This window comes from Buttiauxella gaviniae ATCC 51604 (assembly GCF_001654835.1).
Classification (GTDB): Bacteria; Pseudomonadota; Gammaproteobacteria; order Enterobacterales; family Enterobacteriaceae; genus Buttiauxella; species Buttiauxella gaviniae.
Genome location: NZ_LXEP01000004.1, coordinates 54,862 through 112,532 on the forward strand (window position 1 = coordinate 54,862; position 57,671 = coordinate 112,532).

General features: G+C 48.9%; 49 protein-coding genes (2 of these 49 only partly in view). 9 read left to right on the plus strand and 40 right to left on the minus strand.

What is annotated here, in order from left to right:
• The 6 genes from M977_RS02405 to cutC all read right to left on the minus strand — a co-directional run.
• On the minus strand, nucleotides 1-170 hold the 5' portion of the coding sequence (locus M977_RS02405; protein WP_064511953.1) for an acyl carrier protein. 49 nt of this gene lie to the left of the window's left edge; only the first 170 of its 219 coding nucleotides appear in the window; its start codon is at nucleotides 168-170; its stop codon lies off the left edge, out of view.
• An 18-nt stretch (nucleotides 171-188) separates the two neighbouring features.
• Entirely contained in the window at nucleotides 189-1,625 is a 1,437-nt protein-coding gene (locus tag M977_RS02410) for an AMP-binding protein (RefSeq protein WP_064511954.1), read from the minus strand.
• Entirely contained in the window at nucleotides 1,622-2,743 is a 1,122-nt protein-coding gene (locus tag M977_RS02415; RefSeq protein WP_064511955.1) for an MBOAT family O-acyltransferase, read from the minus strand. The genes M977_RS02410 and M977_RS02415 overlap by 4 nt, the downstream gene beginning before the upstream one ends.
• A gap of 127 nt (nucleotides 2,744-2,870) precedes the next feature.
• A complete protein-coding gene (locus tag M977_RS02420) occupies nucleotides 2,871-4,010 on the minus strand; it encodes a D-alanyl-lipoteichoic acid biosynthesis protein DltD (protein WP_064511956.1) in 1,140 nt (379 codons plus the stop codon).
• 319 nt (nucleotides 4,011-4,329) lie between these two features.
• Nucleotides 4,330-4,854: a DUF1003 domain-containing protein gene (locus M977_RS02425; RefSeq protein WP_064511957.1), complete on the minus strand. Its 525-nt coding sequence runs from the start codon at nucleotides 4,852-4,854 to the stop codon at nucleotides 4,330-4,332.
• A gap of 268 nt (nucleotides 4,855-5,122) precedes the next feature.
• Nucleotides 5,123-5,872 (minus strand): copper homeostasis protein CutC, encoded by a 750-nt coding sequence (cutC, locus tag M977_RS02430; RefSeq protein WP_064511958.1) that lies wholly within the window; start codon nucleotides 5,870-5,872, stop codon nucleotides 5,123-5,125.
• A 214-nt stretch (nucleotides 5,873-6,086) separates the two neighbouring features.
• Here cutC and M977_RS02435 point away from each other — a divergent pair, with 214 nt between their 5' ends.
• The gene (locus M977_RS02435) at nucleotides 6,087-7,229 is read left to right on the plus strand and encodes a MalY/PatB family protein (protein WP_064511959.1); all 1,143 of its coding nucleotides are present in this window, start codon (nucleotides 6,087-6,089) and stop codon (nucleotides 7,227-7,229) included.
• On the opposite strand, the gene M977_RS02440 is transcribed toward M977_RS02435, so the two are convergent.
• Complete coding sequence (locus M977_RS02440; RefSeq protein WP_064511960.1) at nucleotides 7,218-7,784, minus strand: VOC family protein; 567 nt, start codon at nucleotides 7,782-7,784, stop codon at nucleotides 7,218-7,220. The genes M977_RS02435 and M977_RS02440 overlap by 12 nt on opposite strands.
• 250 nt (nucleotides 7,785-8,034) lie before the next feature.
• Here M977_RS02440 and argS point away from each other — a divergent pair, with 250 nt between their 5' ends.
• On the plus strand, nucleotides 8,035-9,768 hold the full coding sequence (argS, locus tag M977_RS02445) for an arginine--tRNA ligase (protein ID WP_064511961.1): 1,734 nt from the start codon (nucleotides 8,035-8,037) through the stop codon (nucleotides 9,766-9,768).
• A gap of 46 nt (nucleotides 9,769-9,814) precedes the next feature.
• On the opposite strand, the gene lpxA is transcribed toward argS, so the two are convergent.
• From lpxA to tar, 12 genes are all read right to left on the minus strand, one after another.
• Nucleotides 9,815-10,606, minus strand: a complete 792-nt coding sequence (gene lpxA / locus M977_RS02450; protein ID WP_064511962.1) for an acyl-ACP--UDP-N-acetylglucosamine O-acyltransferase — start codon at nucleotides 10,604-10,606, stop codon at nucleotides 9,815-9,817.
• A gap of 297 nt (nucleotides 10,607-10,903) precedes the next feature.
• Nucleotides 10,904-12,043, minus strand: a complete 1,140-nt coding sequence (bglB, locus tag M977_RS02455; protein ID WP_064511963.1) for a beta-galactosidase BglB — start codon at nucleotides 12,041-12,043, stop codon at nucleotides 10,904-10,906.
• The gene (locus tag M977_RS02460) at nucleotides 12,043-13,635 is read right to left on the minus strand and encodes an MFS transporter (RefSeq protein WP_064511964.1); all 1,593 of its coding nucleotides are present in this window, start codon (nucleotides 13,633-13,635) and stop codon (nucleotides 12,043-12,045) included. The genes bglB and M977_RS02460 overlap by 1 nt, the downstream gene beginning before the upstream one ends.
• A gap of 268 nt (nucleotides 13,636-13,903) precedes the next feature.
• Nucleotides 13,904-14,296, minus strand: coding sequence for a flagellar protein FlhE (gene flhE / locus M977_RS02465; RefSeq protein WP_064511965.1), 393 nt, complete (start codon nucleotides 14,294-14,296; stop codon nucleotides 13,904-13,906).
• A complete protein-coding gene (gene flhA / locus M977_RS02470; RefSeq protein WP_064511966.1) occupies nucleotides 14,296-16,377 on the minus strand; it encodes a flagellar biosynthesis protein FlhA in 2,082 nt (693 codons plus the stop codon). Before flhA ends, flhE begins: the two co-directional genes overlap by 1 nt.
• Nucleotides 16,370-17,521, minus strand: coding sequence for a flagellar biosynthesis protein FlhB (flhB, locus tag M977_RS02475; protein WP_064511967.1), 1,152 nt, complete (start codon nucleotides 17,519-17,521; stop codon nucleotides 16,370-16,372). Before flhB ends, flhA begins: the two co-directional genes overlap by 8 nt.
• A 140-nt stretch (nucleotides 17,522-17,661) precedes the next feature.
• A complete protein-coding gene (gene cheZ, locus M977_RS02480) occupies nucleotides 17,662-18,306 on the minus strand; it encodes a protein phosphatase CheZ (RefSeq protein ID WP_034455095.1) in 645 nt (214 codons plus the stop codon).
• A 10-nt stretch (nucleotides 18,307-18,316) separates the two neighbouring features.
• Nucleotides 18,317-18,706, minus strand: a complete 390-nt coding sequence (cheY, locus tag M977_RS02485) for a chemotaxis response regulator CheY (protein WP_034455094.1) — start codon at nucleotides 18,704-18,706, stop codon at nucleotides 18,317-18,319.
• A 17-nt stretch (nucleotides 18,707-18,723) separates the two neighbouring features.
• Entirely contained in the window at nucleotides 18,724-19,773 is a 1,050-nt protein-coding gene (locus M977_RS02490) for a protein-glutamate methylesterase/protein-glutamine glutaminase (protein WP_064511968.1), read from the minus strand.
• Nucleotides 19,770-20,636, minus strand: coding sequence for a protein-glutamate O-methyltransferase CheR (gene cheR / locus M977_RS02495; RefSeq protein WP_064511969.1), 867 nt, complete (start codon nucleotides 20,634-20,636; stop codon nucleotides 19,770-19,772). Before cheR ends, M977_RS02490 begins: the two co-directional genes overlap by 4 nt.
• A gap of 19 nt (nucleotides 20,637-20,655) precedes the next feature.
• Nucleotides 20,656-22,260, minus strand: a complete 1,605-nt coding sequence (locus M977_RS02500; RefSeq protein ID WP_064511970.1) for a methyl-accepting chemotaxis protein — start codon at nucleotides 22,258-22,260, stop codon at nucleotides 20,656-20,658.
• Nucleotides 22,261-22,302: 42 nt separating this feature from the next.
• Nucleotides 22,303-23,964, minus strand: coding sequence for a methyl-accepting chemotaxis protein II (tar, locus tag M977_RS02505; RefSeq protein WP_064511971.1), 1,662 nt, complete (start codon nucleotides 23,962-23,964; stop codon nucleotides 22,303-22,305).
• A 587-nt stretch (nucleotides 23,965-24,551) separates the two neighbouring features.
• Here tar and M977_RS02510 point away from each other — a divergent pair.
• Nucleotides 24,552-25,814, plus strand: coding sequence for a dicarboxylate/amino acid:cation symporter (locus M977_RS02510; RefSeq protein WP_064511972.1), 1,263 nt, complete (start codon nucleotides 24,552-24,554; stop codon nucleotides 25,812-25,814).
• A 68-nt stretch (nucleotides 25,815-25,882) separates the two neighbouring features.
• Here the strand turns inward: M977_RS02510 and cheW are convergent, their stop codons facing one another.
• The 6 genes from cheW to flhD all read right to left on the minus strand — a co-directional run bounded on the left by cheW (nucleotide 25,883) and on the right by flhD (nucleotide 31,307).
• Nucleotides 25,883-26,383 (minus strand): chemotaxis protein CheW, encoded by a 501-nt coding sequence (gene cheW, locus M977_RS02515; protein ID WP_034455088.1) that lies wholly within the window; start codon nucleotides 26,381-26,383, stop codon nucleotides 25,883-25,885.
• Between the two features lie 29 nt (nucleotides 26,384-26,412).
• Entirely contained in the window at nucleotides 26,413-28,416 is a 2,004-nt protein-coding gene (cheA, locus tag M977_RS02520; RefSeq protein ID WP_064511973.1) for a chemotaxis protein CheA, read from the minus strand.
• 10 nt (nucleotides 28,417-28,426) lie between these two features.
• Nucleotides 28,427-29,356, minus strand: coding sequence for a flagellar motor protein MotB (motB, locus tag M977_RS02525; RefSeq protein WP_064511974.1), 930 nt, complete (start codon nucleotides 29,354-29,356; stop codon nucleotides 28,427-28,429).
• Entirely contained in the window at nucleotides 29,353-30,246 is an 894-nt protein-coding gene (gene motA, locus M977_RS02530; protein ID WP_064511975.1) for a flagellar motor stator protein MotA, read from the minus strand. The genes motB and motA overlap by 4 nt, the downstream gene beginning before the upstream one ends.
• A gap of 127 nt (nucleotides 30,247-30,373) precedes the next feature.
• Nucleotides 30,374-30,952 carry a flagellar transcriptional regulator FlhC gene (flhC, locus tag M977_RS02535; protein ID WP_064511976.1) on the minus strand — a complete coding sequence of 193 codons (579 nt, stop codon included), beginning with the start codon at nucleotides 30,950-30,952 and terminating at the stop codon, nucleotides 30,374-30,376.
• 4 nt (nucleotides 30,953-30,956) lie between these two features.
• Nucleotides 30,957-31,307: a flagellar transcriptional regulator FlhD gene (gene flhD / locus M977_RS02540; protein ID WP_034455083.1), complete on the minus strand. Its 351-nt coding sequence runs from the start codon at nucleotides 31,305-31,307 to the stop codon at nucleotides 30,957-30,959.
• 806 nt (nucleotides 31,308-32,113) lie between these two features.
• Between flhD and uspC the strand changes: the two genes are divergently transcribed.
• Complete coding sequence (gene uspC / locus M977_RS02545; RefSeq protein WP_064511977.1) at nucleotides 32,114-32,536, plus strand: universal stress protein UspC; 423 nt, start codon at nucleotides 32,114-32,116, stop codon at nucleotides 32,534-32,536.
• 296 nt (nucleotides 32,537-32,832) lie between these two features.
• Here the strand turns inward: uspC and otsA are convergent, their stop codons facing one another.
• From otsA to M977_RS02595, 10 genes are all read right to left on the minus strand, one after another.
• Nucleotides 32,833-34,257 carry an alpha,alpha-trehalose-phosphate synthase gene (otsA, locus tag M977_RS02550; protein ID WP_064511978.1) on the minus strand — a complete coding sequence of 475 codons (1,425 nt, stop codon included), beginning with the start codon at nucleotides 34,255-34,257 and terminating at the stop codon, nucleotides 32,833-32,835.
• Nucleotides 34,232-35,035, minus strand: a complete 804-nt coding sequence (gene otsB, locus M977_RS02555; RefSeq protein WP_064511979.1) for a trehalose-phosphatase — start codon at nucleotides 35,033-35,035, stop codon at nucleotides 34,232-34,234. The genes otsA and otsB overlap by 26 nt, the downstream gene beginning before the upstream one ends.
• A gap of 147 nt (nucleotides 35,036-35,182) precedes the next feature.
• Nucleotides 35,183-36,448 (minus strand): HAAAP family serine/threonine permease, encoded by a 1,266-nt coding sequence (locus M977_RS02560; RefSeq protein ID WP_064511980.1) that lies wholly within the window; start codon nucleotides 36,446-36,448, stop codon nucleotides 35,183-35,185.
• 289 nt (nucleotides 36,449-36,737) lie between these two features.
• Nucleotides 36,738-37,724: an L-arabinose ABC transporter permease AraH gene (gene araH / locus M977_RS02565; RefSeq protein ID WP_064511981.1), complete on the minus strand. Its 987-nt coding sequence runs from the start codon at nucleotides 37,722-37,724 to the stop codon at nucleotides 36,738-36,740.
• A gap of 14 nt (nucleotides 37,725-37,738) precedes the next feature.
• A complete protein-coding gene (gene araG / locus M977_RS02570) occupies nucleotides 37,739-39,253 on the minus strand; it encodes an L-arabinose ABC transporter ATP-binding protein AraG (protein ID WP_064511982.1) in 1,515 nt (504 codons plus the stop codon).
• Between the two features lie 54 nt (nucleotides 39,254-39,307).
• Complete coding sequence (locus M977_RS02575) at nucleotides 39,308-40,297, minus strand: arabinose ABC transporter substrate-binding protein (protein ID WP_064511983.1); 990 nt, start codon at nucleotides 40,295-40,297, stop codon at nucleotides 39,308-39,310.
• Nucleotides 40,298-40,630: 333 nt separating this feature from the next.
• Nucleotides 40,631-41,188: a DJ-1 family glyoxalase III gene (locus M977_RS02580; RefSeq protein ID WP_064511984.1), complete on the minus strand. Its 558-nt coding sequence runs from the start codon at nucleotides 41,186-41,188 to the stop codon at nucleotides 40,631-40,633.
• A gap of 44 nt (nucleotides 41,189-41,232) precedes the next feature.
• Complete coding sequence (locus tag M977_RS02585; RefSeq protein ID WP_064511985.1) at nucleotides 41,233-42,438, minus strand: glycoside hydrolase family 88 protein; 1,206 nt, start codon at nucleotides 42,436-42,438, stop codon at nucleotides 41,233-41,235.
• Nucleotides 42,439-42,452: 14 nt separating this feature from the next.
• Nucleotides 42,453-43,733, minus strand: a complete 1,281-nt coding sequence (locus tag M977_RS02590; RefSeq protein WP_064511986.1) for an oligosaccharide MFS transporter — start codon at nucleotides 43,731-43,733, stop codon at nucleotides 42,453-42,455.
• Nucleotides 43,730-45,562, minus strand: a complete 1,833-nt coding sequence (locus M977_RS02595; RefSeq protein WP_064511987.1) for a DUF2264 domain-containing protein — start codon at nucleotides 45,560-45,562, stop codon at nucleotides 43,730-43,732. Before M977_RS02595 ends, M977_RS02590 begins: the two co-directional genes overlap by 4 nt.
• 229 nt (nucleotides 45,563-45,791) lie before the next feature.
• Here M977_RS02595 and M977_RS02600 point away from each other — a divergent pair, with 229 nt between their 5' ends.
• Nucleotides 45,792-46,643, plus strand: coding sequence for an AraC family transcriptional regulator (locus M977_RS02600; protein ID WP_064511988.1), 852 nt, complete (start codon nucleotides 45,792-45,794; stop codon nucleotides 46,641-46,643).
• A 351-nt stretch (nucleotides 46,644-46,994) separates the two neighbouring features.
• Nucleotides 46,995-47,498 (plus strand): non-heme ferritin-like protein, encoded by a 504-nt coding sequence (locus M977_RS02605; protein ID WP_064511989.1) that lies wholly within the window; start codon nucleotides 46,995-46,997, stop codon nucleotides 47,496-47,498.
• Nucleotides 47,499-47,571: 73 nt separating this feature from the next.
• Here the strand turns inward: M977_RS02605 and M977_RS02610 are convergent, their stop codons facing one another.
• From M977_RS02610 to M977_RS02630, 5 genes are all read right to left on the minus strand, one after another.
• Nucleotides 47,572-48,708: an alginate lyase family protein gene (locus M977_RS02610; protein WP_064511990.1), complete on the minus strand. Its 1,137-nt coding sequence runs from the start codon at nucleotides 48,706-48,708 to the stop codon at nucleotides 47,572-47,574.
• A 10-nt stretch (nucleotides 48,709-48,718) separates the two neighbouring features.
• Nucleotides 48,719-49,807: an ABC transporter ATP-binding protein gene (locus M977_RS02615; protein WP_064511991.1), complete on the minus strand. Its 1,089-nt coding sequence runs from the start codon at nucleotides 49,805-49,807 to the stop codon at nucleotides 48,719-48,721.
• Between the two features lie 10 nt (nucleotides 49,808-49,817).
• The gene (locus M977_RS02620; RefSeq protein ID WP_064511992.1) at nucleotides 49,818-50,657 is read right to left on the minus strand and encodes a carbohydrate ABC transporter permease; all 840 of its coding nucleotides are present in this window, start codon (nucleotides 50,655-50,657) and stop codon (nucleotides 49,818-49,820) included.
• A gap of 10 nt (nucleotides 50,658-50,667) precedes the next feature.
• Entirely contained in the window at nucleotides 50,668-51,552 is an 885-nt protein-coding gene (locus M977_RS02625; RefSeq protein WP_157092028.1) for a carbohydrate ABC transporter permease, read from the minus strand.
• Nucleotides 51,553-51,675: 123 nt separating this feature from the next.
• On the minus strand, nucleotides 51,676-52,968 hold the full coding sequence (locus M977_RS02630; RefSeq protein WP_064511994.1) for an ABC transporter substrate-binding protein: 1,293 nt from the start codon (nucleotides 52,966-52,968) through the stop codon (nucleotides 51,676-51,678).
• Nucleotides 52,969-53,584: 616 nt separating this feature from the next.
• Between M977_RS02630 and M977_RS02635 the strand changes: the two genes are divergently transcribed.
• The 3 genes from M977_RS02635 to M977_RS02645 form a co-directional block, all read left to right on the plus strand.
• Nucleotides 53,585-54,814, plus strand: a complete 1,230-nt coding sequence (locus M977_RS02635) for an alginate lyase family protein (protein WP_064512137.1) — start codon at nucleotides 53,585-53,587, stop codon at nucleotides 54,812-54,814.
• A gap of 20 nt (nucleotides 54,815-54,834) precedes the next feature.
• A complete protein-coding gene (locus M977_RS02640; RefSeq protein ID WP_064511995.1) occupies nucleotides 54,835-56,853 on the plus strand; it encodes a heparinase II/III domain-containing protein in 2,019 nt (672 codons plus the stop codon).
• A gap of 199 nt (nucleotides 56,854-57,052) precedes the next feature.
• Nucleotides 57,053-57,671 carry the 5' end (the start) of an anaerobic C4-dicarboxylate transporter gene (locus tag M977_RS02645; RefSeq protein ID WP_064511996.1) on the plus strand. 725 nt of this gene lie beyond the right edge of the window, so the window shows 619 of its 1,344 coding nt (coding positions 1-619); its start codon is at nucleotides 57,053-57,055; the stop codon falls past the right edge of the window.

Below are 57,671 nucleotides of genomic sequence, written 5' to 3' on the forward strand. Positions count from 1 at the left end.
ACTGTCGCCACATCTGTTGGTGGAATGGCACAACCAAATTCGGCCTGCACCTCCAGCACAACATCAACCGCTGTGATTGAGTCGAGAATACCGGACTCAACCAACTCATCGTTAAACGCAACTTTACGTGACAACACGTTTTCAAAGAGGGCTAAAATTTTCTGCTCCATTTTCTTATCCTTTAATGATTAACAGGTACGCGCCTGTGCATCGAGTAGTTTGCGGTCAATCTTCCCGTTAGGGTTGAGAGGTAACATGTCCATGACGACAATCTGAGATGGCACCATATAAGACGGTAATGTTTTGGTGAGATTAGCTTTGATCTCTTTCTCAGAAAGCGATGAAGAACAAAAAGCCGCAAGGCGTAGAACAGCCCCATCTTTTTTAGTCAGCGGTAACACAACCGCTTCGCTAATTCCTGAAAGTGCTAACAGCCGGTTTTCGATTTCATGGATTTCAATGCGATAACCGTTCATTTTAATCTGGCTATCGTTGCGCCCCTGGCAATATAAATGCTCTTTATTAATACGACCCAGATCGCCCGTTTTATAGCCACGCCACTGTTTGCTTTCATTCCATAACAGTTTCTCGCTATTTTCTTCCGCCAACCCGAGATAGCCACGCATGACGTTCTTACCCCAAATAATTAATTCATTATCTGCAGTTATTTCCATTTCAGAATGGGGCATCATCTGGCCTATTGGCAGAAGATCACATTCGCTTTTAAGCATTTCATCGCTGATTTCAACAACCGTCGTGGCAATGGTCGCTTCCGTTGGGCCATAAGAATTGAGTATTTTGGCTTCAGGAAAAAGACGACGCAGATGCTTTACCAGTGCTTTACTGAGAACTTCACCGATAAAAATAAAGACTTTCAGGTCAGTTAAATATTCAGCACAAAATTCTGGAAGCAGCAGTTTTTGATAGGCAAAAGAAGGGGTCGAAACCCAGGCAGAAACCTTTTTCTGCTTTAACGTCGCCAGCCAGTTTTCAGCTGCAATGTCCTCTTTTGCGTTAAGAACGATATGCCCGCCAGTCGCAAGATTTCCCAACAGTGGAATTAAAGACAGATCGAAGCTAAATACCGCATGGTTCATCAGCACCGGGGTTTCAGGCAGGGAAAAATCATTGCGCACCCACTGCATGAAATTCCATACACTTTCACGGCCAATCTGCACCCCTTTTGGTTTACCCGTACTGCCTGAGGTAAACATAATGTAGGCCAAATCCTGCTGTTCCTGTTCTTGCGCCTGGACTCCGGTCGCCACAAAACAACGCAGCCTTACATCATAATAGTAAGGCGCACTGGCTAATTCACAGATCTCTTTCAGGCGCTCTGCCGGATAGATATTATCCACCGGGATATAGGGAATGTTATTGAGCAGGCAGCTATAAATAGCGCAGGCAAATTCCGCTTGCTGGTGACCATAAAGGACAATGGGTATATTTGGCGTTAAATTTAGCCCGGCGAAACGCATCTTCCAGTCAACTACAGCTGAACTAAGCTCCTGCCAGGTCAAGCTATTATCACTGCCAGTGATCGCTAATTGGTGACTGTTTTGTGGTTCAAGTAAAACCGCCTGCAGATAATCATTGAGTTGTTGTAAATCAGAATTATTAATCATACTGGAGACATTCCACTAAAAATATAAAGAGAGACTGCCGCACTTGCTAAGGTTAAAAACCGCCCCGTCAGGACAATCAGTGGTTTTTGTAACCAGCTGGTCATTCGTGGGCTATGCTTTGCAAGCCAAAGAATCATATTGTGGATAACGGAAATACTGCCGAACAATGCACCACTGACAACATAATTAAGCTCCAGCCCATTCCAGGCCCCCATACAAAACAGAGTGCAGAAAATACCGATATTTTGTGCCGTGACCTTATGATTTCTGAAAAAATCGATCTTCATCAGATTCATATAAATCGGCATAAAGACCACATCACGAAGCCACTCTGACAGGCTAATATGAAACCTGCGCCAGAAATCCTGCGGATTCTTTGCCAGTAACGGCAGGTTAAAGTTGGCGGGGAGATTGAGCCCGAACAAACGTCCTGCGCCAATCGCCATATTGCTGTAGCCGGCAAAATCGAAATAAAGATAAAAGCTATAGGCCATCGACATCACCACCCAAACCGTCATAGTAACTGGACGATGACTCCAGTGGCTGATAATGAAATTATCAATCAGCATAGCAAACAGAAACTTCTGCACGATGCCATAGAATATTTGCTCCATTGACTGCAAAAACACCGCAGTCGTGAGGCGAAAATTGGGTTTAGAAATATCCTGTACCCAACTACGCCAGCGGTACATCGGCCCCGCCAAAATAATGAAAGGTAAAAAGAGATAGCTAAAATACTGGAAGAAATCACGAGAGTCTTTCTTGTTGCGATAGAGTAAAACATCTATCGCTCTGAAGGTCATAAATGACAACCCGAGCATGCCCCAGTGGTTATTTAAATGCAGTTTTACCAGTATCAGTGGTAGCAAACTCAAGATGACTGATTGCCAGGTTTTAAGCCATGTTTTGTCTTTTAATGTGGCGATGGTATACAAATAGCCAAACATTAAAATGGGAATAGTGATCTGGCTTTTGAAGACATATCCCCATACGGCAAACAGCGCAAAAGCAGAAAATAGCGATGCATAAGTCAGGCGATTACCCAACAAGCGATTAGCTACTGTAAAAATGAGTGAGCTCGCAAATAACACAGCAAAGAAAGGTGCGCTTGTGTACATTCTCTTATTCCTTAAAACTGCTGATATTCAAAATGCAGCTTCAAATTCATACTGTTATCAATTGATGACCAGGCAATAATGGTGATCATCAAAAAGAAATAGAGGAAAAAGAGTCGAATCGCTTTTTTCATTTGTTAAATGCCTCTGCAATATAACGGTCCATTGCGACCCATGCTAATTCGGTTGGATGAAGACGGTCCCAATTCCATCCCGGTTGATATATTTGGTCGTACATATCAAAATATGGAATATCATACTTTTTCAGTGTCTGTTGGATGAAGCGGTCGGTCGGCTGGAATTTTTCGGTATTCTTTAAAGCCCACGAGTTGAGCGGATCGATAATCACGACTACATTGACCTGGCGCTCATGCAGCAGCTTTATCATAGCTGTAAACGCCTGTTGTTCTGGATGCGATGGAGGCGCGGTATACCACTCCTCTACCGTTTTATCATCTGCAAATATGTCTTTATCCATCCATAACGTGGCCGCACTTTCATGACGAGAACGATTCAGTTTCTGGGCCAACTGCAATTCAGCGTTCCAGTCAATATTCGACCAGTTATCGCGGGGGGCAGGCCACGGCTGCATATTCGATTGACCAAAATGGGAAAATGACAGGAAATAATTCCTGATCAATTCACAGAATGATGAGAATTGATATTTAATTTCACGCCAGACAATTTTGTAATGCCAGCCAAAAATGCGCATCTGGCTAAACGTCAAATGGTCAACATCTTGCGGGTCGATATGGGTTAAATAATGGGTCAAGATGGGATGCATTGTTGCATCCGACATCAATGGTTTAAATACCGAGTCAGGGAAATGATCAGCGAAAATTGTCGGTGGAATGCCATCAAAAAAGAAACTATCAGGTGACAATAACAACACCAGTTTCGTTTTTGGCGACAGTTCTTGTTTAAAGCGCGTCAACAAAGCAAGCTGCGTCATGTTATCGACAAAGCTGTCACCGTAGGCAACGGTCGGTTGATGCAGTTTTGTATTGAAGAAATTATAGACCGCAAAATGCTCATCTTCAGAGGTTGAAACTTCAGATGCCCCGAGGAAAAATATCGCATTACCATTTAAAGCATGCGAAATGGTCGCCATTTTCTCAGACTGAATTTTGCGCGTACCTTCCATTGTTTTAATGAGTGGTTGAAATTTTAGCGCAGGTTGTAAGCTATTAATAAATGGCGGCAGGGTTAAGACCAAAGCAGCAAGGATCGCCATGGAAACATGCAATAAAATAGCTTTATTTATTTTCATAATAAACACAACTTTGTCGACACTAAATAAAAATAGAAAATATTATTCAATCAATATTTTTAAATGGATTTTAATAATAAAGAAATGAACTACTCTATTCATTGAGTGATTGGTATCCGTATGTAACGCTTTGTACAATGCAGCAATTTCGAAATATGTGGTTAACAATTTTACCACATGAGGTAGGCAGGATAGAATTGGCATTGTGCCATGTAAATATGAAGAAATTATGGTGAATTTTTGCAGAACTGATCCTGGGCCAAGGGAAACTAAAAGCCCGCAAACGGCTCACAGCCACAGGAAAGGGTTAACCGTATTTCTATTTAATTAATTGCTTATGCAGTTGATCTGTGATGATTTCGATACGTTCTGTTAGCTGCTTAGTCACGTTAGTCAGCTCAGTATTCATCTCAATCAATTTAATCATCTGTTCGGCTTGTTCGGCCGCAAATTTTAATCGTTTTTCATTAGCCTGAGCTAAGTCTTCACGGTGCAATGCATCGGCTTCCCCGTGCGCTTTATCCCTCTCCGCCTGGCGTGTTTGGGCCAGCAAAATGAGTGGTGCCGCATAAGCGGCCTGCAGACTGAATGCCAGATTCAGCAAAATAAAGGGATAGAGATCAAAGTGGCTCACACCCGTCACGTTGAGAACTATCCAAACTAAAACGATGATAGTTTGAGCGCCCAGGAAGAAAGGCGTACCAAAAAACCTGGCAAAGGCTTCGGCTTTTAATGCAAACCAACTTTCCCCAAACGTTGGCATTAAATGCTGGTGAGCACGATGGAAACGTAAGTGATCCCTGGCCGTAATCTTTCCAGATGACTCTTGGTTGGATAGCGCCATTTCCGTTACTCCTCAGCAATGAATGACTATTTATTACACTAAAGTCTAGCAGAGGAATTAACAGGCTTTTGGGAAGGGTTGAGGCTAACAAGGCGCGTTGATTAAATCGGAAACCGTATTTATTTCAGAATGAAAACTAAGCGCCTATACAGCACTCGATAAAATCGTAAATTATTGATATAGATAAAAAAAGCCCCAGCAAAACGCCGGGGCCTGGTACGAGCAACATCACATGGGCGACATGATGCGCGGTTAAAATCTTTAAGTGTCAGGCTGCAGTCTTCCCTGCAACCAACACGGCTTTCATTGCTGCCACTACATCACCATCAACGCAGTAACGATTAAACTCATCGGCTTCCGCATCAGCGCTCATCGACACACCCGCTTTACGGTAACGCATCGGTGATGGCACGGTCTGCCCGGCTGAACTGTGCATTTCGTCAATGCCTTGATCGACAAACTTTTTCAAGTTGCTCAATCGCACGCCAGCACCGGCCATAATGATTGGAGCACGGGAATGCTGTTTTAGTTCCCTAAGTAATGAAAGTCCTAATTCTGCATTCTGCTGTTGGCCTGAAGTCAGGATGCGCGCCACGCCTAAATCGGTGAGCTGTTCCAACGCCTGGTGGGGGTTATGGCACATATCAAACGCTCGGTGGAAAGTCACTGCCATACCTTTAGCCTGCTCCATGACTCGCTTCATGCGAGATACATCAACATGTCCTTCCCCATCTAACATACCGATCACCAGCCCCGGATAACCGAGCTCGCGTACGAAAGCGATATCTTCAAGCATGGTGTCAAACTCGGCATCGGTGTAACAAAAATCACCACCGCGTGGGCGAATAATTGGATGCACAGGTATCGAAACTCGTTCTTTCACTTTACGCAGCACCCCAGCAGAAGGGGTCAAACCACCCTCTTTGGGGGCTGAACATAATTCAAGCCTGTCCGCTCCGGCAAGTTGCGCAGTGACTGCACAGTCAATTCCATAACAACATATCTCAAGCAAAGGCATTGATTACTCCTTAAAATCTTTAGCCTGGCGGTTGTGTCAATGACACAAAATGATAATGTGAAAACACGATCACAAAAAGGTAGCGGTACTCTAAATATTTCGAGTTGCAGGTAGGCGGCAAAGGAGATTATCCCGATGAGCTTACTCAAGTAAGTGATTCGGGTAATTGAGTGCAGCCAACTCCCCTGCAACTTGAAATATAACGAGTACAATCATGGCATTCAATTTTGATGAAGGCATCGACCGCCGTCACAGCGACAGTTCGAAGTGGAATAAATATGGTGATGAAGTATTACCTATGTGGGTGGCAGATATGGATTTTCGCTCACCACCTTGTATTCTCGAAGCCCTTCATAAACGCGTAGAACACGGAGTTTTTGGTTACGGTAACCGGCCGCAAGAATTAGTGGATATTGTCGTTGAAAGAATGTCCAGCCGCTACCAGTGGCAGATTAAACCAGAGTGGATCGTCTTTTTACCGGGCATTGTCGCGGGCCTGAATTTGAGTGTTCGTGCCTTTACGGCCGCCGATGAAACTACCATTGCGCCAACACCTATTTACCCTCCATTCCGAAAATCATCTGCATTTGCCAATCGCTCACAACTCAACGCACCACTGCTCCTTGAAAATGGCCGCTGGGTTATGGATTTGCAGGCGCTGGAATCTCAGCTAACCGGCAAAGAAAAATTGCTGATGTTGTGCAACCCACAAAACCCAGGCGGCACCATCTATACGCGTGAGGAATTACAACAGCACCTGGCATTCGCCCAACGCCACGACATGATCGTCTGTTCTGATGAAATTCATTGTGATTTACTCCTTGATCCAGGTGCGAAACACATCCCTTTCGCCACACTGGGCCACGACGCAGAACAGCGTTCTATCACGCTGCTTTCACCGTCCAAAACTTTCAATATTGCCGGGCTTGGCGCATCACTTGCGATAATCCCTGACCCGCAATTGCGTAAGCAATTTAATACAGTTCGCGATGGGATTGTACCGAGTGTGGATGTGCTGGCGCTGACAGCCGCCACCGCTGCATGGCGCGATGGCGAGCCGTGGTTGCAGGAGTTACTGCCGTATTTGCGTCGAAATCGCAACACGTTGGTGAGTGCCGTGAATAATATGCCCGGCCTTACGATGGCGTCGCCACCCGCCACTTACCTCGGATGGGTGGATGCAAGCGCTCTGCCAGTAGAAAACCCGACGCTCTTCTTCCAGAAAGCCGGATTAGGTTTTTCTCCTGGGGCTGATTTTGGCGAAGCGAAATTCGTGAGAATTAACTTTGGCTGCACCTCAGCAACGCTTAATGAAGCCATTAAACGCATGGAAGCAGCCGTGAGATCAGTCTGCTAGTTCGCTGGCAACGATCTCTTCAATAGACCATGGATGGAATTTGATGGTGACTTTGCCGTCTGTCACTGCAAGCGTTGGGTTCGGCAAGCGCTCGCGCTCACCTTTTGGCGAACTGGTTTTCACTGAAATTCCGGTCTGGCGTAAACCCGCGTCAGACATTAAATCCAGCGCTCGTGCATTCAGCGTGTCAGGCTCTCCCGGCAGCACAATTTCTACATGCTCCCAACCTTCATGCGGATAGCGTTTTTCACCCGGCCACGGCAGTTCAACCACACTAAATTTCCAGTGTGCCACGCAAACGGGTTCGTCTAATTTGAACAGGCAAATTGGGCGGTCATTAATGATATTTTCCGACAACAGTGTGCCGCACCTTTCCAGGCCTGCACGCCAGCGTTCCGCCGTCGTATTCTGATGGCAACGCAGAGAAATGTGATCGGCGTCGAGTGGTGCGATTTCAAGATCAAGCCGCGCGGCAAGTTCTGTTAACGCTTGTGTAAATCGCGGGAGATCCGCTGAAATATCATTCAGTTCTGCAATTGTCTGCCAGTTGGCCATCACCCTATCCTCTCAAGTCACGAATGCGGGCTAATCTACCAATTTAGGCAGATATCACCAACACCGGAAACGAGGCTATATTTCTGAATGGTTATTCACTATACCGTTGATATTAGTCCAGGGCGCACCGGGCAAGGCTTTTGCTGACTAAGGGGGATAAATACAGTTATACTTACGCCCTAATTTTATCCCCAATGATACGGCTGCTGTAAAAGTCACGGCAGCCCTTAGCAAAAAGTAAGGTATCCCGGTGAATATTCAGGCTCTTCTCTCAGATAAAGTCAGTCAGGCACTGATTGCCGCAGGTGCGCCTGCGGATTGCGAACCACAGGTTCGTCAATCAGCAAAAGTTCAGTTCGGCGACTATCAGGCCAATGGCGTGATGTCAGTTGCAAAATCACTGGGCAAGCCACCACGACAAGTCGCAGAGTTGGTGATTGCCAATCTGGATTTGACCGGAATTGCCAGCAAAGTTGAAATCGCCGGCCCAGGCTTTATCAACATTTTCCTCGACCCAGCATTCCTGGCAAAAAATGTCGATGAAGCTGTTGCTTCTGACCGTGTAGGCGTGAATACCGTTGCACCACAAACCATCGTGGTCGATTATTCCGCACCAAACGTGGCGAAAGAGATGCACGTGGGTCATATCCGCTCCACTATCATTGGTGATGCTGCGGTGCGTACGCTGGAATTCCTTGGCCATAAAGTTATCCGTGCCAACCACGTGGGTGACTGGGGCACACAGTTCGGGATGCTGATCGCGTATCTTGAAAAGCAGCAACAAGAAAACGCGGGTGAAATGGCGCTGGCCGACCTGGAAGAGTTCTATCGCGCAGCCAAGAAACACTACGATGAAGACGCAGAATTTGCGGAACGTGCTCGTGCGTACGTTGTGAAGCTGCAAGGCGGCGACGAATACTGCCGTGAAATGTGGCGTAAGCTGGTCGATATCACCATGACGCAGAACCAGCAAACCTACGATCGCCTTAACGTGACGCTGACCCGTGACGACGTAATGGGTGAAAGTCTTTATAACCCAATGCTGCCGGGCATCGTGGCAGATCTCAAGGCGAAAGGTCTTGCGGTCGAGAGCGAAGGCGCAACCGTAGTCTACCTGGATGAGTTCAAGAACAAAGACGGCGACCCAATGGGCGTTATCATCCAGAAAAAAGATGGCGGCTATCTCTACACCACCACCGATATTGCTTGTGCGAAATATCGCTATGAAACCCTGCATGCAGACCGCGTGCTTTACTTTATCGACTCCCGCCAGCATCAACACCTGATGCAAGCATGGACCATCGTGCGTAAAGCAGGTTACGTTCCAGAATCTGTCACCCTGGAGCACCAGATGTTCGGCATGATGCTGGGCAAAGACGGCAAGCCGTTCAAAACCCGTTCTGGCGGCACGGTAAAACTGACCGATCTGCTCGACGAAGCCATGGAACGTGCGCGTAATCTGGTGGCAGAGAAAAACCCGAACATGCCTGCGGATGAACTGGAAGCGTTAGCGAAATCCGTCGGTATTGGCGCAGTGAAATACGCAGACCTGTCGAAAAGCCGCACCACCGATTACATCTTTGATTGGGACAACATGTTGGCCTTCGAGGGCAACACTGCACCGTATATGCAATATGCATACACTCGCGTGCTGTCTGTGTTCCGCAAAGCTGAGATTGATGAAGCTGAACTGCTCAAAGCGCCAGTAGTGATTCGTGAAGATCGCGAAGCACAGTTGGCTGCACGCCTGCTGCAATTTGAAGAAACGCTGAATGTGGTTGCGCGTGATGGTACACCGCACGTGATGTGTACTTATTTATATGACGTGGCAGGCCTGTTCTCTGGCTTCTACGAGCATTGCCCTATTCTGGCTGCTGACTCCGAAGAAGCGCGTAACAGCCGCCTAAAACTGGCTCTGTTAACCGCGAAAACGCTGAAGCTGGGTCTGGATACCTTGGGTATCGAAACCGTAGAACGTATGTAATAGCAAAAAGCTCGTCGCCTGATGCGACGGGCTTTTTCAAATCACATTAGCGAACAATTCCCCGCGCCGACCGCGCAAAAAACCGATCATAAAGGCCAATCACCGGGAAATCACTTTCCAGTATTTTCAAAGACCTCTTCACTTCTTCTATCGCCAGCGCCTGGTTGTAAAACCGCTCATACAATGTATGAATCAAATCCTGCTGTTCTAGCTCTAACGCCTGAAACGCTTTCGAACTTGCGTTGATACCCAGCGGCACAGCGCGGTTACCACCCGCCGTCACAAACGGCGGCACATCCTGAACCACTGCTGATTGGTCGAGGATCTTAACCCCACTCGCCAATATGCAAAATTGATGGATAGCACACATAAAGCCTATCTGCGCATCATCATCTAGCTCAACGTGCCCGGCAAGCCCACTGTTATCACCTATTAATGTGCCATTACCGACCACACAATCATGACCAACATGGACACAACTCAAAAAGCGATTGTCATTACCGATGATAGTGGTGCTAAGCCCCTGAACCGTTCCACGATGAATAGTGGCATTTTTGCCAATCTGATTCCGGTCACCAATAACGACCGTCGTGGGTTCACCGGCATATTTAAGATCCTGATTCGCATCACCTATGGATGAAAACTCGCCGAAAGTATTATTACAGCCGATTGTTGTCAGGCCATTAATCACCGAGTAAGCGCCAACAACAGTTCCTTCGCCTATCACTACACCTGCGGAAATAACACAAAACGGGCCAATACTTACATGCGCACCAAGCACCACACCCGGTTCCACAATACTATTACTGGCAACCCGGGCTAACGGGGAAATAGACATCAAATTATCCTGATGACGGCACGAAACGGAGAACGCCGGTCATCGTTTGTTTATTAATCCAGAGTAGGGATCAACAAGAAAAGAGGGGTCGAAAGAGAAGCTCCGCTTCGCCATTCGCATAATCGTTAAGGAGGGTAAAAACCAGTGAAGGGCTTATCGACAGCGGCAGCATAATGAATTGCGTCACACATTACGCCATTTATTTATTATTAAATTGGAGGAACTTTATGGGGTTTGCCCGTAGGTTTGATTTAGTAGTAATTTGCAGGCCCGGTTCCCCAGGCCTGTTGTGAGTGCTTACAAATAAATTCGCAGATACTCGCCCAGACAAAGTATCGCCATCGCCTGTCCGTACGGCATTGAGGTGAGAGGGATTTGGCGATAAAAATCCAGATCGCTGCCCATTCCGGTACCAAACGAAACCTGCAACAACTCCCCTTCTGCCGAGATATTTTTGACGATACCTTTCATCGCCTTTTCCGCTACTTCTGCATACTCTTTGCCGATATAGCGCTTACGAATACCTTTCAGAATGCCGTAGGCAAAACCGGCTGTCGCGGATGCTTCCAGGTAAGAGTGCGGATCGTCGAGCAGCGTGTGCCATAAACCACTGTCGTCCTGGCATTTTGCCAACGCGGCAACCTGATTTTCCAGTACTTGTACCAGATAGCGACGCACCGCGTTGTTCTCAGGTAAATCCACCAGCTCAAGGAAGTCTGGAATAACTATCGTCAACCAACTGTTACCACGCGCCCAACGCGCCTGCGCAAAGTTATGGTTGCCTTCATAGTTCCAGCCGTGGAACCACAGCCCGGTTTCCCGGTCCATCAGGTTCTGTACATGCAGTAAGAACTGGTAGGTCGCTTCTTCCACATATTCCGGGCGATTTAGCAATTTGCCAATTTTTGCCAACGGTAATACGGTCATCATCAGCGTGTCATCCCACATCTGCTGATGGTTCTCTTCCGCAAGCGTAATGTGCTGCATGCCACCATGTTCGGTACGTGGCATTTCATACATTGCCCACTCAGCCCAGCTTTCAAGCCAGGGTAAGTAAGAAGGATCTCGCGTCTCTTCGTAGCGGTAAGCCAGCGTCAGGAACGGTGCCATGGTATTGACGTTTTTGGTGGTCGCGCCTTCTGCGAAACGGTCGGCAAACCAGCTATCAATAATTTCGCACATCTTCTTATCACCGGTCTGTCGATAATATTGATACATGCCGTACAAACCGACGCCATGCGTCCACTCCCAACCAGCCCAACCTTTGGTATCAATGACTCTTCCGTCATCCAGTCGCAGCAAGAATTGGCCCGTTTCATCCTTAATATTTATCAGATTATCCGTCACCTTGTGGATCAGGGTTTTCAGCTCATCCCGGGCAATAAAATGCTCCGGCTGGCACAGTAAAGCGCTGTGTTTGACGGGATAAATAATCATTAACTTAACCTCTGTGATGATGTATTCGAACGCATTGCGGCAGCCTCTTTCAATGATGGAGCCGCAGGTTTATTACGGTTGAGATAACCAATATTGTTGTTGCCCCAAAGCGTGTCGTAAGGCATACCAGCCAGCATTTCGACTGTGGCGCGAGCTTGTGGTGTGGTTGCTTCCGGAACCGGACGGCCCGCAACACGCATCTTCGCCGTCTCTTCACGTAATACGCTGTGAGTTTGTAAATTGAGTTTAAAGCGCAGAGAAACTAAGAAACCGCACGCCAGTACCGCAACTGTACCGAAGCTTAAAATCATCAGAATTGTGTGACTAACCGCAGGTGGCTGTGTGGTTTGCCCGGAAACAAAACCAGAAAGCTGCATCACGATACCCACCAGCATCACAGCCCCTGCCTGAGATGCTTTACGCGTCAGAGTCATGATCCCGGCAAAGATCCCTTCACGACGCTGACCGGTAATCACTTCATCAACATCAGCAATATAGGTGTAGGTATTCCACGGCACATAGTTGATGCCGCCACGGCCCAAGCCAGCGATAGCAGAAACCAACATCAGCAGTGAGAAGACATCGCTTAATCCCGCGTAATACAACAACGCATAAGAGATAGAACTCAGGCCAAAGATCACCACAACCATACGGTAGGACGGAGCCGGGCCATATTTGATACACAGTGGAATCATGCCGATAACCGCGATAAATTGCAGAATCGCCATAGTGCCGAGCAAGCTGGAAGCCATGCTTGCGCTTTGCATCAGCACGAATACCACATAATAGGTAAACACGGCGTTGAACACGTCCTGCGCGATATAACCGCCCAGATACATGCCCAAGTGTTGGCGGAAGATCTTAACGCGCAAAGTGGAGGTCAACTCGACATTCAGGCGCTTCATGCTTTGGGCAAATGTCAGTGTTTTCTTCTCTTCTTCTGCACGCAGTGCCGCTTCAGTCCAGTCTGAACGAGGGCGCTCCCAGGTGAAGAACCAGACAAATGTCAGCACGATGGCGCAGATGGTGGCGAATACCAGGCTTGAATAGAAGAAGGAAATTGCGTTGTCTTTACCGAAGTGGTTTAACAAAATACCTGGCAGGAATGCAGCAAGAATTGCGGAAAGTTGCGCCATGGAAATACGCGCGCCGGAGAATTTGGTTTTCTGTTTGAAGTCATCGGTCATTTCCGGGACCAGTGTTTCATACGGCACCAGAATCATGGTGTAGACCACGTCAAAAATCAGATAGGTCACCAGGTAATACCAGTAACTCATCTCCCCTACCCACATAAAGCTGTAGCTGAAGACTAATGGGATACCGAGCAATATAAAGAACTTACGGCGACCAAAACGCTTACCAAGCCATGTCGAACCGAAGTTATCCGTCAGGAAGCCCATCAGCGGACTGACAACGGCATCCAGCACCCTGGCCATCGCAAAGATAAACGTCGCTTCAATCGGTGAGAGGCCACAGAAGGTCGTATAAAAGTAGAGCAACCAGGCGGCGGTCAGAGCCGTCGTCCCGGCACCGAGAAAATCCCCGGAGCCGTAGGCAAGATAATTTGCCAATCCAATTTTGCGTGTTTTCATTGCCGTCAAACCCCGTTAATTTTTTTATGGAGATTGCACGTCCCGGTACTTGTCGGGCTTGCGAGAACCTTACCTTGCTAAGGTAGAAGGACGGGGCAATTGAAACCTTTCCATTTTTGCCATCGTTTGATGAATGGTGGCAAAAATACAAAGTGTCTCAGCACTCGTATCACCGATTTATAAAACAGGGGTTTGTTTTTATCAAAAGTGCAGACTAAAAATGAGAGGTAGACGAGAAAAAGCCGCATCGTGAATGCGGCTTTGAGGACTAACGATAATTAACAATAACCTGATTAGTACGCACTTTTAAGGTGGGGAAAAGAGCGCCGCCGCCGGGAACTTCCCAGACAAAACGCAGTGGCTCATTTGCCGCCACATTGGTCAATTCACGCGTCGTACCGCTCTGCCCTTCTATCTCAACACAGCGCGTTAGCGAACATAATCTTACGTTAAGTCCGGCTGGGGTTGGACCAATCAGCTCATAACGCCAGGCGACCATAGTCATTACCCCACTCACGGGTTGCGAAGGTGCCAGAGCACGGGATGATGCTGAAATGCCCCGGTGGCTGAGCGTGGCACCCACGCCACTAGCCTGCCATGCTCCCTCACCTGCCGCATGGGTCATTAAAGGAAAAAGGATCAGCAATAACAGGCGGCTCATTATTTCGCTCCGATGGTCGCAGTCATACGGATATTACGGTTTTCAGAAAGCTCAAGGCTAGAAAGCACCATTAGTTGCGGCAGGCTGCGGCGTAAGAAACGCGCCAGTAATGGTCGCAGCGCATGGTTAACCAACAACACTGGCGGTGCACCGAGCATTTCCTGGCGTTTGAGCGCTTCCTGAGCTTGCTCCAGTAAACGGTCTGCTAGTCCCGGTTCCAGCCCACCTCCGCCCTGCAATGCCTGTAGAAGTAAGCGTTCCAGCGCCGCATCCAGGCCAATAACCTGCACCTCACCGTTGCCCGGGAACCACTGTTGAGTAATAGCCCTTCCCAACGCCACACGCACCACCGCCGTTAATTCATGCGGGTCATTTTGTATCGGTGCATGTTCTGCCAAAGTTTCAAGAATCGTGCGCATATCACGAATCGGCACTTTCTCAGCCAGCAGGTTTTGCAGAACTTTATGCAGTGTGGTTAACGTCACCACACCCGGCACCAGGTCCTCCGTGAGTTTCGGCATCTCCTGGGTTACACGGTCGAGTAATTGTTGTGCTTCCTGGCGGCCAAACAGTTCTGGCGCAAACTGCCCAATAAGATGGTTAAGATGTGTGGCGACCACGGTACTGGCTTCGACCACGGTAAAGCCCTGAATTTGCGCCTGCTCTTTAAGTGCGCTTTCAATCCAGGTGGCGGCAAGGCCAAACGCTGGGTCAATTGTCGCTTCGCCTGGCAAGGTACCTGCCGCAGTCCCAGGGTTAATAGCAAGCCAGCGCCCAGGATACGCATCGCCACTGCCAATCTCGACGCCCTTCATCAGGATACGATAACGTGCCGGCGGCAAGTCCATGTTGTCGCGAATATGGACTACCGGCGGTAGGAATCCCATATCCTGCGCGAATTTCTTACGGATACTGCGGATTCGCCCTAACAGCTCGCCGTCTTGCTGGAAATCCACCATCGGAATCAGGCGGTAACCTACTTCCATTCCCAGCGAATCTTCCAGTTGCACATCATTCCAGGTGGCCTCAACCGCCTGCGGGTTTTCCTGGGGTTTGACCGGGGCTGATGGGGCTGCGGGCTGCTCCATCTGGCGGCCACGCATCCACCATGCCAGCCCAAGTAATGCGGCCGTAAACAGCAGGAAGACAAAGTTTGGCATTCCTGGCACCATGCCAAGCAAACCAAGAACACCGGCACTCAGCAGCATAACGCGTGGGTTGTTGAACAGCTGGGTGACCATCTGCTCGCCAACATCCTGGTCGGTTGCAACACGGGTAACGATAACACCCGCAGCGGTCGAGATGACCAGCGCCGGGATCTGCGCAACCAGGCCATCACCGATGGTCAACAGCGTATAAGTTTCTGCTGCTGCGCCAAAGGGCATGTCGTGCTGAAGCATGCCGACCAACAGGCCACCCACCACGTTAATCACCATGATCATCAGCCCGGCGACCGCATCGCCACGCACGAATTTACTGGCCCCGTCCATCGAGCCGTAAAAATCAGCTTCTTGTGTGACTTCTGAACGGCGTTTTTTCGCTTCGTCTTCACCAATCAAGCCAGCGTTAAGATCGGCATCAATCGCCATCTGTTTACCCGGCATACCGTCCAGCACAAAGCGCGCGCCCACTTCAGCAATACGCCCCGCACCTTTGGTGATAACCATAAAGTTGATGATAACGAGGATGATAAACACCACGATACCGATGGCGAAGTTGCCGCCAACGAGGAAGTGACCGAAAGCCTCAACCACTTTACCCGCAGCCGCACCACCGGTATGACCATCCATCAAAATGATACGTGTCGAGGCCACGTTCAGCGCCAGGCGCAGCAACGTGGTAAACAGCAGAATGGTTGGGAAAGCCGCAAACTCGAGGGTTTTCTGGGTGAACATCGCCACCAGCAGAACCATGATCGACAGAGCGATGTTAAAGGTGAACAGCAAATCCAGTATAAACGCCGGGAGCGGCAGTACCATCATCGACAAGATCATCAAGATCAGTATCGGTCCGGCAAGAATTTGCCATTGCCCGGATTTCATACTGGCAGGCAGACGCAGTGTTGCGAGCAAATTAGCCATCGGAGTCCTTCTCGTTTGCAAAGTCCAGCGCTTCAGGCACTGGAAGGTTTTCAGGTTTTTTCGGGATTAAACCGCCAGCGACACGCCAGCGCCGCAGTTGCCATACCCATGCCAACACTTCTGCTACAGCGGAATACAACTGCCCAGGAATTTGTTGCCCTATCTCAGCATGACGGTATAACGCACGCGCCAGTGGTGGGGCTTCGAGCATTGGAATACGGTGCTCATTGCCAATTTCACGGATACGCAACGCAACCAGCCCAGCCCCTTTCGCCAGCACTTTTGGCGCACTCATTTTGTTTTCGTCGTATTGCAATGCCACCGAGTAGTGCGTCGGGTTAGTCACAATCACGTCGGCTTTCGGCACATCTGACATCATGCGGCGACGTGCGGCCGCGCGCTGTTGTTGGCGAATACGCCCTTTAACATGCGGGTCACCCTCTTGTTGCTTGAACTCGTCGCGAATATCCTGGCGGCTCATGCGTAGCTTTTTAATGTTGCTGAAAATTTGGAAGAACACGTCAAAGCCGACCATTGGTGTCAGCCCCAGCACAATCAGCAAACCACACACCGCCACCATATTGAGTGCGTGTCCCAAAGCGGCCAATGGCGGTTCACTCATCAGGCGCATCATCTCTGGCCATTTATGCAGTAGATACCAGGCCGTTACGCTGCCAACCAGGATGGCTTTGAGGAAGGCTTTCAGGAGTTCAGCGCCTGCCTGGGCAGAGAACATCCGCCCGAGCCCGGAAATTGGATTCATTTTGCTGAATTTAAACTGTATCGACTTCCCGCTGAACAGGATGCCACCCAACAGCATAGGGGCGGCAATCGCCACAATCACCAGCCCGAAAATCAGGGGCAACAGTGCCCAAACGGCCTGTTTTATCAGTTGGCTGATTTGTTTAACGATAAGATTGGGGTCGTTAATAATGCTGTGATCAAAATGAAGACCAGTAGACAACATTGCCGCTAGCTGTCGTGCCAACGGATCCCCGCCCATCCAGATAATGCTGATTCCCACCAATAGCATAAGCAGTGAGGTCAACTCGCGGGATCGGGGAATCTGCCCATCTTCGCGCGCTTTTTCAAGTCGGTGGGGTGTGGGGGCTTCTGTTTTGTCGTCGTCGCTTTCTTCTGACACTGCAACAATCTCGTGGCCACAATTACCAGCACAGCATGTCAGAAAGGGGTAACGCTAATGGGAGGAAAACGGGGGGATTTGTGGGTTTGTTTGTGGGTTAAGCGATGCGCAGCGCCCATTATCAGGCACTGCGCGAAGCCTTAAAACCCTAAACTATCCAGTAAATCATCAACCTGATCCTGGCTTGCAACCACACCCGCTGCGGTGGCGTTCATTTGCGGGCCGTTGAGCAGGCTGTCGGCTGGGCGTTTCGCACGCGCATCCAGTTCTGGCATGTTTTCCATTAACACCATCAACAACTGGCGTTCAATTTCCTGGATAACATCCATCATGCGTTTGATGACCTGACCGGTTAAATCCTGGAAGTCCTGCGCCATCATGATTTCCAGAAGCTGGGCATTGGTAAAGCTGGTGTGACTCGGGACGCCAGACAAGTAGCTGCGCGTATCGGTAACCAGTTCACGGGCATCACCCAGCTCGATTGGATTTTCAAACCAGGCATCCCAGCGGCCATTGAGTGCTTTGGCATCGGATTCAAGTTTGTTCTGATGAGGCTGAGCCAGCTCCACACAGTTCAGCGCGCGTTCTGCGGCCTGCGCGGTCATCTGCACCACGTAGTCCAGGCGGTCGCGAGCATCGGGAATCGCTTCCGCCGCTTCAGCAATCGCCTGATCAAGGCCCAGTTCGCGTAAGCTGTCGCGCAGCATTCGGGTCAGGCTGCCTATCCGAACGATAATATCGCCGGTTGAATGTAACTCTGACGCGGGATTGGTAGATGAGTGCATGAGCCTCTCCTTACATGCCGAGCTTTTCGAAGATTTTGTTTAACTTCTCTTCAAGTGTTGCGGCGGTAAACGGTTTTACTACATAGCCACTCGCCCCCGCCTGTGCTGCGGCAATGATATTCTCTTTCTTCGCCTCAGCGGTCACCATCAATACCGGCAGAGCCGACATTGCGCCGTTGCCACGAATGGTTTTCAGCAACTCCAGACCGTCCATGTTCGGCATGTTCCAGTCAGAGATAACAAAACCAAAGCCGCCACCGTTGAGTTTATTGAGCGCATCGACACCATCTTCTGCTTCTTCGACGTTGTTGAAACCCAGCTCTTTTAGCAGGTTACGGACAATGCGACGCATGGTAGAGAAGTCATCTACCACCAAAAATTTGAGTTCTTTATCTGCCATTAATTGGGTTCCTTCTGTTAAATACGTATTGCCTGTCCGGCACTAATTTTTATCAACATTTGTTGACTGATTTCGCTTAAATCGACCACTTCGCTAACGCCACCACTGTTAATGGCCTCACGTGGCATGCCGAACACCACACAACTTGCTTCGTTTTGGGCGATAGTCCATGCCCCGGCTTTATGCATTGCCAACATCCCGGCGGCGCCGTCATTCCCCATTCCCGTCAAAATGACGCCTACGGCGTTTCGCCCGGCGAACTTCGCGACAGAATGGAACAGCACATCCACGGCCGGACGATGCCGGTTCACGGGTGGGCCATCATGAATTTTGATTTGGTAGTTCGCCCCGCTACGGGCAAGCTCCATATGTTTGTCGCCCGGTGCAATGTAGGCGTGCCCCGGTAGCACACGCTCGCCATCCTCGGCCTCTTTCACCGCAATCTGGCATAACTTGTTAAGCCGGTCAGCAAACGAGCGCGTAAAACCTGGTGGCATATGTTGAGTGATTAATACCGCCGGGCTTGAAAGCGGCAGCGGCTGCAACACATGGCGAATGGCTTCAGTGCCACCGGTTGACGCACCGATTGCTATCAATTTTTCTGAACTGAGCAACGGCCCGGCTTTTATCACCGTGGGCGCTGCAACGGGTGCGCGAGCCGCCAGTTTTGCCTTCGCAGCAGTACGCACTTTCTCCGCAATAGTTTCGCTGTAAGCCAGCATCCCTTCACGAATGCCTAACTGAGGCTTGGTGACAAAATCAATCGCGCCCAACTCCAGCGCCCGCAATGTCACTTCCGAACCTTTCCCGGTGAGCGATGAAACCATCACCACTGGCATCGGGCGCAGACGCATTAATTTTTCGAGAAAATCCAGGCCGTCCATGCGCGGCATTTCGACATCCAGCGTCAGCACGTCAGGGTTGAATTTCTTAATCAAATCGCGAGCTACAAGCGGGTCTGGTGCGGTTGCCACCATTTCCATGTCATCGTGGCTATTCACAATTTCGGTCATGATCTGGCGCATCAGGGCGGAGTCATCGACGCACAGCACGGTTATTTTTGTCATGATCTTTCCTTACTCAGTCCGTACACGGTCTGCCCACGCAGTAAGAACTCGCGGCTGAGGTTACTGAAGTTTTCCGAATGCCCGGCAAACAGCAATCCGCCCGGTTTTAGCAGCGGTACAAAACGCTGCAAAATTTGCTGCTGAGTCGCTTTATCAAAATAAATCATCACATTGCGACAAAAAATGGCGTCAAACGGTCCAGGAATTGGCGCTTGCTTGTCCAAAAGATTGATTGGCGCAAACTCCATATGGCTGGACAGATCGCTACGCACCCGCACCAGCCCATCATGTGGCCCGGTGCCACGCATGAAGTAGCGCTGCATCTGGAGCGGAGCCAGTGTTTTCAGTTCATCCTGGCGATAAATGGCACTCTGGGCTTTCTCCAGCACCTGGGTGTCGATATCACTGGCGAAGACTTTCCAGCGCCCAGGCGCCATACCCAGCACATCCGCGAGCGTTATAGCGATGGAATACGGCTCTTCACCGGTTGAGGCCGCCGCACTCCAGACTTTGTACTCCCCACTACGTTTACGCGCATGTTCTGCAAGAATCGGAAAGTGGTGACCTTCGCGAAAAAAAGCCGTCAGGTTAGTGGTCAGGGAGTTAATGAACGCCTGCCATTCGGCATTACTGCCGTTGGCCTCCAGCATGCTCAGGTAGTGCCCAAAATCCTCCAGTCCCAGGGTACGTAAACGTCGCACCAGGCGGTTGTAAACCATGTCTCGCTTGTGATCGGCCAGCACGATTCCTGCACGCTGGTAAATCAACTGGCATATCCGGCGAAAGTGCGTGTCGGACAGCGGTAGACGCTGTGTCATCTGTAACATTAATGACGATTGTCCAGTGGACAGTGGTGATGTCATAGCGCCTTCTCAGTCACAATCAGGGGGTAACGAGCACCCCGTTGGTTACTAAATCTCTGGTGACGTCTTCGTTGCCGACACTTTCCAGATTAAACACCGATACCACACCGCTGAGGTGTTCGGCCTGGTTTGCCAGAGCATCGGTTGCTGCTGCCGCTTCTTCTACCAGCGCGGCGTTTTGCTGTGTCACTTGATCCATCTGGCTTACCGCGAGTGCTACCTGCTCGATACCACGGCGCTGTTCGTCGGATGCAGACGCGATTTCGCCCATAATGTCGTTAACTTGCGTGACCGAACGCACGATTTCCGCCATCGTCGTGGCCGCTGTATCAACCAGTTGTGAACCGTGCTGCACGCGGTCGACCGACTCTTCGATCAGCACTTTGATCTCTTTTGCTGCCTGCGCGCTGCGTTGTGCCAGGTTGCGCACTTCGCCTGCCACCACAGCAAATCCACGCCCTTGCTCACCGGCGCGAGCAGCTTCTACTGCGGCGTTCAGCGCCAGGATGTTGGTCTGGAATGCAATGCCGTCAATTACGCTAGTGATGTCGCCAATTTTCTTCGAGCTGCCCGCGATGTCGTGCATGGTGCGGGCAACGTTTGCGGCCTGCTGACCACCTTGCTGTGCGGTGTCCGCAGCAGTACGGGAAAGCTGTGCGGCCTGGCGGGCATTATCGGCGTTCTGGCCCACCGTTGCGGTCAGTTGCTCCATGCTGGCGGCCGTTTGCGCAAGCGATGCGGCCTGTTGTTCGGTTCTGGAAGAGAGATCGTTGTTGCCTGCGGCAATTTCAGCGATCCCGGTGTGCATCGCCCCGCTGCCCTGGCGCACTTGCTGTACAGTCTCTTTCAGCGCTTGCTGCATGTTTTTCAGGCTGCGGAAAATCTCGGAGATTTCATTACGCCCATACACGCTTATCGGGCGTGCTAAATCGCCTGCGGCAATGTGCTCAAAGTGGCTACGCACAATATCCAGCGGCTGCACCAGCATACGGCGCGACCAGATAATTGAACCCACCAGCATCAGGATGGCGATCACCGTCACGCTGGCGAAAATAATCGCCGAGATCTGGTAGTTCAATTTGCTGTCAGCACTCGATGCCGCCACGGTGTCATTGATGCTTTGCTGCCAGGCGTTAAAGTAAGCGTCAAAAATATCCTGTGATTTCTGAATCGGCGCACTCAGAAAGTCAGAAAGCTGGTTGCTTTCAAGCCAGGTCGCCTGATGCTGTAAATCATCGCGATAAGCGGCGTAGCTCTGCTTCGTCGACACCACCATATCCTCACCTTCTTTATTTAAAGGTGGGATTTCCAGAAACTGGTTAAACAGCATGTCAGCCTGTTTCAGGCTGCCACGGGCATTTGCCATCAGGCGCTTAATGTCTTCCGGCGGGTAACTGAGTGCTGTCAGCGTACCGGCACGGCTTAAGGCAGTACTGGCCTGTAACAAAGCCGCACGGCTTTGCGTTAAGGTGTCACGTTGTTGGTTTCCGACTTCAACCATTTTAAGATTCTGAAAATCATCCCTGAATGCCCAAAAAGACAATCCATTACTGCCAATCTGCAGCACGCCGCAGACGATCAAGATTAACAACAGAGTGGTCGAAATTCGGATACGGTTGAACATCACAGCCCCTCAGCCGACACGTCTGCCGGCCATTAATGTTTCTTAGAAAGTTTCCCAGTTATCGTCGCGCCCGCTTACGGCCGGTTTACTCGTTTTGAGCGTCGGCGCAGGCGAAGGTGTGGTGCTAACCGAAGGTGTCAACGCAGGTTCCGTTGTTAAACGGAAGGCTGCGACCAGCTGGTTAAGCATGCTGGCTTGTTCTTCAAGTGCTGCGGCGGCAGAGGCTGATTCCTCCACCAGCGAGGCGTTCTGCTGAGTCACGCGGTCCATTTCTGAAACTGCCAGCGCAACCTGTTCGATACCGCGACTTTGTTCATCAGAGGCAGAGGCAATTTCACCCATGATGTCGGTGACACGCGTCACCGCATTCACGATGTCGCTCATGGTTTCTCCGGCGCTTTCAACCAACACAGAGCCGGTATCCACGCGGGAAACTGAATCTTCAATCAGTGATTTGATCTCTTTCGCCGCCTGAGCGCTGCGTTGTGCCAGGTTGCGCACTTCACCGGCAACTACCGCGAATCCACGCCCCTGTTCACCGGCACGAGCTGCTTCTACTGCGGCGTTCAGCGCCAGAATGTTGGTCTGGAAGGCGATACCGTCAATCACACCGGTAATATCAGCAATTTTCTTCGATGAACCGGCAATGTCGTGCATGGTCTTCACTACCCCATCCACAACTTTGCCGCCGCGCTGAGCGGTTTCGGAGGCGCTTAATGCTAATTGAGATGCCTGACGGGCGTTTTCCGCATTCTGTTTCACGGTCGCGGTGAGCTGTTCCATGCTGGCGGCAGTTTCTTCAAGCGATGCCGCCTGCTGTTCGGTACGGGAAGAGAGGTCGTTATTTCCGGCGGCTATTTCCGTCGCACCGCTGTAGATGGCATCAGAACCATCACGCACGCTGCCGACGGTTATGATCAGTTCTTGCTGCATATGGCGCACACTGGAAGTCAGTTCGCTAATCTCATTGCGGCCATTCGAGACGATATTTTCAGTCAGGTTGCCGTTGGCAATTTCACGAATATGACCGATAACCACCGACAGCGGTTGCAGCAAAATCCGACGCATGCCGACCCACACCAGCAAAATCACAACTGCCAGTGCTAACGCAAGGCCAACAATTTGCCATTTCGCGAAGTTGTAATCCTGAGTGCTGGCAATGTAAGAGTGCTCGTACATGCGGTCATTTAGCGCAATATAGTCGCTATATTCTTTCTCCAGCGCGTTTTGCAGGCTTTGGGTGGACTGCGCAAAGTAGGCGTCCATATTGCCGCTTTCGAGGTAGCCCACCAGCTCGCTTAACGCCTGGTTGTAGTTCCGGTAGTCGTCATCAATACCGTTAACCACAGCTTCGAGCTCCGGGTTAATGGCAGGGATTTGTTTAAACAGGGTGTAATGTTTCTGAGCATCGGCAAGGGATTTTTTGGCGTTATTAAGCAAGTCGGTTTTTGCCGCGCTTTGCCCGTTACTGGCATCCATCATCATGCGGGCAGCCGAACGACTGAGGTTAATGCGCGTTTGCAGCATCAATTCCCAAGTGTTTGCCAGTTCCGATTGCTGAACTCGTAACTCTTTGGAAACTTTAAAACTATCGTTATTTTGTTTGAGCGAGTTAAAGAACATTCCGCCAGAGATGAGTTGGAGGAGAGCGAACACCACCAGCACCATCATTAGCATGGTGACAACGCGAATACGGTTCAACATATAACACCCTTTTAATGATTTCTTATCGGTGTTATCGGCATGAAGAAACGGAACTTTAACGGAAACCGGGCGGGATGCGGGTTATTGCATTAATGCAGTGAATTTAACAACCAGATGCTGAGAAGTGTTTGCAGTTGTGCTGTCAGGTTTACATTTTCGCAAGGCATCCAGAGTGAATCCTTTTTTTGTTAAACCTTCATTTTAAATACCCTTACGTTCGACTGCCTGAGCGCTGAATAAGCGCATGCATTGAAATTTAGCTCAGGAATTCAGAAGCGCTCAGAAATCGAACAAGCGACTGGTTAATGGGATGATGTGAAATATTTTCCCGCTTAATCAATTCATTACTCATGCCAACATTGGGTAACTCTGCGGTTTTGCGAAAACAACAGGATTTTTTCGTGATGAAAATCACATTGTTACGTCAGCGTTTCCGAATTAACAAATATGACAAATAGTAAAAAATAGTTGAATCCTGGCGAGCTTTGGTTCAATTTATGGGCCGAATGTATATTGGCCAACCATAAAAATTACATATGGCTCAATAAGTTAATTAATTGTTACTAATCGACGGGGTTATTACGTAATTGTCTAGTTCAAACAAACTCACGCTGTTCATTCTTCTGTTCATGTTTGCCGGGATCCTCTCGGGTGCTGCAATCCATGAATACGCAGCCGCAGAAAACATCAAAAGTTATGCCGAAAACATCACGCTGTTTACCGACATCTTTTTACGCCTGATCAAAATGGTTATTGCTCCATTAGTGTTCAGCACCCTGACCGTGGGCATTATGAAGATGGGCGAGACGTCCACCATTGGCCGCGTCGGTGGCAAAGCGATGGTGTGGTTTATCTCTTCATCTGTGCTGTCTATCCTGATTGGCCTGTTCATCGTCACGCTCCAGCATCCGGGCTCAGGCATGAATCTTCAGGTGCCAGCGGGTGATGTGCAAACCGGTCTTGCGGTAAGCGGCATGAACCTCAAAGCGTTTATCTCTCATACCATTCCAACCAGCATTGCAGGCGCGATGTCGAACAACGAAATCCTGCAAATTGTGGTGTTCTCTCTGTTCTTCGGTATTGCTGGTGCATCACTGGGTGAGAAATTTAACACCCCGTTAGTTGCGGCTTTGGATGTGGTTTCTCACATCATGCTGAAAGTGACAGGCTATGTAATGTATGTGGCACCACTGGCTATCTTTGCGGCTATTTCTTCTGTCGTTGCGACGGAAGGCCTGGGGATTTTGCTTAACTACGCATCCTTTATTGGTGGTTACTACCTCGCAATTATCCTGACCTGCATGGTGCTTATTGGTGTTGGCTATATGGTCCTCAAGCGCGATGTATTCCGCCTGATTGCGATGCTGAAAGATCCGGTTCTGGTGGCATTTACCACCAGCAGTTCTGAAGCAGCTTATCCGAAAACACTAGACCAGCTCACGCGCTTTGGTTGCTCTCGTAACATTGCATCATTTGTTCTACCGATTGGTTATTCGTTCAACCTGGTCGGTTCAATGGTGTATTGCTCTTTTGCTTCCATGTTTATCGCTCAGGCGTACAACATCCACCTGACTTTCTCTGAGATTGTGGTGCTGATGCTGACATTAATGCTGGCGTCAAAAGGGATTGCGGGCGTACCGCGTTCTGCGCTGGTTGTACTGGCAGCAACCATCCCAAGCTTCAATATTCCGGTAGCAGGTATTTTACTGCTGATGGGCATCGACCACTTCCTGGATATGGGCCGTTCTGCCATCAACGTATTGGGTAATGGCGTTGCAACAGCAATGCTGTCGAAAAATGAAGGTGAGCTGGAAGAACAAACTGAAGCAGGTGAGCGCGTAGAAGCGTAATTTTCCTGTATTTGCTTTAATAGTGGCGGATGGCGCTTGCGCTTATCCGCCCTATAAAGAAGTAACTATTAAGCCACGCGCGCCGCGCTATCGACCAACGCCATCTCTTCGCTGTTAAGCAGCTTCTCAATATTCACCAGAATCAGCATACGGTCGCCTAGTGCACCGAGACCAGTCAGATACTCAGTTGAAAGCGTCACAGCAAACTCTGGTGCCGGGCGAATTTGCTCAGCGGTCAGAGATAACACGTCAGATACACCATCTACCACAATACCCACCACGCGCTGACCAAAGTTCAGCACAATGACCACGGTGTTATCGTTATATTCCACGCCATCCTGGTCAAACTTAATACGCAGGTCGAGGATCGGGACAATCACACCGCGCAGGTTAGTGACTCCCTTGATAAATGCCGGAGTATTGGCGATACGCGTGACTTGGTCGTAACCGCGAATTTCCTGCACTTTTAAAATATCGATGCCGTACTCTTCATCACCGAGGGTAAAGACCAGGAACTCTTGCCCTACCGTTTCCCCGGTCAGTTTTGTCACATTGGTTAATCCACTCATTTTCTTATCCTTTCTCAAAACCCGGAGAATCAGGCGGCGGTGCCGGCCATACGTTGTTCACGGTTCAAACCTTGCAGCGCTGAGACATCAACAATCAGTGCCACACTGCCATCACCGAGGATGGTTGCTGCGGAAATCCCCGGCACTTTGCGATAGTTGCTTTCAAGGTTTTTAACGACCACCTGATGTTGACCAATCAGCTGATCCACCAGCAGCGCGTAACGTCGACCAGCGCTTTGCAAAATCACCACAATGCCTTGCGTCGCTTCAGTTTTCGCACCCGCAACATCAAATACTTTCCACAACTCAACCAGTGGCAGGTATTCGCCACGAACTTCAAGTACGCGCTCACCACCGGCAAGAGGATGCAGATCGTCTTCTTTCGGCTGTAGCGACTCCATCACCGCATTGAGTGGCAGGATAAACACTTCGTCGCATACTTTTACCGACATCCCATCAAGAATGGCGAGGGTCAGCGGCAACATAATGCGGATGGTGGTGCCAACATTGGCCTGCGATTTAACTTCAACATGGCCACCCATTTCCTGGATGTTACGCTTCACCACGTCCATGCCTACACCGCGCCCGGAAACGTCTGTAACCTGCTCGGCGGTAGAGAATCCAGGGGCGAAAATCAGCATGCCGACTTCGTCGTCCGACATGTTTTCATGCACTGGCATCCCCTGCGATAGCGCTTTAGCAAGAATGCGATCACGGTTCAGGCCCGCACCATCATCAGAAACTTCAATGCAGATGTTCCCGCCCTGGTGCTCGGCAGAAAGAATTAAGTTACCAACTGCTGATTTCCCCGCTGCAAGGCGTTTTTCCGGGGTTTCGATGCCATGATCGAGGCTATTACGCACCAGGTGAGTCAGTGGGTCGATAATGCGTTCAATCAGACTTTTATCCAGTTCAGTGGAGCTACCTTGCAGAGTCAGTTCAACCTGTTTATCCAGCTTACTCGCCAGATCGCGCACCAGACGCGGGAAGCGACTGAAGACATACTCCATTGGCATCATACGGATAGACATCACCGACTCTTGCAAGTCACGGGCGTTACGTTGTAACTGACCCATGCTGGTAATTAGTTCGCCGTGATCAACCGGGTCTAATTCATTGGATCGCTGTGCCAGCATCGACTGGGTAATCACCAGCTCGCCAACCAGGTTGATTAACTGATCAACCTTCTCAACCGCAACGCGAATGCTGCTTGATTCGCTGACACGCGTAGGTTTGCTTTCTCTTTCCGTACGTGGTGCGACCGGAGCCACAGGCGCGGCAACTACTGGCTGAGGTGCGTTAACCGCAAGTGCCACCGGCACTTCTTCTGACTCAACTGCAGCGGCTGGCGTAGCAGTTGCCGTTAACGGAAGAAATTCGATTTGCTCAGGCTCGATGACAAAGCAGAGCACCGCGCTAATGTCGTCAGCACTTACCGTCGTTTCAATAGTTGCAGTGACAGAGTTTTCACCCTTTTCCACTTCACTTAAGGTGCCGAGGTTACCCAGCTCTTCGAGCAGTAAATCTAGTTCAGTCGATTTCAGCCCGGTAATCGCAATGCGCAAATTGCCATCGTTAGTTGGCAGCGCATCGACTGACTCTTTTTCCACGACGGTCAATTTTGCAGGCGGCGCAGGTATTTCACCTTTGGCTTCCAGAGCCAGTTGGCGCAGCGCTTTGCAGATATAATCGAAACTCTCAGCATCTGGGACCTGTGAGTTTTTATAAGCGTCCAACTGTTCCTGCATAATATCTTTGGTTTCCAAAAACAGGTTGATGATATCGGTGTTGAGGTGCATCTCACCGCGCCGGGCATCGTCGAGCAGGTTTTCCATTAAATGCGTGGTTTCCTGCAAAACGCTGAAACCGAAAGTCCCGGCGCCACCTTTTATCGAGTGTGCTGCGCGGAATATGGCATTCAGCAGTTCTGAATCTGGCGCTTCAGGATGCAGATTCAGCAGGTGCTGTTCCATATCGGCCAGTAGCTCGTCGGCCTCGTCAAAAAATGTCTGGTAAAAATCGCTGATATCCATACTCACGCTATCACCTCGTACCGGGTTGTGGCGGTAATGTGTTCTGCGCCGGTTCCGCGGCAGCAGGTTGTTGGAGAATGCTTATTGGCTGGTTATCGCTTTCTGCGTTTTCATGCACGATGGCATCCTCAGCTTGTTTGTTGAGCACCAGCAAACTAATGCGCCGGTTAATAGCATCACCAGGTCCGCGATTAGTCAGGCGCATGGTTGATGACATACCTACGACGCGCAGGACTTTGCCGTCGATTAAACCGCCAGCCATTAATTCACGCCGCGAGGCGTTGGCCCGGTCGGCGGAAAGTTCCCAGTTGCTATAACCGTGCTCACCCATGGCATAAGGCAAGTCATCAGTGTGGCCAGATAAACTAATTTTATTTGGGAAATCATTTAGTAATGGCGCAATGCTGCGCAGAATATCGCGCATGTAAGGCTCAACTTCTGCACTGCCATTTTTAAACATCGGGCGGTTCTGACTGTCGATTATTTGTATCCGCAGCCCCTCCTGCACCAGATCAATTTGCAGATGTGGGCGCAGCGCACGCAGTTTAGGGTCAGATTCAATCAGCTGATCCAGTTTGTCGCCCAAGCGCTTAAGGCGGTTGGCTTCCATCCGTTTTCTGAGATCTTCAATATTCGGCTGTCTTTTCACTTCGCCTTGTTGCTGTGTCACATCGTCGCCACCGCCAGGAATGGGACTTTGGCTGTCGGCGATACGCTGCCCGCCGGTAATGGCGGCAGAAAGTGGCGTACGGAAATAGTCGGCAATTTGCGCCAGTTCTTTAGGGCTGGAGATGGAAATCAGCCACATCACCAGAAAAAAAGCCATCATCGCAGTCATGAAGTCAGCGTAGGCAATTTTCCACGAACCGTGCGCGCCGCCGCCGTGGCCTTTATGCTTACGGCGTTTTACGACAATAATCGGGCGCGCGTTGTGCTTCATACTTCTTCTTCCGTGGCGCGCGATTGCGCGTTCGGAGAACGAACAGCACGAACATGTTCTTCAAGCTCAACAAATGATGGGCGCTCACTGGAGTAAAGGGTTTTACGACCAAATTCGACAGCAATCGGCGGCGCGTAACCATTCAGACTCGAAAGCAAAGTGACTTTTACGCACTGCATCATTTTGGTCGTTTCAGCGCTTTTTTGGCGTAAAACGGTGGCAAGCGGTGAAATAAATCCGTAGGCCAGCAAAATCCCCAGGAAGGTTCCAACCATAGCGTGGGCAATTAATGCGCCCAATTCTCCTGCCGGGCGGTCCGCAGAAGCCAACGCATGCACCACCCCCATTACGGCAGCGACAATACCGAATGCCGGAAGTGAATCCCCCATGATGGCAAGGCTATTGGCTGGTATTTCAGCCTCACTTTCATGGGTTTCAATCTCCTCATCCATCAATGCTTCAATTTCAAATGAATTCATATTCCCGCTGATAATCAGACGCAGGTAATCAATAATGAATTCCAGCATCAGAGTGTCGGCAAGAATACGCGGGTAACTGGCGAAGATTTCGCTTTCTTTCGGATTTTCGATATCACGTTCGAGCGAAAACATCCCTTGTTGGCGGGACTTCGCCATCAAGCGATAAAGCAAGGCCATGAGATCCATATACATGCTTTTGGTGTATTTCGAGCGGCGAAAAAGTAATGGCAATGCTTTCACCGTTGCTTTAATAGCCTTACCGTTATTCCCAACGATAAATGCCCCAATTCCCGCCCCACCAATGATGATAAATTCAGCTGGTTGATAGAGTGCGCCAAGATGACCACCGGTCATCATATAGCCGCCGAATACTGTCGCGATAACGACCAGATAGCCTATTACAATCAGCACGAGTACATCCTTCTGCTGTTAAATGTGACGAGGAATCACAAATCAGAGGTGTTTATGGCTCAGTGCAGGGCAAAAAAAAGCAGCGATAATTGCTTATCGCTGCTGGAGTGTTTACCACACCGAACTGTTAAACGGCCTGTTTGACCTGTTCATCCAGCAGTTGTGGAATAATATCGGCAGTATTCGTAGAAAGTTTACGTCTTTTTACCGCTCTCGACGGCGGCTGGCATAAACTGCAAGCAAAGCTACCTGCGGGCTGATGTGCGTGAGTAATAAAGTTACCACCACAGGAATTGCAACAGTTCAATTCAAGCATGTTACTTTCAACAAAACGCACCAGTGTCCAGGCGCGAGTCAGCGCCAGCAGCGGCCCGCTTTCTTGTGCCGGGCATTGTTCCAGGTACAAGCGGTAAGCCTTAATGACTGCATCGACACCGGTACATAATCCGGTGCGCAGCAAGAACTGCCAGGCGTTGCAAAACATAGAAGCATGAATATTCTGCTCCCACGTCATAAACCAGTCGGTAGAAAAAGGCAGCATCCCTTTCGGTGGTGGGCTACCACGGAGCTCTTTATATAGTTTGATCAGTCGGCCACGGCTTAATTGCGTTTCGCTTTCCAGCATCTGCAATCTTGCACCGAGCGTGATTAACTCCATCGCCAGTTGTATATCACGGGCTTCCTGAACAATACTTTTTTCGCTCATTTTGCTACGCCCTTTTTTTGCGAGGTGCCTCGTCTATTGCGGAGACCTCATTTAATAAGCGGGTGGATAACAAAATGCCAGTATGAATTTGCTGTAAATCATCCACACGAGAGTCTTGTGTCAGGCGGGTAATGGTTTGGTTATCGTTAAAGCGGAATTGGCAAATCAACTGGTTGGTTTCCGCCAATTTCACCATTTGCGGCAATGTTAATTCACTCAGGGAATTAGCCATATCCTCGGTCACTCCCAAACGAAACATTGCTGAGGCTTTATCGCTACTAATAAGGCGCTGCGCAAGCAACAAATACGATAAATTAATATCGTAGATATGTTTCAACAACTCGGATGTATGCATTTTGTTCATCCTGAAAAACTTACTTTTATACATGCGGTATTACCGCACCCCGTGAGTCGCCGAGAAATCCCGGTTAAAATTAGAACAACCAAAAAAGACAAATTCAATTGACTGATAACACGCACTGAATCCACCGACACGAAAATGCAGTGGAGACTTCCTTGTGGGTACGTTCTTATCGGAGCTTAAATTTCTGACATTAAATTAAGATTTTTCCTAATTCCGGGCAAACTCTACTCGTAGCCCTTTAGACATACAATGCGGATGCCTGCGAATTTTGAGTTATATGTGACACAGATCACATATATTTACTTTATGACTCACCTTAAAACATCAGCAAGACTTTTCATTTGCTCACTAAACAATCAAACTGGAAATAACCGTTACGTTAATCTGGTAAAACCTTTTCGTTTGCCTAACAATCTGATGACTTGCCATCAATAACGTCTCTTAAGACCTACTTAGCTATGTGATTTATATCGCATTTTTTGTCAGGCAAATTAATACTCTGCGACAATGTTTGTTTTTAGCACATAACGCCTTGAAGTTATCTATTCCGTGTAAGAATGGCGATAAATTCTTACGCCAGGATGACAGAGGCAGTACCAATATAAATTAATACTAAAGTTTGATGGAAAAACGAGCTGCCCAGGCAGTAAGACTGTTTCACAAGTCATTTACATTAGAGTTATTAATCATTTTTCATGAGCAGACGCACATTCTTTATGGGTACTATTCTTGCGTAAGAATGTGATATGTAGTAGGGGAAGTGTAAGTAATTTGTTATCAATTAGCGGGAGGTTGTCATGAGTTACCAACATATATTGGTTGCTGTCGCCATCAGTCCAGAAAGCCAGCTCTTGGTAGAAAAGGCGGTTTCAATCGCACGACCGGTGAATGGGAGAATTTCGCTGATTACACTGGCATCCGACCCCGAACTGTATAATCAATTTGCCGCACCCATGATGGAAAACCTACGGGAATTAATGCTTGAAGAGACTCAGCTTTTTATTGATGAGCTGGTTAAAACGGCAAATCACCCTATTACAGAAACGGTTATTGCTACCGGCGAATTAAGTGAGCACATTCTGGCAATATGTAATAAGGGTTCTGTGGATTTAGTGATTTGTGGTAACCACAATCAATCCTTTTTCAGCAAGATAATTTGCTCCGCGAAAGCAGTGGTAGCATCCAGTCAGGTTGACGTTTTGCTAGTCCCGCTGAGATAAGCAGTATTTAAGTTAAATCTGGCTTATATCATCAGAAATAACAGGGGTATCTATCTTAAATTGATGTCACTCAAAGCTAACTTCAAAACAAAAATTCAAAAGCCCATTCGATTTTGACCTGGCTCCGAATATAAATTGCTTAAGCTTTACCGTGAAATAGCAATTCAATGATCTGGCGAGGGTTGTCAGGGGGAAAATATCCCCCTGACACGTTCACCGTTAGCGGGTTTGCAATACAGGTAAATCATCTATGCGAACGGAATAATCACCGCCCGACCATGGGCGATGGGATAGAGTCACGCCGAGTTAGGAAACGTTGCCACCTTCTTTCCCATCTCAAACTCCTCATTTCGTGGAGCAACCTGCTTTAGGTCCTCTATAAACCGCTTCTGCCAGTGGTGAATATCATTCTTCTCAATCACCGTCATCATTTCGCTATGGCGTGATATACGTTCGGCCAAAGGCATAGTTAACGCACGATCCAGGGCTGCGGCAACGTCGTCACGGTCGTAAGGGTTAACAATGAGTGCCGAGGATAATTCATTTGCGGCACCGGCGAATTTCGACAACACCAGCACCCCCGGATTAGCAGGGTCCTGAGCCGCAACATACTCTTTCGCCACCAGGTTCATCCCATCACGCAGTGGAGTCACTAAGCCAACATCCGCATGGCGGAATACTTTCATTACCAGTTTGCGATCAAAATGTTGATTCAAATAGTACAGCGGAGTCCAGCCCAACTGACCGTACTTACCATTGATGCGCCCTGCTTCAGTTTCCAACTGATGACGAATATCCTGATACGCCTGCACATCGCCACGCGAAGTCGGTGCAATTTGCGTGTAACGGATTTTCCCGTGATGCTGGGGATAATTTTCCAGTAGCGCTTCAAAAGCGAGAAACCGTTCAGGCAATCCTTTGGAGTAGTCCAGTCGCTCAACCGAGAAGATGTTTTTGATACTCCCCAATTCCGCTTTAAGCTGCGCCAACTTCGGCGGCAGCGGACCTTGAGCGCTCTTTTTAATTTCTTCTGGTTCGATACCTATCGGATACACTTCAGTGCGAAACGTATTGCCATACGCCTGATGCTGGTTTTTATCCAGGCTATCAAGCCGCGTCTGACTTGCAACACAATCCAGGAATGCCTGGCGATCGTTTTCCGTCTGAAAACCCAGTAAATCGTATTCACACAACGCTTCGAGTAACTCCTCATGCGGCGGGAGCGCGTTAAATACTTCAGGCGTTGGGAATGGAATATGTAAGAAAAAACCGATGCGGTGATTTAGCCCTTGTTTGCGGCAATCTGCGGCGAAGGGCAGCAAATGATAGTCATGTACCCATAAGACATCGTCTTTTTCCAACAATGGCTTAAGCTTGCTCGCAAGCATGGTATTAACCCGTTGATAGCCTTCCCAGGCTTCACGCTGATAATCGACCAGGTCCAGACGATAGTGAAATGCTGGCCAAAGGACAGCGTTGGAAAATTGCAGATAATAGCTTTCATAGTCTTCTTTGCTGAGATTGAAAGAAGCCCAGGTGATGTTGCCCCGTTTAGTCTTTTGTAATGCAGCATCGGGGTCACCGACCTCTCCACTCCAGCCAAACCACAGCCCTCCGGCCGTCTTTAAAGCACCCAAAATCCCCACAGCCAAGCCACCTGCACCACCTTTCTTATCGTCCGGTGGCGCAATGCGATTAGAGACTACCACTAAGCGACTCATAATCTTCTCCCCGTAAAATATCTGACTTTTGTTGTTCTATGTGTTGCGTTAATTTGCCAAGCCAGTGATAAACCATGCGCACGTTTGCCAGTCGGAAGTTAGCAATCGTGTCGCCATTTCCCACTTTAATGGTCACCCCTCCAAGGGCGTTAACCTGTTTAAACCCTGCTTCATCTGTTAAATCATCACCAATAAAAATCGGTGTGCGGCCCGCAAAGGGTGCCTCCTGCATAAATGCACGAATAGCAGCACCTTTATCAATACCCAAAGGTTTCAACTCCACGACACATTTCCCCGGTTGCAACGCCAGTTCAGGAAAGCGCTGTGTCATTTGCTGTGCCAATTCAAAAATAGCCTCTTCTGCTTCGGGCGCCTGGCGGTAATGCAGCGCAAAAGCCATCCCTTTAGCTTCAAGTTCAGTACCCGGAAGCTGTAAAAGCGCATTGCTTAAATGCTGATGTAATGCGGTTACTACCTGTTCAGGGAGCGCCACTACATGGGTTTTATCATTGATATCACGGCGTTCTGCCCCATGCACACCCGCGAGCGGGAAGTGAAATGGAGTGGCGAGCTTATCTAGCTCAGTCATTGAGCGCCCTGAAATCAATGCCAACGCCCCACCACTCATGAGCGACATTTTTTGCAGCAATGTGCGCACCGCAGCGGGGATATAAACCTGGTCCGGGTGCGGTTTGATTTCTGCAAGCGTGCCATCGAGGTCGAAGAAAAAGGCAAGGTTTCCTGAAAGTAGAGGCGGTACAGATGCAACTTCAGCCACCAGCGGCTCCTCCTTACATAGTTAGTATTACTACCGTAACGGTAGATTATGATTAGCCATGTAAGTATAGACAGGGTGACGGGTGTCGCAATTTTCCAGGATAAATCGCCAGGCCGCATATGGCCTGGCGTTTAGGTTTGGCAGGTGTCAGAAGAAGCTAGCGATAAGTCCTGAAATAGCCACGAGCCCCATAACCGTAACGAAGATATTGCTCACTTTGCCACGGAATTTCGCCAGCGCAGGTATTTTGTGGATAGCGTACATCGGCATGATAAACAGGATCATCGCGATGATTGGGCCGCCCAGCGATTCGATCATGCCAAGGATGCTTGGATTAAGCGTTGCCACCAACCACAGGCTCAGTAGGAAGAACAGAGCGATAGCTTTATTCAGCTTGCGGTCATCAAAACGCTTGCCGTTGTGGCGGGCAATTTTTTTCACCAGTCCATGCAGACCTTCGCGTGCTCCCAGGTAGTGGCCGAAGAAGGAGCTGGAAATTGCCAGAATTGCTACCAGTGGGCCAAAGATGGAGATCAGCGGGTTATCGAATTTGTTGGCAAGGAAGCTCAGCATTGAAATATTTTGCTGTTTTGCTGCCATCAAATCTGCCGGAGTCACACTTAGCACGCAGCTGAAGACAAACAACATAACAAACGCCAGCAGAATGGTGGATGTTTTGCGCAGTGTCTGGCTGGCTTTTTCATCTGCCTGGTTGCCATATTCACGACGTTGAGACAACGCAAATGAGGAGATAGCCGGGGAGTGGTTAAAAGCAAATACCAACACCGGAATAGTCAGCCACATAGTCGTAGTGAAATCTATCGCAGTAGGTACCTGGGAAAGAGCTGCCGTGTTCCAGTGTGGAATCAAATATAAAGAGAGGAACAGCAGGATGCCGACTAACGGGTAAACCATCAGCTCGGTAATTTTCAGCATCACACGCTCACTCGTCAGCATCACCGCCATCAGCGCGACAATTAGCACAATCGACAAAATCACACGCGGTGGTGAAGCCATTCCCAGTTGGTTGACCATTAGCGAATCAATGGTGTTGGTGATACCTACACCGTAAATCAGCAGAATTGGATAGATTGCGAAGAAGTACAGCAGAGTGATTAAGATGCCAGCTTTAGCTCCGAAATGTTCTTCCACAACTTCGGTGATATCGCTGCCAGGGTTACGTGATGATAAGACAAAACGAGCAAGCCCCCGGTGAGCAAGCCAGGTCATTGGCCCAACGATAACCGCCAGTGCCACTAACGGCCAGAATCCGCCCATCCCTGCGTTGATCGGGAGAAATAACACCCCTGCCCCAACCGCCGTACCAAAAAGGCTCAGAACCCAGGTGGTATCAAACTTACGATTCCCGGGAACATGCACTTTACTACGGGTGTAATTAACATCACTGCTCATTGGCTCATCTCCTTGAGGCCGAATTCAGGCTGCCGACTCTACTTTAGCCGCGTGATTGTTACAGTGATTCATATCCTGGTTTGAATTAGTTTATGGCGGGAAATACTAACAATCTAATCAATATCACATTTAAACACTGGATATCTTATCTGAGTGAAAATTAAACAATGTTGATGGCAAAAAAATGGTGGATGTCGCTTTCGCTAATCCACCCCCAAAAAAGAACTCACACCCTTTACCGCGACAATGTATTCCCACTACTCGAAATCTGCGCAGCAGAACCAAGCCGTTAAACCATACGTTTTGCTTTCTGTTTGTAGCGATCGAAGATGACAGCAGCAAGCAGAATCAAGCCGCGCACCACATATTGCGAGAAAGGCGAAATGTTCAGCAAGTTCATGGCATTTTCCACGGTGCCAAGAATCAAAATCCCGGCAATCACGTAGGAAATTTTACCAATCCCACCTTTGAGTGATACCCCACCCAACACGCAGGCTGAAATCACAATCAACTCATAACCAATAGACGTCATTGGCTGGCCACTGGTCATACGCGAAGCAAGGATAATCCCTGCCGCTGCCGACACTAACCCGGAGAGAATAAAGATGATGATTTTAGTGCGCACCACTGGCACACCCGCCAGACGTGCCGCTTCTTCGTTGCCACCAATCGCTAATGTGTTACGGCCAAAGGTCGTTTTGTTGAGCAGGAAACCAAAGATTATCAGACACGCAACTGTCAGCCAGATGGGTGCAGGCAGCCCAAACCAGTTGGCATAACCCAGTGCAAAGAAGCGTTCATCCTCGATGCCCACCGCTTTACCATCAGAAATAATGTATGCGAGGCCGCGTACAATTTGCATGGTGGCAAGAGTCGTTATTAGCGCGTTGATTTTTAGTTTTGCAATAACAAAACCGTTCACCAGGCCGCATAACACACCGAGTAATAGCCCTGCCGCCACACCAATCCACAGGCTTTCGGTCATGTTGATGACTACCGCCGTGGTGACCCCGGCACAAGCAATCACCGACGCAACGGACAAATCGAAATCACCAGATGCCAGGCAGAACAACATGCCACAAGCCACCATTCCCGACATTGAGATGGCAAGCCCTAATCCCTTCATATTCACGAAAGATGAGAAATTCGGTACGAAAATAGCGCAGGCAATAAATAGAACGGCGAATACCACCAGCATGCCGTAGTTATCCCAGATACGCCCAAGACTTAGGGACGATTTCTTATTGCTGTCACCTGATGTAGTTAATGCAGACATTTTTATCTCCTTACTCATGCGGCAGACGCACCGGTTTTTGGCATTGCCAGACTTAATGCTTGTTGCTCATTGGTTTCGCCATGCAGCAATTCACCAGCTATTTCCCCTTCGCGCATCACGATAATGCGGTCCGCAAGGCCCAGTACTTCGGGCAGATCGCTTGATGCAAACAGCACCGCTACACCTTGTGCAGCAAGGGCATAAATGACGTTATAGATTTCGTGTTTTGCCCCTACATCAATGCCGCGCGTTGGCTCGTCGAGCAAAATCACTTTCATCTCATCTGACAGCCAGCGTCCTAAAATCGCTTTTTGCTGGTTGCCACCGGAGAGATTCATGATCAGCTGTTCAGCTGACGGGGTTTTGATGTTCAGCGAACGGATATGTGAGGCAGCATTGTCTGTTTCCCAGCGGTTGTTTATCAGACAACCGGCGCTAATATGCTTACGCCGCGCACTGATGTTGATATTGTCACGCACCGAATGCACCGGAATAATGCCGTCAGCTTTGCGGTCTTCCGGGCAGAGCATCATGCCAGCACAAATCGCATCGGCAGGCTTATTGATATTAATAACTTCACCATCAATAAATACTTTGCCATCGGTGATGCGCGTACCGCCAAACATGCCTTTCATCAGTTCACTCCGACCAGCACCGACCAGACCAAACAGACCGACAATTTCACCACTCCGCACTGAAAGCGAAATAGGTGTTCTTACACCAGGGGCTTTTACACCATCCAGACGTAAACGCTCAGCCCCATGTTCACGAGGTTTCCAGCCATAGACATCACCAAGATCGCGCCCGACCATCGCCTGCACCAGCGAGTCATGACTGACCTGCTTCATATCATCAAAGGTGCGCACGTAGCGCCCGTCTTTAAACACGGTGATGGCATCACTGAGAGCAAAGATTTCTTCCATACGATGCGAGACGTAGAGGATCACGCGGCCTTCAGCGCGTAACTCACGGATGACGCGAAACAGGTTGTCGATTTCTCGACGAGAGAGAGAACTGGTCGGCTCATCAAAGGCGATCACTTTCGCATTACGAGCCAGTGCCTTAGCAATTTCGACCATCTGCCATTGGCCGATGGATAAATATTTGAGCGGCGTGCTCGGGTCAATATCCAGCCCAAGATGCTCAAGCTGTAACTTTGCTTCGTAATTCAGTAAAGAGCGGTTCACGAACCCCGCTTTATGAGGTAGCTGTCCGAGGTAAATATTCTCTGCGACCGACATTTCCGGCACCAGATGAAGCTCCTGATAAATAATCGCGACTCCGGCATTAAGCGCTGCGGGAGTGTCGGCAAAAGCAACTTCTTCACCGCGCAGGGCGATACAGCCCTGGGTTGGAGCATAATTGCCGCTCAAAATTTTCAGGAGCGTTGATTTTCCTGCGCCATTCTCTCCCATTAGTGCGTGAACTTGCCCGGCATAACAGTCGAAACTGATGTCCTGTAAGGCTTTCACTCCGGGGAAAGTTTTGCCTATACCACGAAAAGAGAGATACGGTGTCTCATGTTGCATGACATACCCCAATGTTGAAGGGCGGATGGGCATAAACCTCATCCGCCAAAGAGATTACTTGCCGCCGAGGCCTTTTTTAGCCAACTCTTCTTTAAAGTTGTCGCGAGTGATCAGCACCACGTCGGTAACTTCAGTGAACTTCGGTGGCTCTGCACCTTTGGTGACCCAGTTGTAGAGCATTTCGCTACTTTTATAGCCGTGTACATCCGGGCTTGGCAGCAAAGATCCGTAGAAACCAGTGGCCTTAGCTTTCGACAGTTCACTTACGGCATCCACACCATTAATACCTACACCAATAACATCCGGCGCTTTAAAGCCCTGCCCTTCAGTGGCGCGCACGCCACCCAGCACGGTGTTGTCGTTCATGCCAACAATTAACCAGTGTTTCACTTCAGGGTGTTGAACCAACATCGAGTTAGCGGCATCGAAAGCCCCTGGGATGTCGTTAGATTTGGTCGGTACTTTGTAGATTTGTTTTTCCGGGAAACCAGCTACTTTCAGAGCTTCCATTGAACCAGAAGTACGGCGGCGGGCAGTATCGAGCTCGTCAGACGTAATCGCCATAACTGCGGATTCTTTCACGTCCCACCCGCGTTTTTGCATCTCTTTGTACAGCTCTTGCCCCTGGCGCTCGCCGATTTTAGTCGCCGCCATCATCACTAATGGCACGGTATCCATTGGCTTGCCTTTCGCGTTGACGAACTGGTCATCAACGGCAATAACTTTCATGTCGTAGCTTTTAGCTTTCGCCACAATTGCCGAACCCAGTTTTGGATCCGGAGTACAAATCACAAAGCCTTTCGCGCCGCTGGCGGCCAGGCTATCGATAGCATTAAGGGTTTTTTCACCGTCGGGAACGGCGATTTTAATCACTTCAAAGCCAAGATCTTTCCCGGCTTTATCGGCAAATTTCCATTCGGTCTGGAACCATGGTTCTTCTGGTTGCTTCACCAGGAAACCCAGCTTCATTGTTTCTGCGATAGCGGATTGTGACATAATTGCAGCAATGCCAATTGCCGCTAGCGCTTTAGTAAATTTGTGCATGGTATTCTCCAGCTCGATTTTATTTTCTGTAGGGTAAGGTTTAGTTAAAACAAGCCATTAGCCGTATGAGCTTTTTGCTTCGGGGCTGGAGATAGTTGTAGCGGGAAATTAATAATCCATAGGAGAGCGCAATCACATGGCAGAAATACAGTAAGACCGTGCATGTATTCAGCAATAAAAGACATAAAAATAGGGCGTTATGTCGGACAAATGAAATATGGACTAGCAGATTTATCCATAAATTCAGCGCGGAGGTGGATAAGCTGATTGATAGAAATACAGATTGAAGAAGGCGGGTAAGTATTGCGCTCACCCGCCGCTATTCTTGACCTATTACCATTGGTAATAAATATGTTCCGCGTGATCACGCGCTGGGGCTTCGTCGCCTTCAAGACGCGCGGCAACAGTGAGTGCAAAATCAAACACTTTACCTAACCCTTTCCCACTTATCAGATTGCCATCTTCGACTACGTCAGCATCAACATATTCACCGTCCGTCACCTGCTGCCACAAATCACCAGAACAGACGTAGCGGCGGCCTTTAAGCAAACCGTTACCACCCAGGACGCGTGCCGCAGCAGAGCAAATCGGGCAGATAAACTTGCCAAGATCGTCATGGCGACTCACGAAAGCAATAACGTTAGCGCTTTGGGCTAGAAAGACACTGCCTTCCGGGCCACCGGGGAGCACAACTGCGTCAAAGGTTTTATCAAAACATTCACTTAGCGTAGCGTCTGCCACCATCGGGATATCGTGATAACTCACTACCGCGCGTGTATCGACGCAAGAAAGGGTGCGCACGTTAATTTTTAAACGACGTAGAATATCAATGGTAACAATGGCTTCCCCTTCTTCAAAACCCGGGGCTAGCAAAACTGCAACAGTTTTCATTTTACTCTCCATGTAGCCCCCGCGGTCTTGCGGGGGCGCAAAACTTACCAATAAAGACTCCACACTTGTCGCACACGTATAAGTGCTTCAAGGTAGAAATAGTCACCCCAACTACAACATTCATCGACACCTTTGCCGCTTGCCATGTGATACACAGAATGTTTCAGCAAGCCCTCACATGGCTCATCGTCCCGCGCCAGATAGTTATCAGTGAGTGACTGTATAATACGCAGCGCCATTTCTTCATAATGGGCACGATGTTCATCCAGCACGGGCAATGTTTTCACCAGTTCCAACAAACCACAGGCAGTGATTGCCGCAGCTGAACTATCACGCACCGCATCCGTTCCGAGCAATGCTAAATCCCAGTGGCAAACATCATCTTCCGGCAAGCGGTTGATGAAGTAATGCGCCAGGCTACGGGTGAGGTCCACCATGCTTTTATCACCGGTATACAAATAAGTGAGCAAGAAACCGTAAATCCCCCACGCTTGCCCGCGCGACCAGCATGAGGTGTCGCTATACCCCTGATGTGTATTACCAAATCGCGGCTCACCGGTTATCACATCCATATAATAAGTATGGAAAGTTGAAGCGTCCGGGCGAACGATATATTTCGCGGCCTGCTGCGCATGTGCGGTAGCAGCCTGCGCGTAACGCGGATCTCCAGTTTGCTGGCTTGCCCAATAAAGCAGCGGAAGGTTCATATTACAGTCAATAATCATCCGCCCCTGTTGTTCTGGATCATTCAAATCTCCCCAGGCCTGGATGATTTTCGCCACCGGGTTATAGCGCTCCATCAGAATATCAGCCGCTTGCAGCGCGATTTGACGGGCTGTTTCATTGCCAGTTAAACGCCAGGCATTCACACACGACAACGAATACAGAAAGCCCAGATCATGAGTGGCTGTTTCGATACGCTTGTCTAAGCGCTCCGCAAAAGATGGCAAATAACGCTCTGCCGCCTGGCGATATTTGTCATCTCCAGTCATCTCCCACGCAAGCCACAGTTGGCCTGGCCAGAAGCTAGTCGTCCACTCGACGTTGTCGGTCGGCTGCCATTTACCCCCTTCACAAGCTTCGTTAGGGAATTTGTTCCCGACGATGGCAATAGTTTTATCCAGCTTTTTTGTCACGCTATTAAGCGCATTATCAAGCTTACGTTTTAGGGCCAGACGGTCTACCTGATGCAATTCAATAGGGCGCAGTGGCTCGGTCACCACATTTTCAGTGACTAAATTACAGGTCATAACGTTTCCTTTAATTAATTTTTTGCCGGCTCAACCGGAGCGGTGTCTAAAGCGGATAAGAACGTATTGGATTCATCGCGTTTTGACTGGCAGCGCGAGAGAGTGAAAGCAGAGATCAGAGTGAATATCAGTGCGCAACATCCCATCATTAAGTAGGTGTGCTCGAAGCCGATTTTGTCGTACAGGTAACCCGCAGGCGGTGCCACCACAACTGAGCCGACATAAATCATCGCCTGATAACCCAGTAAATACATGGTGGCATTGATTTTCTTATGGAAATGCTCGGCGATATATTTGAACACCGAGATTAGCAACAGGGCAATTTCAACACCGTAGAACGGCTTGATGATTGAAATCACCAGCGGGTCGGAGGTCAGCCCCGAAGCAATCAAGCGTAACCCCACTACGCAGCCGCACAACAACAACCCTTTTTTTGCACCGTAGTGATTCACCAGCAGCGGGATGAACATCATCATCACGAACTCCATGCCGGACTGTACTGTGCTGAGGTAGCCGTACCATGCGTTGCCCTGCTCTTTGGTATCGAAGAAAGAGACGAAGTAGCGTGGGAATTGCTGTTCAGCAACAAACATCATCCACGCGACACCTGCCACATACAGGCTGAACATCCAGAATTTGCGGTTTTTCAGTAGCATCAGAACATCAGCGAAAACGATTTTATTCGCTGAAATCACATTGTTATTACGCAGTTGTTCATCACCAATTTTCAGGCTAATCAGCACCAACAGCATTAATACGGAGGTGGTACTACTGACGATGAAGTTTGCCAGCGGCGTGTAGTTGAAAAGCAGACCTGAAACTGATGCCGCCATTGCCCAACCAAGCGATCCCCACATGCGAATGCGCCCAAACTCCAGACCATACAATCTGCTAAAGCGGTCGGCATAAGATTCAGAAGCCGCAACACCTGCGTACCAGCCGAGGCTCAGGTAAAAAGCACCGATCACAATGCCAAGGGTGGTATGCGTCAGCAGCAACGGTTGATAAACCGTGACAAAGAACGGCGCCATCAGTGCCGAAATCGCGCAGACAAAATAGAGCAGCCACTTGCTCATACCAATTTTGTCCATGATGTAGCCATAGACCGGTTTCATGACTACCGCAAAGACGCCATTGATAGCAAAAACACTGCCAATGGTGATGCTGTCCAGCCCCACTTTCTGGCTCAACCACAGAGCATATAACCCGAAGCTTGAGGACCAGGTGAAAAAGTAGAGAAAGATAAAACTGCTCATTTTAATCTGTGCGGTACGCGTTGGTGTCGAGATGTTCATGGGTGTTTCTCCAGAATAAGGAGTTTGCTTTGATTGCCCATCACCAGGCGTACAACACCCTCGCTGATAATGGCTTGCGGGCAAGATTGCGCATCAAAATCGTCGGTATCCCCTGCCCAGGTGGCACTGATTAACAGATGTGTGCCGATACTCAGTTCACCTTGCAGCAACGGCACTGCTGCCCGCTCGGCAAAGAGTAGATTGCTGTTTGGTGGTGTCAGAACTAACTGTGCACTGCGTGATTTCGGGCTTAAACAATAAATGGCGCTGGTATCAGTTTTGGTTGTAAGCAAACAACTCCCCTGCGTCATGTGTGCTTGTGGAAGCGGACGATTTGGCAGGCTGAACCCTCCTTCCGCACAATCGAGTTCACGCGCCGTTTTGAGGTGATGAACCCGTACTTGCCAGTCGCCCAACGGCAGTAACCAGGTATCGATATTCACGTCGTGCCACGGCAGCCAACGGCTGAAAATCATTCCGTCTGCGGTACTGATTTGCTGGCATTCACGGCGTCCACGCCAATAGTTATCTTTCTCGGATAACAGCAACATCGAGTCAGGTGCCGCATGATTCAGCGCGTAGCGACCACGCTCAATGGTGAATCCATAACGAGTTGAATAGGCAAATTTGCAGTATTTAGCTTCGGTATTCACGAAGTTATTTAGCTCAAGCTGCCCGGATGTCAGCATCCATAAATGGTGCTTTTGATGAACCAGAATTTGCGACGCATGGGGAATGCTATGAGGCGTTTCACGCTCAGGTAACGGCATTTCCTCTGCTTGCCAGAAGGCATTTTGTTCGCTCAACGCCAGCACCAGCATGGTTTTCAGACCCCAGTAAGGGGAACCCGGCGCGTTGTAATCTTCCGCCATTATTAGGTTGGGATAGCTGTAGCCAACACTCAGCACACCGTCACGATCAAACAATGGCTGTTGCAACCACCAACGCAAATGACGCAACACAATTCCTTTCACTACTCCAGGTTCGTAGACTTCCAGACCTGCAAATGCAGCAGCACTCCAGAATGCGGCCTGCGCAAAGCGATAAGTCAGGCTGCGACCAAAAGGAATAGCTGCACCATCGTCGGCAAAAAAATGGATGAAATCTGCGGCAAAGAGTGTTGCGCGCTGGCGTAGTTTTTTGCAGCGCTGCGGGTCAACATCGGCCATTAATTTGGAATAGATGAGACTATAGAAATGGAAGCCCATCGAAATATAGTAATCACGTGGTCGGCCTGGGCCATCGGAATACCAACCGTCACCGAGGTAATAATGCTCCATGGCGTCGAAATGCTTTTCCAACGTATCGGCATTGTTCAACATCCCGCAGTGGTGGAAACCGACCTGCACCAGAATTGGGAAGAAATGCCAGTTGTTGTCAGGTATATCCAGAGTTTCACTCTGTTTCAGCCATTGCCAGAGGTTGTGTTTCTCCTGTTCATTAAAGTGCGCCAACAGCGGTTTATGGGCGACTGCCAGTAAGAGTCCATATGCTGCCATTTCGACAATCCGTTGATCGTATGCCGCGGCTTCTCCCCAATACTCGGCATGTTTAGGGTCTGTGCCATTTTTAATGGCCTGAATATAAAAAGAGAACTCTTCAGGCTCGTACCCACCCGCCAACAGTGGCGTTACACCCCACAGTAAACGAGAGAAAGTTTCCATATTGGCTACTTGCTGGCCGTAATGGGCGGTGAAATTAGCAAGGTCTACGCCACTGGCCTCTTTTTTAAAGAATGGCGAAACGGCATTTAATAATTCATTCACCAGTTTATGAAGATCTCCCCGACTTTTAAGGGGGTTATTCAGGGTAATGTTTTCAGGTTGCACAATGTCCTCCCGCCAGACACGAGAATATTATAAGTTGTTGTTATTAATATTCGTCTTCGCACTGCTTATGTGCGTTGAGGCAAAGAGTAGTCGCTTTTATTCCTGGCTCAGAGTGAGCAGCATCACAAAAATAAACCGTTATTTCATTTTCACTGGATTTTTCAATTTGCGAGGGTAATAAATTACAAATCATGGCGTAAAAATTTAAATTTGTTGTCCTGGAGGGGAAATGAGTGAACCACAATTGATGGAGAGAATTACACTCGACAGCCAGGTTATCTCATTTCACCGCCTGCGAGCGTCCAGCGCCAGGTATTATCACTGGCACCAATGCGTTGAGTTTCTCTATATTTCAAAGGGCTACGGAATCGTTGTGGTGGACAACCAGCATTACACCGCAAGGCCCGGGCGACTTTTTATCTTCCCACCTTTTCGGCTACACAAGGTTCATGTCGATGCCGATGACAAAAACCAGTATCACCGCACAACCATGCACATTGAGCACTCTTCTGTTATCAGTACCTTGTATGGCTTTCCACGCCAGCAGGCTCAATTTTCTGCCCTCGCCGCAAGCAACGTTCCGGCACAAATTTACGATTTAAGTGAGCAGGCCGATTATATGGAAGTGATTCTCGAGCAGTTCGACAAACTCGACCCCACGGAGCACTCCACCGCCAGCGACGTTGCGTTTATGGTGATGCAAATTATGGCCTTCCTGCCCGCTCAACCGCAGCTATTTATCCCGCAGCAACAGACTGTTGCATCACGCATCATGCAGTGGGTTGAGAGTAACTATAGTGAGAAGTTTTCACTGGATGAGCTGGCGCAATCCATTGGCTTATCACGCAGCTATACCTCGCGGATTTTTCGTCAACAAACCGGCGGCAGTATTCATGAGTATTTGCTAACGAGACGCATAAAGAAAAGTTGTGATCTATTGCGCACCTCACCATTAAGCATCGAAGCTATCGCCCAGGAGGTAGGGTTCATAGAAGTGACCTACTTCATCACCTGTTTTAAAAAAATGATGGCCCAGACACCATTGCAGTATCGTAAACGGTCACGAGCTCATTCAATTTAAGGGCTCAAATATGATCTGACACAATAAACCACCTCATAGCAGGTTAATTATTCAGTGATGAATCACAGTTTTGGTCATTTCACTTAAATTATTTAATATAGATAAACCAGGAGATAATTATTTAATTAGTCTTTTTTAATATTTCCTGTTGAATAAATTTGTAAATAAGAATGAAACACCAGAATCAACTGTTTTATTGATAACCCTAAAGAGGTACTATTTTTTACAACGCAGTCAGGACGCGGACTCACAGGACATGGATACAATCTTTTTTATCTATATACCCGTCATATTTCATGTCATACAAAATTCTAATCCTAACCGATGTTCCGGCTAAATAAGGAAATTATCATGGCAACTTCCGGCATGGTTCAAAGTCTCAACTTACAGATAAATCGTGATTTTTATTCCTCAAATCTGTATTTACAGTTGAGTCACTGGTGCTCAGAAAAGAGTTTAACTGGCACGGCGAATTTTTTAAGAAATCAGGCTCAATGTAATGTTACGCAGATGATGCGTATATTTAATTTTATGAAACAAGCGGGCGGCACTCCCATTGTAGGGACGATTGAAGCGCCAGAAAGCGAATGTGACTCTTTGGAAACACTATTTGAAAAAACGGTTGAAGATTATCAGCAGCGCTGCGCCACACTGACTAAATTGACCGCTGAAGCAACAGCATTGAAAGATTATTCCACCCTCACGTTCCTGAAAACCATGGATCAGGAACAACAAGACGAAGGCCTGTTGCTCAACACCATTCTTGATGAAGTACGCAGTGCTCATAAAGCCGGATTGTGTATGAGCCAAACAGATGAGCATCTGACAAATTTAGTGAATCATCAACTGCACTAAGTCTCATTATGTCGGGTAATACAACGTTTATTACCCGAGCGAAAAAAATGTTGTTCCCGTTAATCCGCCTTAGTCATGCACACCACATCAACTGTTCACGTAAACTGAGTGTATCTTCCGGGAAATTAGCCAGCACGACTTTATAGCACGCCATCTCCTTTGGATATCCCCTCATGGATTGCAGTAACAGGCGCAACGCGCTGTCCCAGACGATACCCTGCAAATCACTGTAAGGCCACAAATCGGGGTCTGCGATAAATGGCATCAGATAATCGATACCAAGCTTCACGCTCCTGCCATCTTGTACGGCATTCCAGCGGTCAAATTCGACGTGTTCCGCATAACGATTAAGCAACAGATGGGCTTCGAGGTTAAATAAGGAGTAATGGAATGGCACCGGACGTTCCAGCTCCATCGTCTGTTTACCTTCCTGATCGATTTGCGCCGCCATTCGTTGGGTAATGCCCTGTTGAATAATGCGTGCCACCAGCCCTTTGTCACCATAAAACAGTGCATTAGCGACACGTTGCGCGTCATACCAGGTGCCGTGGTTGTTATGCCACACGTATTCAGAATGACCCACGTCGCTGTAAAACATCCAGTGGTTGAAGTCCCTGAACCATTGGTGCAAACCAATAATGTCATCGGTATCCAGTACACCCGCAGGGCTAATTAAACCAATAGTATCAATCACCATCCATAAAAGGCGTGTATCGATTAGCCCAGTACCGCGCCCGGAAACAATACCGGGGATCGCCTGGCCATAGTTCAGATGCGGGTTCATACGCGTTTGTTCGTCAAGGAACCAGCACTTGATTTGCTCTGCTGCGGCCTGGGCATATTTCCGATGGCTGGTAAAATACCAAGCCAGCCCAAGCGTCAAACAGCGTTCGCACATGCGGATGATACGCGTGGTGTCCGTGTCATTATTCTGGCATTGCGGATTAGTATGTCCGTCACGGCGAATATATGGCAGGCCATTTGGCCTGCGCGGATTTGGCCACCAATACGTCCCCAGACTGTAATAATCATGAGGATCACCGCTTACCGGGCGTAATTTCTTATGCACCACACTTTCCGGTGGCTGCCCACGAAGCTTATCCGCTTCGCTAACCAGACGACCCAACGCCAGCTGCAAAGGAGAAAAAGGCTGCTGTAGGCCACGGCGGGCATTCTCAAGACACGTCTCATCCAGGGTGTACAACTTCATCTATCGCTCCTTAATGGCATGCTACTCGTTGCCCGCTTTCGGCATCAAATATATGAATACCGGTCAGTTTGGGTTGTAGCCATACCGTTTCACCTTCCTGAACATTTAAGCGTTGCTTAAACACCGAGGTAAATGAACCACCTCCAGTGTTACAGAACAATTGCATATCAGAACCGGTGTTTTCGATGGCGGTAATGGTCGCTTTTAGTGCCCCATTACCCTCACCTTCTTCCACAACATTGACCTGCTCCGGGCGAATCGCATAAACCACTGTCTGTTGCGGTTTTACCTGCATACCCGGCGGCAAGCTTAGCAGGGAGCCATCGGCGAGGCGCAGCATCATTTCACCATTTTGTAGCATGACTTCACCTTTTAACTGATTGATTTCAGGAGAACCAATGAATCCTGCCACGAATAGATTTGCCGGGCGGTCATACAACTCCAGCGGGCTACCCACCTGTTCAATACGCCCTTCACGCAACACCACAATCATCTGCCCCATCGTCATGGCTTCAATTTGATCGTGAGTGACATACACAGATGTCGTTTTCAGGCGGCGGTGCAATTCACGGATTTCCCCACGCACCTGGGTGCGGAGTTTTGCATCGAGGTTTGAGAGTGGTTCGTCGAACAAAAACACCTGTGGATTGCGTACAATCGCACGCCCCATTGCTACACGCTGGCGCTGGCCACCCGAAAGATCTTTTGGCAAACGGTCGAGTAAGACGCCTAATCCCAGAAGATCGGCTGCGGCCTCAACCTTACGGCTGATTTCTGCTTTTGGCAGCTTCGCCATTTTTAACGCGAAGCCCATGTTTTCGCGCACGGTCATCTGCGGATAAAGTGCGTAGCTCTGGAATACCATCGCAATATCACGCAGTTTCGGCTCAACGTCGGTCACATCTTTTTCGTTGATGGCCACCTCACCGCCCGTTATCTCCTCAAGTCCGGCAATCATGCGTAATAACGTTGATTTACCGCAGCCACTTGGGCCCACCAGCACACAAAACTCGCCGTCAGGGATAGTGAGAGAAACATCTTTAATGACATGTGCATCGCCATAAGATTTACAGACATTCTTCAGTACAACGGAACCCATGAGATTCTCCTTATCCTTTGACCGCGCCGGACATAATCCCGCGGTTGAAATGTTTTTGCAGACCGAGATAAACGATGATGCTTGGCAACATCGCCAGAAGCGTAATGGCTATAAATATGTTCGGAGTGATACTTTCATCGGTACGCAAGCTGCCGAGAATCACTGGAATAGTGTTCAGGCTGTCGTGGTTGACGACAATTAGCGGCAGCAGGTACTGGTCCCAAATCATGATGAAGCCAAACGTGACTACCGTGCCTAGAGCAGGTTTCACCAACGGCAAAATGACGTGGAAGAAGATTTGCCATTCATTCGCACCATCGATGCGTGCGGCCTCTTCTAGCTCTTTGGGAATAGCTGCCATGAATTCGCTCAGCACGAAGATGGAAAATGCCCAACCCACTACCGGCATGATCATCCCTAGATAGGTGTTATAGAGCGACGCATCAATCAGCGGCAGCTTCCAGTTGATTATCATGTACAGTGGAATAGCGATTACTTCTTCCGGCAACATCATGGTGGAGAGGATCACAAGACTCACCAGCGACACGCCGATGAACTTTTTACGCGCCAGGGCATAAGCAGCAAGCGCACTCACCGACACCTGCAAAATGGTGCCGACAAAAACGACAATCATTGAGTTAAGCAGATATTGCCAAACGCCAATGTCGTTCCAGGCGAATATAAAATTCTCCAACGAAAACTCATTAGGCCATGCCAGCAACTCGCCCGGTTTGACCGGTGCCCCGCTAAATGCAGTAGCAACAATGCCCCAGAATGGCCCAACGAATACAATCAGCAACAAGCCATAAATCATCCAGCGGCCTGCGATATCCCAACGTTTACCTAACATCGGTGGCTCCTTAATAACGGGCAATACGCTTTTTCAACGTGAGGTGACAAATCGTCAACAGCACGGTGAAGGCGAATAACAGGAACGACACCGCCGAAGCATAGCCGTAGTCAAATTGCTCAAATCCGAGTTTGTAGATATGGGTCATGATCATTTCAGTGGCGTTAGATGGCCCACCGCCGGTTGTGGCATACACTTCTGCAAACACACGGAACCCACGAATAAAGGAGAGCATCAACACTACTGAAATCGCCGGGATCATCCCGGGCAGCGTGACGTAACGCAGACGGTTCCACCAGTTCGCGCCATCAACGTTTGAGGCGTCATATAAATCGCGGCTAATGCCTGCCAGGCCTGCGATAAAGATAACCATGTTGTACGGCACCGCTTTCCAAATATGCAGCAACATGATGACCCACAGAGCCTGGTCTGAACTTGCAAGAAATCCCTGGTCGGCAATACCAAACCAGCTCAGGATGTGGTTCATCACACCGTTCGGAGTTGGGTTAAACAAGATTCGCCACATTTCGGCGACGATAGCCGCACTGGTTACCGCGGGCAGGAAAATGGCGGTGCGGATAAAACGCAGATGACGAGCGGGCCCTTCAAGTAACATGGCGAGGAAAAATGCCAGTACCGCTCCAACCACCATGGTCACCACGACATAAAGGAAGGTATTGAATACCGCCGCATGGAGTTCAATATCGGCAAAAGCGCGGGCAAAATTGGTAAATCCCACCCATTCGTCTGGTTGATTGAAGTTCACCTTGTAGAAACTCATCACCAGGCCTTGCAGCATGGGAATAAATTTAAACCAAGTGAAGATGACCAGTGCCGGAGCAAGAAACATCCACGGCACCAGATTCCGTTTCTGGCGAGAAGTTAACATCGTTATTTTCACTCTATAAAGATTCAGGCTGTGACTGAGTGTCAGGTGACGCTTCGCTTACCCGATCTACATTTCGGGGCATGCAGATGGATAAGCGTAAGAACCGTTCACCGAATTCAAAAATCAAACTTATTTCGCCAGCACCTGCTGTTTATCAAGCTCGGCATTGACCTTCTCATTGGTCACTTTCAGTTCGGCTGCAATATCACCATTACAGTCAGCCAGAATACGGTTGAAGCCATCGGCGGTTATCTGACGAATTGGCGTCCAGTTAGGCACCTGCGGCACATAACGCCCGTGTTCAGCGTAAAGTTTGGCGAAGGTTGCCCAACGTGCATCGTCATATACAGTCTGGATATCAACCTGTTTATTCACAGGTAAGCGCACCACCGGCATGTGTTTCGTGCCTTTGCCCATACCGATTTCTTGCCCTTCCTGGGAGATCATAAATTCGATGAACTTCCGCGCGGCTTCTTTATTCTTGCTACTTTTCATCATGAAGACAGTGGTGCCTTCGGCAAGAGTCGCACTACTTTTCGGCCCTTCGAGGGTCACGACTTCAAACTTGTCTTTACCAGGATCTTTATCAAACAATGCAATGTGATACGGGCCGGTGAAGAACATACCGGTCTGGCTTGAGCGGAATGATGGGATAATGTCTGCGGTTGTCGCGTTGATAGCACCAGGCTGAACAACTTTGTCGCACAGCATTCCTCGCATAAATGCCATGGTTTCAGCGGCAGCTGGCTCATCAAGCGAGGCTTTGAATTTACCCTTGCCTGATTCGCGAATGAAATCACCACCTGCCTGCCATAAAAATGCGCTCATAAACCAGCTGGCGTAACCACGCGTGGTGGAACCCGGCAACAAAAAGCCGTAGGTATCGTTTTTACCATTGCCGTCCGGGTCTTGTGTGGTAAAGGCTTTAGCCAGCTTTGCCACATCACTCCAGGTTTTGGGCTCAGGCATACCCAGTTTTTCACGCCAGTCTTTGCGAACAAACAGCGCAAAGGTTTGGGCAGAAGTGGGCACCCCATAGAATTTCCCATCGGTGTAGCGAGTACTTTCCCAGGCTGTAGGATAAATATTTTCGCCACCTGCAATGGATTTCGGATCTATTTCATCAGCTATTCCGAGTTGGATGAACTGACCAATGGCTACCGCATCATTGAAGATCAGATCGGGCAATGCGTTGCCTGCAGCGGCACGAGCAAGGCGCTGTTCAAAGTCTGTCGTAGCATTAAAATATTCGATTTTAATGCCTGTCTTCTTCTCAAAAGTTTCAGCCTCTTGCTTGTAAATATTTTTAGAATCATTGCTGGCACGGATCCAGACATTTAGTGTTTCAGCCGCAAATGTTTGCGAAGCACTAAAACCGAGGGCGGAGATCAGTAATACGGATTTTAATTTTGTGGAAAACATTTATATTCACGTCCTTATTTTAAGAGATTTGATTATTGAGGAAATGGAGTGAAGCAGATTATTTCAAGAATGAAAAAAGGCTGCGGAGTAATTAAATAGAATGCATGAGGTAAAAACAACGGGGCGAAACAGAAATAGCGTTTCATAATGTAGAAGTGTGCTTCAGGTCACGCAGCAAAGTCAGTCAAAAACCTCAGTTAAAAACATAACCATTAAATTCAATGAATTACATAAATAAAAAATACTCGTAACATTTGAAAAATAATTTAAAACCATTGATTTACGTGACTCCAGCCTCACTTTCTGAGGCTATTTACCCTTGAAAGCGTTAATTTGATGTGAGTCACATAAAAATTCATTCTGTCTCTTACACTGCGCACTCGGCATCATAAATATTATTCCCAATCTTATATTTTACGAATTAACAGTGCCTCTATAGATATATACCCAAAATAATTCAAGATGCAGGAAGGCGGCAAGAGAACGAGTCCCGATGAGCTTACTCAGGTAAGTGATTCGGGTGAGTAAACGTAGCCAACGCACATGCAACTTGAAGTATGACGGGTATAAATAACCAGATATTATTCCATTGGTGGACGGAGAAAATATGCGCCCGATGAAACCCATTTTATTGTCTTGCTTGTCATTACTTTCGTTAGCGGTTGCTAGCGTATTAACAGCATCGCCACTGTACGCCGCTGATGCACATCCATTGCAAATCAAACTTGATGATTTACGTTACAGCCAACAACAGCTTGCGGCGAGAAACCCTGAGTTTCTTGGCGCATATGAAAAGCTCATTGCCGGGGCTGACAAAGCGCTGGGCAAACCACTCTACTCGGTTATGGATAAGACTCTGACAGCCGCAAGTGGTGACAAACATGATTACTACAGCTTCCCTCCATACTGGTGGCCCGATCCGAACAAAAAAGATGGTCTGCCTTATATTCGTAAGGATGGTCAAACCAACCCGGATGCCAACAGCGACGCCACGGACAAAAAGCGCCTGGTGAATATGAGCAATGACGTTTGGACACTGTCGCTTGCATGGCAATTTACCCAAAAGCCAGCCTATGCCGAAAAAGCACGTGACCAGTTACTGAACTGGTTCGTTAATCCTGATACGCGCATGAATCCTAACCTACAACACGCTCAGGCAATCCCAGGGATTAATGACGGACGTGGAATTGGACTCATCGACAGCCGCACATTGGTGGAAGTCATCGATGCCGTGGAGTTACTACGCCCGGCTAACGTGATTAGTGATGATGAGTATCAAAAAATTAAACAATGGTATGGCGATTTCTACCACTGGATGACAACCAGCCAAAATGGTTTTGAAGAAGATAATTGGCACAACAACCACGGCACTTACTTTGATTTGCAGGCAGCGTCTTTTGCACTGTTTAGTGGCGATCTCGCTGCGGCTAAAAAGCGTCTGCAAATCACCCAACTGCGTCGTATTCCCGCTCATTTCGACAGAGATGGCCGCCAGATGGCAGAAATTGAGCGTACTCGTCCTTGGCATTACAGCAATTTCCACCTGGAAGCCTACAACAAACTTGGCCGCCTGGGAGAAATCGCGCAAGTGGATGTCTGGAACTTCACCCTTGATGACCGAAGCCTGCGTAAAGGTTACGCCTATGTCGCCAACTATGTTCACAGCAATGAGCCATGGCCGTGGAAAGATATCGACAAAATGGATGATGAAAAAGCGTTAGTGAACATGGTCAGTGCGGCTCGTGCATGGCCAGATGACAGCGCCTTTGCCGAAAAAGCACAATGGCTAATGGCAAAATATCCTGATGATATCTCCCATCTTATTACCCCATTAAAACAACACTGAAAGAGAGTAAGGATCGAGCGATGAAGCAGTTCACCACGCAACAACTTATTCTCCTTCGCCAACGCATGACCCAGCAGCCTGAAATAGTGGCGCAGTTGATTGCCGAAAATACCGTGGTGCTTAACAACCCGGTCAAAGTGCCGGAAACCGCACGGGCAACCTGGAACCTCTACTATTTCTGCCCGGATCACGGAGTCAGACTGAAGTGGGATCGTCACACCCCAACCTCCCATTGCTGCCCGGTTGATGGGCAGTCGTTTAGCGGAGAACCCTATGACGGAGCCTGGTGGCGCGAGCTAAATGGGCTGAATGCCAAAGCCTGCCACCAGCTTGGCTTGCTGTGGCAACTCACAGGTGAACAAGGTTATCTGGATAAGGTCCGCGAACTATTAATGCGCTATGCCGAGTTTTACCCGGGCTACGAAATCCACGGTGGTATCCCTTACAACGGCCCCGGAAAAATGAACGCACAGACGCTGTGCGAAGCCAATTGTATGCTGGATTTCACCCTCGGCTATGATTGCATCGCTGAAGCTTTGTCCGCGCAGCAGCGTGAATACATTACTAGCCGTTTATTACGCGAAGGTGCGCAATTCCTAATGGCCCATCGCACTGCCCAATTGCATAACCATGAGGTAAAAATCGGCTGTGCCATAGGGGTTCTCGGCTTTGTTCTCGAAGATGAGGCCTTGCTGGAATTTGCGGTAAATCAGCCTTACGGGCTGCGCTATCAACTTGAACATGGTCTGTTTGAAGAGGGACTGTGGTTTGAAGGGTCCATTCATTATCACTTCTACGCACTACAAGGATTCCTGGCATTCGAAAAGTTGGCTATTGGTTCGCGCTGGAGCTTGCTTGATGAGCCTTTCTATAAAAAAATGCTCAGCTTCCCTCTTGCGCTGCTGATGCCCGATGGCACCTTTCCACGTATCAATGATTGTATCTATGGCCAGGAAAAGCTCGATCATAGCCATCTGTATGAGTTTGCGTGGTATTACTACCAGGATGAGCGATACGCCGCGGCGCTTAAGGCTATTCGCCAGCAGTATCCAATGCCCCATTTTGATACCTTTGTTTACGACTCGCCACTGCCAGAGAAACTGCCGGAACTGATTCCTGAGTGTCACCTACACGCTCCAAATTGCGGCCTGACTATCTGGCGCAACTCGCAAAAAAAACGCGCATTACTGATAAAACACACGCCATTCGGCGGTGAACATGACCACTATGACCGCCTGAATATCCTGCTTTTTAATGGTGGGAAAGAGATCCTCCCCGATCTGGGCACCACCGGTTACGGCGCGCCCATGCATTATGCGTATTACAAAAATAGCGCCACCCACAATACGATCACGGTAAATCAAACCAACCAACCGCCTGCTGTGCCTGTGGTGCATCATTATCACGAAAGTGATGCATTTTGCTGGCTGGATACTGGAGTAGACTGGCGGCAAATTCCCCCGGATCTCGATAGCCATACGCGTGTGCAGTGGGATAGCGAAGCCTGGCGCGATGTGCGTTTTCGCCGTCGTTTACTGTGGCTGGATAACGCGATTATTGATATCAGCACTGTGCAAAACCCGCACAGCCAACAAATTGACTGGACGTTGCATCTTCTGGGTAAAGCGCTGGATAGCGAGGGAGAATGTGTGCAATTTAGCTCTCAAGGCCCTCTGGTGATTATGAAGCATGCCCGTTGCGTACAGTTAACCAATAGTCAGCCACGTCACTTCGCCACCCCTCATAATGGACAAGCGTTATGGCTGTACGGTCATGCTGAGTTATGGCAAGGAAATGCTCCTGATAACCCGGCGGTTCAAGATCTGAGCTATCTGGTTCTACGTAGCAAAGAACAAACCTCTCAGTTCATTTGCGTCTGGGATTTTGACCATCAACAACCGATCACCGATATGCACGTCACGCCGGATTCTAACGGTATGACAATCCAACTCAGACGTGGAGAAAGAACCTTACTAGTTGATATTTGTGAAGAATATGCAGTACTCCCACAACTTAAAACCTCACATATTCCCTTTTAAATTGCTGGGCGGATGCTTCTCCGCCCAACTCAATTAAACGCTTAATTTGCCAGGTTGGCATAGATACCGTCCATTAAATTGTTGATTTTTTGTTATAATCAATTGTTTTAATTGATTTTTAACAAATCCGATCTGCGTCTCAATGGTAATCCTTACAATCTGTAATGCTTTATACGATTGAATTTTAAAAGGGATTGTCATGATTACTATTGAATTTATTGTCATTATTTTATGCCTGCTGGTCGGGACTCGCTTTGGCGGGATGGGGCTTGGTTTAATCAGTGGAATTGGGTTGTTTATCCTGACTTTCATTTTTGGCCTTGAACCAGGAAAGCCGCCCGTTGATGTAATGCTCACCATTCTTGCCGTAATCGGTTGTGCAGCTACATTGCAAACCGCGGGCGGCCTGAATGTCATGATGCAGTTTGCTGAACGCCTACTGCGTAAACACCCGCAACACATCACACTGCTTGCTCCTTTCACTACCTGGATGCTGACGTTCCTGTGTGGAACCGGGCATGTGGTCTACACCATGTTCCCGATTATCGCCGATATTGCGCTAAAAAAAGGGATTCGCCCGGAGCGCCCAATGGCGGTGGCATCTATTGCTTCGCAGATGGCGATTACCGCATCGCCTGTCTCCGTCGCCGTAGTTTCCCTAATCTCAATTCTGGCCGCTAACCATGGCATTGGTCATGCCTGGGGCATTCTCGATATTCTCTGTGTTTCCGTTCCCGCATCGTTATTTGGCGTGTTAATTGCTGCACTGTGGAGTTTGCGTCGCGGTAAAGATTTGCAGGACGATAAAGAGTTTCAGG

Bases quoted from the DNA above. Each gene is read 5' to 3' on its own strand.
- M977_RS02500 (WP_064511970.1), bottom strand. From the start codon at position 22,260: ATGTTCAACCGTATCCGAATTTCGACCACTCTGTTGTTAATCTTGATC.
- araH (WP_064511981.1), bottom strand. From the start codon at position 37,724: ATGTCTGCATTAACTACATCAGGTGACAGCAATAAGAAATCGTCCCTA.
- motB (WP_064511974.1), bottom strand. From the start codon at position 29,356: ATGAAGCACAACGCGCGCCCGATTATTGTCGTAAAACGCCGTAAGCAT.
- cheW (WP_034455088.1), bottom strand. From the start codon at position 26,383: ATGAGTGGATTAACCAATGTGACAAAACTGACCGGGGAAACGGTAGGG.
- M977_RS02630 (WP_064511994.1), bottom strand. From the start codon at position 52,968: ATGTTTTCCACAAAATTAAAATCCGTATTACTGATCTCCGCCCTCGGT.
- bglB (WP_064511963.1), bottom strand. From the start codon at position 12,043: ATGATTATTTATCCCGTCAAACACAGCGCTTTACTGTGCCAGCCGGAG.
- araG (WP_064511982.1), bottom strand. From the start codon at position 39,253: ATGCAACATGAGACACCGTATCTCTCTTTTCGTGGTATAGGCAAAACT.
- flhA (WP_064511966.1), bottom strand. From the start codon at position 16,377: ATGGCTAATTTGCTCGCAACACTGCGTCTGCCTGCCAGTATGAAATCC.
- M977_RS02460 (WP_064511964.1), bottom strand. From the start codon at position 13,635: ATGAAAACACGCAAAATTGGATTGGCAAATTATCTTGCCTACGGCTCC.
- M977_RS02560 (WP_064511980.1), bottom strand. From the start codon at position 36,448: ATGAGCAGTGATGTTAATTACACCCGTAGTAAAGTGCATGTTCCCGGG.
- M977_RS02620 (WP_064511992.1), bottom strand. From the start codon at position 50,657: ATGTTAGGTAAACGTTGGGATATCGCAGGCCGCTGGATGATTTATGGC.
- M977_RS02575 (WP_064511983.1), bottom strand. From the start codon at position 40,297: ATGCACAAATTTACTAAAGCGCTAGCGGCAATTGGCATTGCTGCAATT.
- uspC (WP_064511977.1), top strand. From the start codon at position 32,114: ATGAGTTACCAACATATATTGGTTGCTGTCGCCATCAGTCCAGAAAGC.
- M977_RS02605 (WP_064511989.1), top strand. From the start codon at position 46,995: ATGGCAACTTCCGGCATGGTTCAAAGTCTCAACTTACAGATAAATCGT.
- lpxA (WP_064511962.1), bottom strand. From the start codon at position 10,606: ATGTCTATTTCCCCGTTAGCCCGGGTTGCCAGTAATAGTATTGTGGAA.
- M977_RS02590 (WP_064511986.1), bottom strand. From the start codon at position 43,733: ATGAACATCTCGACACCAACGCGTACCGCACAGATTAAAATGAGCAGT.
- M977_RS02585 (WP_064511985.1), bottom strand. From the start codon at position 42,438: ATGACCTGTAATTTAGTCACTGAAAATGTGGTGACCGAGCCACTGCGC.
- flhE (WP_064511965.1), bottom strand. From the start codon at position 14,296: ATGAGCCGCCTGTTATTGCTGATCCTTTTTCCTTTAATGACCCATGCG.
- cheR (WP_064511969.1), bottom strand. From the start codon at position 20,636: ATGACATCACCACTGTCCACTGGACAATCGTCATTAATGTTACAGATG.
- M977_RS02440 (WP_064511960.1), bottom strand. From the start codon at position 7,784: ATGGCCAACTGGCAGACAATTGCAGAACTGAATGATATTTCAGCGGAT.
- cheA (WP_064511973.1), bottom strand. From the start codon at position 28,416: ATGGATATCAGCGATTTTTACCAGACATTTTTTGACGAGGCCGACGAG.
- flhC (WP_064511976.1), bottom strand. From the start codon at position 30,952: ATGAGCGAAAAAAGTATTGTTCAGGAAGCCCGTGATATACAACTGGCG.
- cutC (WP_064511958.1), bottom strand. From the start codon at position 5,872: ATGCCTTTGCTTGAGATATGTTGTTATGGAATTGACTGTGCAGTCACT.
- M977_RS02415 (WP_064511955.1), bottom strand. From the start codon at position 2,743: ATGTACACAAGCGCACCTTTCTTTGCTGTGTTATTTGCGAGCTCACTC.
- M977_RS02610 (WP_064511990.1), bottom strand. From the start codon at position 48,708: ATGAAGTTGTACACCCTGGATGAGACGTGTCTTGAGAATGCCCGCCGT.
- M977_RS02640 (WP_064511995.1), top strand. From the start codon at position 54,835: ATGAAGCAGTTCACCACGCAACAACTTATTCTCCTTCGCCAACGCATG.
- M977_RS02600 (WP_064511988.1), top strand. From the start codon at position 45,792: ATGAGTGAACCACAATTGATGGAGAGAATTACACTCGACAGCCAGGTT.
- M977_RS02580 (WP_064511984.1), bottom strand. From the start codon at position 41,188: ATGAAAACTGTTGCAGTTTTGCTAGCCCCGGGTTTTGAAGAAGGGGAA.
- M977_RS02490 (WP_064511968.1), bottom strand. From the start codon at position 19,773: ATGACAAAAATAACCGTGCTGTGCGTCGATGACTCCGCCCTGATGCGC.
- cheZ (WP_034455095.1), bottom strand. From the start codon at position 18,306: ATGCACTCATCTACCAATCCCGCGTCAGAGTTACATTCAACCGGCGAT.
- tar (WP_064511971.1), bottom strand. From the start codon at position 23,964: ATGTTGAACCGTATTCGCGTTGTCACCATGCTAATGATGGTGCTGGTG.
- otsA (WP_064511978.1), bottom strand. From the start codon at position 34,257: ATGAGTCGCTTAGTGGTAGTCTCTAATCGCATTGCGCCACCGGACGAT.
- cheY (WP_034455094.1), bottom strand. From the start codon at position 18,706: ATGGCAGATAAAGAACTCAAATTTTTGGTGGTAGATGACTTCTCTACC.
- M977_RS02635 (WP_064512137.1), top strand. From the start codon at position 53,585: ATGAAACCCATTTTATTGTCTTGCTTGTCATTACTTTCGTTAGCGGTT.
- M977_RS02420 (WP_064511956.1), bottom strand. From the start codon at position 4,010: ATGAAAATAAATAAAGCTATTTTATTGCATGTTTCCATGGCGATCCTT.
- flhD (WP_034455083.1), bottom strand. From the start codon at position 31,307: ATGCATACATCCGAGTTGTTGAAACATATCTACGATATTAATTTATCG.
- M977_RS02425 (WP_064511957.1), bottom strand. From the start codon at position 4,854: ATGGCGCTATCCAACCAAGAGTCATCTGGAAAGATTACGGCCAGGGAT.
- M977_RS02435 (WP_064511959.1), top strand. From the start codon at position 6,087: ATGGCATTCAATTTTGATGAAGGCATCGACCGCCGTCACAGCGACAGT.
- M977_RS02615 (WP_064511991.1), bottom strand. From the start codon at position 49,807: ATGGGTTCCGTTGTACTGAAGAATGTCTGTAAATCTTATGGCGATGCA.
- M977_RS02410 (WP_064511954.1), bottom strand. From the start codon at position 1,625: ATGATTAATAATTCTGATTTACAACAACTCAATGATTATCTGCAGGCG.